Raw genomic sequence first — 57,671 nt, forward strand, 5'->3', positions numbered from 1 at the left:
TGTGGGTCCTGAGGGATTCGAACCCCCGACCCTCTGGGTGTAAACCAGATGCTCTGAACCAACTGAGCTAAGAACCCTCTTTCACGATTTCTCGTTTTGAGTGGTGCAAATATACAACTTATTGCGATTTCTACAAATTTTTTTCTAAAAATTCTCCCACTACAAAGTTACTTCCGCCCACAAAAATCATTTCTTCGGGTTTACATTTTATTTTAGCTGCCTGAAAACCAGCATCTACTGTTTCAAAAATTTGAAAATCTATTTTTGCGGAAATTAGTAAATTTTCATACTCTTTTGGACTTCTTCCTCTGCTAATAGAGGGCTTTACAAAGTAATATTGAGCATTTTGGGGTAAAATTTTCAATACCTCATCTATTTTTTTATCATTCACAAAACCAAGGACAATGTGTTTATACTTTTCAATGGCATTCAATTGGGCAAAAACCATTTCTAAACCAGCTTGATTATGAGCAGTATCACAAATAATCAATGGATTTTCTGAAAACTGAAACCATCTTCCGATAAACTTGGTGTTTTGGTGAACTTTCATCAAGCCTTTTTCAAGAGAACTTTCAGAAATTTTTATGTTTTGTTTCCTCAACTCATCTACCAAAGCCAGAACTACTCTTATATTTTTCTTTTGATAATTTCCCTTCAAATCGGTTTCTAAATCAGTAGAAATTTCGGTGGCATCTATAAATTCTGAATGATTTTCGATGGCTTTTTGTTGAATAATATTTTTAACCAAATCTCTTTCGTCGCCAGAAATAATGGGGATATTGGGCTTTACAATCCCTGCTTTTTCTGTGGCAATTTCTTCCAGAGTTTCTCCTAAAATATTCTGATGGTCTAAGTCTACATTGGTAATAGCAGAAACTAAAGGTTTTATAATATTGGTAGAATCTAATCTGCCACCTAAACCTACTTCAATAATGGCAAAATCTACCTTTTTTTGATAGAAATATTCAAATGCCATAATAGTTGTAAATTCAAAAAAAGAAGGAAGAATTTCTTCTGGAATATTTCTCAATTTTTGAATAAAATCAAAGACAAATTCTTTCTCACAATTGACTCCATTAATTTTAATTCTCTCAGTAAAATCAATTAAATGAGGAGAATTATACAAACCAACGATGTAACCTTGTTCTTGTAAAACCGAGGCTAACATATTACTGGTAGAACCTTTGCCATTGGTGCCGCCAATATGTATGGATTTTAATTTTTCTTGAGGATTTCCAAAAAAATCACATAGTTTGGTAATATTTTCTAAACCAGGCTTATAGGCTTTTTGACCATCAATTTGATAATTAGGCATTTGTACAAAAAGCCAATCTAGTGCTTCTTGGTAAGCGTCTGGAGTAAAAGAAATGGGAGTATTTTTTGACACAAAATTTTTTGTTCAAAGATAAAAGGAAATGTAGAATTTTAAAAATTTGATTTAAGCAAAACCAGTGTTTCCGTTGCTGAATTGCGCCCCGAGTTGAGCGGAAATCCTTTTATGCGCGGCAGCGAAGCTGCCGCGCATAAAAGATTGGGAGCGGAACGAGGAATTTGGCGCCCAAAAAATTCTAAAAAGTAATTTTATATGTTCCAGTAGAATTGGTGGAGGCTTTTTCGGCTTTTACGTATTTTTTCACCCAAATTACCGCAGCAGTAACGACACATGGATCAGAAATCCCACTGCTTCTACGCGCTGAAATCACGTTTCCAGCTTTGTCTACCGTATAAGAAATGGTAATGGTTCCGTTTGCTGTACAGTTATGAGAGGGCTGTTCTCCACCTTTTCCCATGGTTCCGGGAATATAAGAAATAAGTTTTCTGTCTACACCAATTTTGCTGTCACCATCTCCTTTTCCACCAAGAGGATCGCCAGAATTCCCCACGGTTCCATCAGTTCCTTGCGTCCCAGTTTTAGTCCCTCTTCCTTTGATAAGATTGCCAATTGCGGCGGTTCCTTGTCCGTCACCTTGAGCATTTTTGGCAGTGGTATTGCTGGTAGATGATGTTTTAGAAGTAGTGGTTTTAGATGCTGTAGTTTCCGAAGATTTCGTAGATTTTTTTTCGGTTTTCTCTGTTTTTACGGCAGTAGTTTTTTCAGATTTTCCTGTGATGATTTTTTCTGCAGGTTTTTCTACTGCTTTGGGAGTTTCTACTATTTCTTGAGGTTGCGGTTCAGGAGTTTTTAATTCTTCTGGGATATAAATATCTGCAGAAGCTAAACTTCCTTCTTGATTAGCGGGTTCTTCGGCTCCGTTTCCGTTTCTATTGTCGCCGAAATTAATCAGCATAGTGGTTACTTTCTCTTCTTTTGGGATTTCTCTCACGAATTGGTAATAAAAAATCAACAAAAACAACAATGCCGAAATCAGCGCAGTAAGTGTTGCACTTTTTAGCTTGTCTATTCTTTCGTCTCGTTTATGTTGAGTTATCATTTCCAATATGAGTTTTGGCTAAATTTGATTTTAATTTCTATAAATGGACTTAGTCCATTCCAATTGATTATTCTTGAACGGTAGCAATCGCTAAGCCATATTTGTGTTTTTCGGCGATTTCCATGGCATAAACTACATCTTTATGCTTGCAATTTTCGTCTGCTCTAATCGTAAAAGTAGGATTAGGTGAACCTTCTACCAATTTTACAATATTTTGTTCTAATTGTTCTTTTGGCGTTTCTAAATCATTTACAAAATACTTGCCATCTGCATTTATTGTAACAGTTGTAGGATCTGTAACACTAGGATCTTGAGCTGCAGCTTTTGGTAAATTCACATCTATTGCGCTTTGGCTAATCGCAGAACTGGTAATCATAAAGAATATCAATAACAGAAAGATAATATCTGTCATGGAAGCCATACTAAATTCGGCGCTTACTCTATTTCTTCTTTTCAATTCCATACTTAAAAAGTTTGAGGTTAGGTTTTAGAAGAATTAAAGTGGTTTGTTTAGTGTATCTAAAAACTCATTCACGTGAGTTTGAATTTTTAGCACCAATCTATCTACATTGGTCACCAAAATATTATAGAAAAAATAGGCTGGAATTCCCACAAATAAACCAACTGCCGTAGTTGCCATCGCAGTATAAATTCCCGATGCTAATAGTTTCGGTGAAACTGCTCCCGTAACATTAGAAATTTCGAAAAACGCCATAATCATTCCGACTACCGTTCCCAAGAAACCTAACATAGGTGCAGCTCCAGAAGCTGAAGCAAGAATATTCAGGTTTTTTTCTAGTTTAGAAACTTCTAACTGTCCTTGGTTTTGCATTGCATTTGAAATATCAGAAATGGGTCTTCCTATTCTGGTTAAGCCTTTTTCTATCATTCTGGCTTCTGGAGAATCTGTTCTTCTGCATAAATCTATGGCAGATTGTATTCTTCCGTCATGAATGCAGTCTTTAATATTTTCTAAAAAATTAGGCGTTTCTTTAGAAGCTCTTTTGATGAAAAAATATCTTTCGAAAAAAACATATAATGCTAAAATTCCCAAAAGAAAAATAGCAATCATAATGGTATTTCCTATAATTCCTCCGCTGAAAAGTACATCCCAAAGTGAAAATACTTGTTTCTCTGTCACTTTATTGTTAATGATAGTAGTCGTGGCTTGTAAAAACATAATGAAAAATGTTAAGTTCGAATTTCTAAACGATAAATTTAGTGAAAAATTGTAGAATTTCTCGTAGCAATGAATGTTTTTTGAAAAATACTTTTCAAAAAAAACTTTAAAAATAAAATAAGATTCTGATGGTTTTAAACGGGAAAGAAAACAGCAGAAAGTTACTCTTCTATTTCGATATCATCTGCTTTGAAATGACATTTCAATTTAAAAGGAATGGGTTCATCTGAACCGGTATAGAAATCATCTATTTTCCCTTGCCAGAATAATTGTAGCACATCGTCTTCGTCTTTAGAAAAACTAAGTTCATTCTCGTAGAGATAGGCTTCTTCGTCGTCATAAAGGTCTACTTCTGTATAGGTTTCTTCGTCTGTATCTTCTATACGGAATGTTTTTCCTTCTAATTCATTAGAATCAATAGGAAATTCGAATACGTCTAAGGATAGCTGAGGAAAATTATATTGTAGAGAATCGTCTTCTACATGGTCTAAAGAATCATCTGTAATGATTTCTACTTCCAGAAAATTTTTTGAATTGAGATAAACCGCCTTGCAATATGTGCTAGAGATATGGTATTTAAGGGTTTCTTCTGGGTGATAGATTTTTAAAATCCCTTTCATGATGGTGTGTTAAAAAAAATGATTGTTTTTAAGTTTAAAAAAAATGATTGTCTTTAACAAAGATAAAAAATTTATAAAACCATAAAAGGTTTTTCGTTAAAAATCATAAAAAACGCAGTAAAAAATTTACTGCGTTCGTTATTTTGAAAAATTTATTTGAAGTTAAACTTCAGCGTGAGTACCACTTGTCTCGGTCTAATGTTTACCGTGGTGTAAGAAGTTTGATTTAAAGTAGGATCAAAAGCTACATTCTCGAATACATTATTATTGGTAATATTCAGCACTTTCAGTTCTAAATCTATTTTTTCTTCGGACATAGAATATTGGTAAGAAAGGTCAAAGAAAGCATTTTTAGCAGTTCTTTCTCTATTGCTAGAGTGCAATTCGTCCCAAGTGAATCCTAATGTGTGATTCTTGAAAGGATATACATAAGCAGAAAGTGCGTGATTAAATGAATTGGTTTTGTTATTAAACCTTGCATCATCTGGAGATTTTGTGTTGTTAAAATTCCAATTGGCATTATAATCTACACTTAACCAAGAGAAATAATTGTTATTAAATTTAACACTTACGCCTTGATTTCTACCTTCTACATCTATAAAACTAGATTCAGTGGGTGTAGAATTGGCTGGTAATTGCTGATAATTACTCAATGAATAATTATATCCTACGGAAGCATTGGTTTTTAACTTAGGAAAATATTTCCCGAGTTCTGTTCTTGCAGAATTGGTTTTACTATTGTTTTCTAAATTATAACCTTCTAATATAAACTGCTGGCTATTAATATTTAATTTATTAAGATAAGTGATATTACTTGTTCTATCATTAAAGTTATAGCTCACATTAAAGAAAATGTTATTCAATGGATTTCTGTATTCTAACCTTGAACCCACAAAATTTGACTTTGTTTGCTGAATATCAGTATTTTTTGCAGACAAATTTTTTGCAGACAAAAGAATAAAACCATTATAAAGGTCATTGATGCTTCCAAATGAATTGGTAATTCCTGCGAAAGTTGAAAATTTCCAGAATGAGGTTAAATCATATCTCATGAAAAACCTTGGATCATAGGTGATTTTATTCAAAGTTTTATCCAAATTATTGGTTCCAGTTGCAGAAATATTATTAAAATTCACAGGGAAACTTAAATTCACATCTAAACCTTCTCTCTTGTAATTTACCATCATTTGTGCATAAGGTTTTAGATTTTTAAAATCAATATCATTTTCCAAAGCAACTCCTTTAAACTGATAATCCTGAATGGTGTTTCCTGTAACACCGTTTACATCTGAAAGAAGTTTGTTATTGGTATAATTAAGACCAACTTCTGGGGTAAAAGTCCAATTCTTTTTAGACAAACCAATTGATGCAGAATGTACCGCTTCGAAAGTTTTAAGATTAAGGAATTGATGCACCACATCACTATTATTTCCACCATCTACATTATCAAAAATCTCTACATATTTCGCTGGATTGATGAATAGATCTTGCTTATCATCTCTATAGCTGATGAAAGACATCGCGTTTACCAGTCTTTCTTTCCAAGGAATAATGGCACTTAATGAGTTTTGAAAACTATTAGACGGTGTTTTAACTTTTTGATTAGCAAAATTATTATTATTGCTCACACTTGAAGCGTCTCCGTTCCAAAGTCCGTTATAAGTAGTGGTATTTTTAAAGAAACTTTTGTTGGCGTTTTTAGAGAAAATAATTTCACCTTTTGCTTGATTAGTATAGTGATTACTTCTCGCAAAATTAACATTTCTCAAATTATTATCAGCGGTATACACTTTAGTAACACTCTCTTTATCAATTGCATTATTGGCATAACTTGCATTGGCTTTTAACTCCCATTGCTTCGAAAGATTGGTCAAAACATTAGCAGATAAATAATGTACATTATTAAATAAATATCTTTTTACAGGCACATTTTGAGGCGGAGATGAAGATTCCACAGAAAGCCAAGAATTTTCAGAAAAATTTCTTCTCATTCCTTCAAATCTATTTCCAAAAGCCAGAATATTATTCTCTTTTTCTACTTCTTCTCCCATATTATTGGTCTTGTAATTCAAAACCCATTGGTATTTTTGAGTAAAAAGCATCGGAGAGAGTTTTACATTCCAAAGAGATGGCGCCACACCAAGAGAAGTTTCTCCTCTTCCTGTCATGGTAATAGATTTTTTGAGCTGCACATTAATCGCCGCATTTTCTGAAGAAAGTTTATCCTGAAGAATTTTTACAGGTTGATGATTTTCAAGCACTTCTACTTTTTGCACAGCATCTTTTGGGAGAGAATTATTGATTACACCGTAACTTCCTTCCATTAAATCTTTTCCGTTTACATAGAATTTGTTAATCGGTTCACCTTGATAGAGAATAGAACCATCTTTATTCACTTCAATCCCAGGAATTTTTTTCAAAACATCCGCTAAACTTCTGTCTGCTTTGCTTTCGAAAGATTTTAAATCATAAGAAATGGTATCGCCACGTTTGGTAATGAGTTTAGTTTTCAGTTTTACTTCCTTAATTTCTGTGGCTTTTTCTTGAAGCACAAAATTCAAAGTCTGAGTTGCGTTATTATAATTTTCGGTGATGGTTTGGTGGTTAAAAGCTTTTACTTTTACAAGAATTTTTTCATCATTACTGGTAAAAGTCACTTTATAATTTCCTTTGGAATCGGTAATTGCATATTCTAAAATGGCATTTTTCCCTATTTCTTCTATGGTTACACTTGCGCTTGCAAGCGGTTTTCCATCATCATTTTTTACGGTACCAGAAATGGTTTTTTGAGCAAAAATTACAATTGAAAATAATAAAATAAAGGTAAATGAAAGTATTTTTTTCATGTTTAAAAGTTTATCACTAAAGCATTAGTAATAGATGATTGGTTTTTGTTACAAATTTTAAAGAAATAGGAGGTCATAACTAAAAAACTCTTGTAATAATTACAAGAGTTTTTTAGTTTTTTTTATAAACTGCGTCTATTTTTATCGTTTTCCATTCTTTAGTGCTTTCGTCATAAATTAGGTTGTTATTAAATTTTAATTGAATGGTATTATTATCAATTATTTTAAAATCAATTATTTTAGTTTCAGATACTGTTCCGTCTCTATTTAATATAGGCGCAGTTTTTAATATCTTAAAATCTTTTTTGCTAAGATACGCTCCTGTAGGATTTATTAGAACTTCTGTATAATCTGAAGGATAAGTAATTGGTGGTTTAGACATGTACCCAATCAATGCATCACAATATAAGGTGTTTTCTTTGCTATCCCATATTCTTATCGGAGTTTTGCTTAAAATTAAACTAAATTCTTCAAAAAGATTAGTATTGTAAACCCCATCAGAATTCGCATCTATTGCATAATCTGAATTTATAGATAGTGGAATATACTCACCAATATACCTTTTTGCAATTAGATTGGAGTCGTCCTCATTTCTATTGATACAAGAATTTACTAAAAAAACAATTAATGTTGAAAGAAAAATTTTTTTCATACTTTATTTATTTATAAAGAAGGCAAAATTTTGCCTTCTTTACTTAATTATTAAAATTGAACTTGTAAAGGGACAAGAGAAAATTCAACAAATCCATTTGAAAATTTTCTTAACTTATAAATACCATTTTCTTTATTAATTGGGTTATCATAGAATTGAATATCTTTTTCTCCAATCAAATCACTTCCTGTATTTATAACAACAGTAAAAGTATTTGATTGAGAGGTTTCATAAGAAGCTCCAAATTTCAACCCTATTTTTTTTAACAATCCTGTAGAAGGCTCAAGCGAAAAATTAGTATTAAATTTGCTTGATCTTGTTTCTGAACTTGTAGTAGTAGTTGTCGCATCATTTTCTTTAAAAATAAATTTCCAATGATTCGCAAAATTATTTAAATCCCATGTACTAAATTCTAATCTTATTCCATTAGGAACAGCTGTATTCATTGTCTTTAGTCCAGAAATTCTAGGTTTATACCATGTTTTTCTCCAAAACCACCACCCCGTCGTTTTTTTATCCCATGCTATCTCAAATAAATCATTAGGAGATGCTGAAAATCCATTACTAACAGCTGCACCTAAATTTGATGATTTTGCTCCATACGAACAATCAACTATTATTTCAAAACCTCCGTCAGTCCATGCTGTCTGTGATCCAACTCTTTGCCAAGTATCTTTCAATTTCGGGTCTTTATATATTTCATTAAAAGAATCTGACAATTTATTGAATGCCTGAATTGGATTCCCAGTCATTTTAAAAGTTGCTATATGTTCTCTATATTTCCCTCCATTAATTGCTCCTGATGTATTAGTTGGAGTTAGACCATAATAAATATTATCTCTGTGCCAACCATAAGAATCATTTGCAAATGTATCATAAGCATTTTTTAAACTTTGAGGTATAAAATTATCATTTGCTCCCTCAAAACCAGACAATGTTCCCTGCGTACTACTAATAAAAATAGGATCAAAATTATTATCTATAAATTTATAGTCAACTGATCCATCTGTATCAATCACTCTTGTATTTAATTCATTATATGTTGCGTCTATGCTAGAAACAACCCTTTCATTTTCTTTAAGAACAACTATAGGCCAACTTGGAACATCTTCAGGAGCAACCAAATAATTAAAATCATCCCTACCAATAACTGGAGTGTAAGTAATATTATCTAACCTTAGTGCTACGTCAGGAATTTGCTCGATGTCGTTTACATCCCAAAGTTCTGCTGAAAAACTCTCTTCAGGAAGTTCTGGTACAAAAATAGTGAGAAGAGGCAAATTATTCTCAAATGCTATAAGCTCTGCTTCGCTTTCAAAAAAAGGAATTAAAAACTCATGCAGTGTCAAAAACTCCACATTTGTAGATTTCAACAAAACACTAGAATTGATAGGTTTGTCTTTTATTGAATGATACAAAACATCTGTATCTTTATTAAATCTTTTAAGTGCCTCTTTTTTTAAAAGCATTCTAAATTCTTGATTGTGTAAAGCTTTAGAAATACCTTTTCCAAATTTTTCCATGATTTTTCCTTTTTGATTGAAAGGAATATTTTCGTACTTAATTTCTTTGTTTTGTGAATCTCCCGATTGCATATCATCTCTTAGGCTTAAATCATTTGAACAACTAGTTACACTAAAACCAATCAATCCTATAGTGAAATATTTAAAAAATTTCTTATTCATTTTGCTATTTTTTTTGGTTAATAATTGTTTGATATATGAAAAATTTCACGTCTAGAATAGAAATGTTTTCATGGTTATCTTCCACAAAAATGAAAAAAAAAAAAAAAACTACGCAAGTTTTTTCTTGTAAAATAGAGCAAATTTTCAAAAACCCAGTGATTTTTTACGAAAAGACAGTTGTAAATTAATTTTACAAAAATTATGTTAAACAAAAACATATTATCTAAAAATATTCCCACACTATTGCTTATATATTTTTCCACAAGAAACGTATTACTGTTGTTAAATTCATTAATTTTGCAGAAATTTAATTTTCAAATAAAAATTTATCTCAACATCATATGTCTTTAATCAAAAGTATCTCAGGAATCCGTGGAACAATCGGTGGTAAAGTAGATGATAATCTTACGCCAGTAGATGTAGTAAAATTTACAGCAGCTTTCGGAACTTGGCTTCAAAAAAATAAAAATAAAAAAGATTTAACCTTAGTCATTGGTCGTGATGCCAGAATTTCTGGTGCAATGGTTAATTCATTGGTTACCGCTACTTTACAAGGATTAGGAATTCATGTAGTAGATTTAGGACTTTCTACCACCCCAACTGTGGAAGTGATGGTTCCAGAACTGAATGCTGATGGCGGAATTATCTTAACCGCTTCTCACAACCCGAAACAATGGAACGCTCTGAAATTGCTCAACGAAAAAGGAGAATTTATCAGCGGAAAAGATGGTGCAGAAATGCTAGAAATAGCCGAAAAAGAAGATTTCAACTTTGCCGAAGTTGACGATTTAGGAAAATACGAAACCAGAACAGACGCTTTTGACATTCATATTCAGAAAATTCTGGATTTACCAATGGTAGATGTAGAAGCTGTAAAAGCTAAAAAATTCAAAGTAGTTTTAGATGCTGTAAATTCTACGGGTGGAATTTCACTTCCGCCGCTTTTAGAAAAATTAGGTTGTGAAGTGGTAAAACTATACTGCGAACCAAACGGACAGTTTCCGCACAATCCGGAACCTTTGAAAGAACACTTAACAGATATTTGTGATTTAATTAAAAAAGAAGGTGCAGATGTAGGAATTGTAGTAGACCCAGATGTAGACAGATTGGCACTTATTGACGAAAATGGCGAAATGTTCGGCGAAGAATACACTTTGGTAGCTGTGGCAGACTATTTGCTGAGACATAAGAAAGGAGTTGCAATTTCTAACCTTTCTTCGAGCAGAGCTTTGAGAGATGTTGCTAGAAATCTAGATTCTGAATATTTTGCGAGTGCTGTAGGAGAAGTAAATGTGGTGACTTTAATGAAGGAGAAAAATGCAGTTATTGGTGGAGAAGGAAATGGTGGAATTATTTATCCAGATTTGCATTACGGAAGAGATTCTTTAGTTGGCGTTGCATTATTTTTAACACATTTGGCTAAAGAAAACAAAACCGTATCTGAGTTAAGAGCTACATATCCAGCGTATTACATGGGTAAAAAGAAGATAGAACTTACTCCAAAAATAGATGTAGATGCATTATTGGTAAAAATGCAAGAAGAATATAAAGACGAAGAGATTTCTACAATTGACGGTATGAAAATAGATTTCCCAGAAAATTGGGTTCACCTCAGAAAATCAAACACAGAACCTATTATTAGAATTTATACAGAAGCCTTTTCTCAGCAAGAAGCAGATGAACTGGCAGACAAAATGATAGCAAAAATTAAAAGTTTGATTTAATTGCTGGAAGATGGAAGTCAGAAGATGGAAGTTTTAAAAATTTTCTTTGAAATCCAAACATCTGACACATCAAATAAAGCATTGAAAATCAATTTAAAATATTAAAATTCATTCGATTTCTGAAACAAGAATTCAGACCAATAAAAGTCTAAAATCTTGAATCTAAAATCTCAAATCTTATATCATTTGGAAGAATTTTTTGAAAATGAGCTTGCTAAAAAGTTCGAAGACATGATAGAAAATAACGAACAATTCTACTTTGACACAGAAGAAGTAGAAGACATTGTTATTTTTTATTTAGAAATGGGAGACATCAATTTTGCAGAAATGGCTGTGAATTATGGTTTAAAACTTCACCCTAATTCTATCGAACTGAAAGTTAAGCAATTAGAAGTCTTTTTAGAACTCGAAAAATATGTTCAAGCTCGTCAATTAATTGAAGAGTTGAAACCATCGTGTTCAGAAATTACCGATTTTTTGGTGTGTTGTGCCAAATATTATTCCAACAACGGAAATCCTAGAAAATCAATAGAATTTTGCGAAAAAGCATTAGAACTAGAAGAGGAAGAAAGTTTCTTGCATAATTTCATTGCAGATGAATATTACAATCTTCAAGACCCTTTTAATGCACTGAAAAACTACAAATTAGCACTTAAACACGATCCACAAGATGAATATGCACTAGAAAGTGCGATGATGTGTTATGGCGAAATGAACCGTGATATTGAAGCAGAAGAATTTTTGCAAAATTACATCAATCAGTTTCCTTTTTCGGAAATTGCTTGGTTTGAAATGGGGCAATTCTATTTCAACCGAAAAAACTACGAAAAAGCAATTCAGTCTTTCGATTATTTACTAGCGATTAATTCTGATGCAGCTGGAGTTTATGCCAATAAAGCAGCGTGTTATGAAGCTATGGAACAATGGGAAAAAGCGATTGAGGTTTATGAAGAACAGCTGGAATTAGAATACACCAAAGCTTTTACTTTTTACAAAATTGGATTGTGCTATAAAGCGGCCAAAAAAAATATGGAAGCGCTTCGTGCTTTTCAGAAATCTTTAAGAGAAGATCCGCAGTTTTATCTTTCGATGATGGAGCAGAGTGATCTTTATTTGGAAATGGGAAGCATGAAAGAAGCTCTGCACTTTGCTAAAGAAGCAGTAGCGCTCAATGAAAACAATCTAGAATTTCAGAAGAAATTAGCTTTTCTTTACATAGATTCTGGCAGATTCGAAGAATCACTTTCTTGTCTAAAAAAATTGGTAGATGTAGAGCCAAAAAGATTTTACAATTGGTATGCATACAGCGAAGTAATCATGCTCATCGGAGAATATGAAGATGCGATTACCGTTTTAGAACAAGCCACTAAAATTCACCAGAGAGCAGAATTGTATTATCAGCTCAGCAATTCTTATCTTCACTTAAATGATGAAGAAAACGGACAAAAAGCATTGCAAAAAGCCATAGAATTAGACGAAAGTCTTTCTAGCGATATGCAAGAAAAATATCCTTTTATTAAGGAACAGATTTCTAAAGAAAAGAGTAAGAATAAATAGATTGAGGTTTATTTTTTCAATATTATTTTCCGTTTTTCTTTTGCAATGCAAAGAGGAAACAAAAATTTCTGATGCTCAAGAAATCATTAAAGAATATATTGAAAATCCTGTTTTCGGAAAATCTAACACTGTGTATTTAAATTCTGAGTATTTTTTCCCTAAAGCAACTCAAGAAAGTTTTTCGGTACAGTCGTATTTTGATAAAAGAAATATAAAGTTTCGAAAATCTTCTCAATTAGAAGTTCAAGATTTTGACAGTATAAAATTTCTTCCAACTCATTTCTCTGAAATTAAGAAATTAAATCAGGAAGAATATTTCATCATCTCTAAGCCAATTCTCTCTGAAAATCAGAAATATGCAATTCTAGAAACTGGTATTTTTCATTATAAAGAAAAAGGTTCTCGATTAATTGGAACTTCTGATTTACCCAATTTAATTCATATTTTTCTTTACAAAAAAGAAAACGGAAAATGGAAAAGATTAGAATTGATTACACAAATAAGATTATAAATCCCGAAAATTTCTCGGGATTTTTTCTATTTTTGATCAATGGCAAAAAGAAAAACTAAAGAACCAAAATTCTGGGGAGAAAGTCTAGGTTGCTGGACAAACATTCTCGCAATATTAGCAGGTCCTGCTTTAATTTTATTGTTTTTGGTAGTAAAAAGAATGTTTGAGTCGGATAAACAGCTAATTCCATATTCTATAATTCCAATCATTTTAGGAATTATTTTTGAATTAAAAAGATTAAAATCTTCTTGGAAAGAAATTGCAGGAAAACTTTTATTTACTCTGGCTATAAGTCCTTTAATTGCATTTTTACCTGGAAAAAATGAGCGTAACTATAGTTTTGATGGTCACATTCAGTTTTTTCCCTTTGTTTTTATTTTGGTATTTTTGGTTGTATCAATTGTATATTTTATTGGGAAAAACGAAAAAGAAAAATTAGTTCCCATAATTAGCGAAGGAATAGTTTTACTTCAGTCTATTTCAATCATTTATTTGATAACTTCACTACAATATTTTGACGATATCGGTCCCTTTAAAACTTTAGTTCTCATAGTAGGACTGCTATTTGTCTTAGTCAGTTTATTTTATGCATTTACAGACTATCCTCACAATAGGTTTTCATCAATTTTACTAAGTATATGGAGTTCAGTAATCACCCTTATTTTTGCTGTTAACTTTATAATAAGGGCTTTTGAAAATGAGATTTCTTTTGATGACACTTTAGATTATAACCTCATCACTACTTTACAATACTTTCTTTTGGGAATTTCTTCTATTTATATGCTGAGAAATGCGTATTTAATTTTTGGTTATCTTCCTTCAAAAGGAGAAAGCAGCAGTGATTATAAGAAAAGGAGAAAAGAAATTTCACAAATACATTTTTCTAGATTTTCACAATATCAGGTAAATGTTTGGAGTTCAGTTTTCTGTATCGTTTTTATAGGTTCAATTTTTATGGCAAATTCATATTTAAATATATTTTCTCCCTACACTTTAATTTGGTTGGTTTTCACTTTATTTCCCTATATAATGTACTATTGGGAAGAATATGTTATTAAACCAATTTAGCGATAATTCTGCTCTAAAAACCAAATAAATTCCTCCATTCTATAAATATTATTCGCTACTAAAAAGACGAATAAAATCCCAACAAAAACGGTAAGAAAAGAAAGCATTTTCGGAGAATTTTTATACCCGAAAAACAACCAACCCAACATCATCGGAACTACAAAAATGAAATGTCCGCCGTAAATATAAGAAGTGTGTAAACCAAACTTCAACACGCAGTGAATGATAATATCTACAAAAAATGAAAGCATTAAAATCTGAACGAATTTGTTTTTGAAATTCTTAAAATAACTCCAAAAAACAAGAACCAGAACTGCGCCAACGAAAATATACGGAGCTACAGATGTGAAAACATCCATAAATAGCGCGTTGTAGTGAAATCCTTTTTTATTGTGATAATCTCTCACCACGAAATTAGAAAAAATCATATTTCCACCGAAAAACCAAGACGAAATCATATCCCAAAGTGGTGTAACTTTCGGTTTTGAGAATTTCTCGTATTGTTCACCTGTTTTAGTGAAAATCCTCATGTAATCCCAATCTAATCGGTATAAAAATAACAACACGAAAACCGCTGCTGAAATCACAACTCTAATCGCAGCATTGAAAAAGTTTTTAAAATTCTTGAATAAACCTTTCTCAAAAAGGATAGGAATGTAGACTTTTACAATATTCGTAATGGTTAAACCACCTACTAAAACCGAAGCAAAAGTGAGCGGAAATAGAGAAATTTTCTTTTCTTTTTTGAGTTTTGCCGCTGCATAATAGTTAAAAGCTACCAAAAACAACAAAGTGTAAGTATAAGTTTCTGGCGTGAACGAAAGCAGAATTGGAGTTGTAAAAAATGCAAAGAAAAAGGTAATTAATACATTGATTTTCAATGGAATTCTAACAATGTTTCTTAAATATTTAAACAACTGAACCAAAGCCAAACTCACTGCAAAATTACTGCACCAAGCCAAAACCAAACGGAAAATTTCATTCTTTTTACCCTCTGAAATCCAAAGCGCAAATTCTCTGATAAAATCGAAGAAATAATTAGAAAGCGGATGTCTCTCGAAACCACCACCCGTCATCACAATCGAGCGATTATCAAAACTGAAATAAGCATCCCAAGGAATTCTATCATCAAATATAATTCTGTAATTCAGGGCGATATAGCTTCCTAAAATTCCGTAAGAAGTGAGGAAAATGATGAACAAAACCCATTCAATCCCATTGCTTGGAAAAATGAGTTTTAAAGTGTCTTTGAATTTTTTCAAGGATAAAATTTTTGCAAAAGTATTGGTTTCTCACAGATTACACAGATTTTCACAGAAATTTTTTTCTAAAAATATTTTTACGACAAGAGCGAAAAAAAGATAAAATTCGTTTTAAGCCATCCAAAAATAAAAAAAGGTAAAAAAAAACTTCTTTTTTTACCTTTTTTTATTTTTGTTTTCAAACCATTCTTTTGTCTCTTTTGTGGTTAGATTCTTAAGAAGAACAAGAAAGGGAACTGCAACCCACTACTCCTTCATATTTTTCTGGTCTTTTTACCGAAAATTCTGGGTAGATTTCTTCGTAAGGATTTTGAAGAGCGTTCCAAAGTTTGTCAAAAAGTTCTGTTTTGCCTTCTTCCATTTCTGCAATGCAATCGTACAGCAAATAGTTTCTCAAGACAAATTTCGGATTGGCTTTTTGCATGATTTTTCGGCTTTCTTCTTTGGAAATTTGATTGTAAGATAGTCTTTGTCTGTAATTTTCTACAAATTCTATAACCAAAGTTTCTTGTTCTTTATTCAAGTTTTGATGGAAAGAATTTTTGAAATGTTCTATAATATTTGAACCTTCTTCAAGGCTTTCTAACTGACTGAAAAACAAAGTGTAATCTGTAGAAATTTCTTCCATTAATTTTTGCCAAGAAGTAAAGAAATCGGCGTCATATCTTTCTAATTTTTCAAAACCGAATTTCGTAGCCATCATTTCATCATGCTTCTTCCAAAACATTTCACTGTAATCAATTAAGATTTTTTCTAGCGCAGCTTCATCTTTAATTAATGGGAAAAGTGCGTTCGCTAATTGCATTAAATTCCAATGAGCAATATGCGCTTGTTTACCAAAAGCGTATCTTCTTCCTGGTAAATCTGTGGTATTGGAAGTGAAATTGAGGTTATATTCATCTAAAAATGAGAATGGGCCGTAATCTATCGTATTACCAATAATGCTCATATTATCGGTATTCATTACGCCATGTGTAAATCCTACACGAAGCCATTCTACAATCATATCGGCGGTTTTTTCGCCTACTATTTTGAAAAAATCTAGATATTTCTCCGTCGAATTTTTATCAATTTCTGGGAAATAATTTTCGATGGTAAAATCTGCTAATTTTTGTAAAGTATCCAATTCATTTCTAGCTGCCAACAACTCAAAATGCCCAAAACGAAGAAACGTTTCCGAAGTTCTAATAATAACAGCTCCTTGCTCGAAATCTACATTTCCGTTGTACATGATATCTCTAGCCACTTTTTCTCCAGAAAGCGAAAGAGAAAGCGCTCTAGTTGTAGGAATTCCCAAGTGAAACATGGCTTCACTCATGAGATATTCTCTGATAGATGAACGCAAAACGGCTCTTCCATCTGCATGACGAGAATAAGGAGTTGCTCCTGCTCCTTTCCATTGAATTTCTGTTGATTCTCCTTCTTTATTTTCAATTTCTCCTGCATAAATGGCTCTTCCATCACCTAATTGACCAGCCCATTGTCCGAACTGATGACCTGCATAAGCGGTAGAAAAAGTTTTCACATTTTCTGGAAGTTTGGTAGCGTTTAAAAAATCTGTATCCTCTTGGTTTTCAATTTTACCCAAGCCTATTTCTTCGGCTAAATTTTCGTTAAAGTGCAATAACTGCGCTTTTTTGAATCCATAAATATCGGTAAGTGCAAAAAAGAAATTGGGCGTTTGTCTTTGTACAGGATTTCCTGAAAAATCTCCTGGAAAAAGGTCAAAATATCTCTGTGTAATTTTATCTAAATTCATTTTGCAAAACTAAATGATTTTCAAGAAAAAACCGCTTCAAATAAGATTGAAACGGTTTATCATTTTTATTGATTGAAATCTACTTCGTCTTTGTTCAGATTTTCGTTGAGATTTTCTTCTTTTGGTTTATTATTTTTAGGCTGATTGTCTTTCGGTTTAGGATTTTTGATTTGGTCTATGGTTTGTAATCCTCCATCGTCTCCATAACCGCCAAGTCCTTGTAAATCTGCACAATCTCCCGTCCAATTAGAAGGTTTAGCAAATTTATCATCTGGTGTAATCCCGAGTTCTCTATCTGCCCAAATTTTCTTCATGAAAATTCCCCAAATTGGCAATGCCATTCTCGCACCTTGACCTTCACCTGTACTCCAGAAGTGCGTTGCTCTGTCTTCCCAACCTACCCAAACTCCAGTTGCTAGATTAGGCGTAATTCCCATGAACCAACCATCTGAGTTGTTCTGAGTAGTACCAGTTTTACCAGCTATTTCTACAGTATCAGGAATTCCCATTCTTCTTAACTGACCAGAAGCTGTACCAAATCTTGCAACACCTTTCATCAAGTCTATCATGGTATAAGCGTACATTTCGTTCATGACTTCTTTGGTTTCGTTTTTCACTTCTTTAATTACTCTACCATTAGCATCTTCTATACGCCAAACCATTTCTGGTTTAATGTAATTTCCATAATTTGCAAAAGAATTATAAGCTCCCAACATTTCGTAAATGGTAATATCAGAAGAACCTAGAGCGATTGCATATTCATTTGGCATTTCTTCTGTTACTCCTAAATCTCTAGCCAATTGGATTACTTTTTTAGGACTTACAGATTCTATTAATCTTACAGCAACAGGGTTTTTAGAATGTGCTAAAGCGTCTCTCAAAGTAAGATTACCACCATTACCTTCTACTACCCAATCTCCTTTGGTATAAGTAGCATTAGAAACGGTAGAACAAGGAGTCATTCCTAAATTCATGATTGCTGTAGCATATACAAACGGTTTAAATGTAGAACCAACTTGTCTTTTTCCTTGTTTTACGTGGTCATATTGAAAATGCTTCCAATCGATTCCTCCTACCCAAGCTTTGATATCACCCGTTGCAGGTTCCATAGACATTAAGCCAGCTTGTGCAATTTGCTTATGGTATCTGATAGAATCATACGGAGACATTTCGGTTTCTTTTTCTCCTTCCCAAGTAAAGATGGTGGTTTTGGTAGGCGTTTTGAAATCCATCATAATAGAATCTTCTGAAACCCCTTCTGCAGCCAATTGTTTATATCTGCCTGTTCTTTTCATTGCAGCTAGCATAATATCATCTATTTGCTTTTTCTTCAAGAAATAGAAAGGTCTATTAGGATTTCTGCGTTGTTCATCATCAAAACTTTTCTGAAGACTGGTCATGTGTTCCTTAATGGCTTCTTCTGCATATTTCTGCATTTTAGAATCTAAGGTTACAAAGATTTTAAGACCATCTCTGTAAATATTTACATCTTTACCAGTCTCTTTCTCGTATTCTTCTAAATAGCTATTAATTTCTTTTCTCAAATAATGCTTATAATAAGCAGAATATCCTTCGTCTACAGATTCTACAGGATGGAAATCTACTACGATGGGTTCCGCTACTACTTTGTCATAAGTAGCTTGGTCTATATAGTTGGTTTTAAGCATTTGCTCTAAAACCACATTTCTTCTTTCCTTAGCTCGTTCAGGATTTCTAATGGGATTATTTCTAATTGGAGCCTCTAGCATTGCAACAAAAGTTGCGGCTTCTGAAAGCGTAAGATCTTTAGTAGATTTATTAAAATAAATTCGTGAAGCTAATTCAATACCCTTGGAATTATAATTAAAATCCATTTTGTTAAAGTACATAGTGATGATTTCCTCCTTGGTATACCTTTTCTCCAAGCTTACCGCAACAGACCATTCTTTTAATTTTTGAATGCCTCTCATTAAAGAATTTGTTGCGGGTTTTTTCGTAAACAATAGTTTTGCCAACTGCTGAGAAATAGTAGAACCACCACCTCTTTTACCACGGAATGCTACCGCTCTTGCAAAAGCTTGCAAATCAATTCCTGAGTGCTCACGGAAACGTTCATCTTCTTTTGCCATCAATGCATATACTAAATGCGGCGGCAAATCTTTATAGGTAACCGGAATGGTTTTTTCTTTCTCGAATTTCCCTAAGGTAACGCCATCAGAAGAAATAATCTCTGAAGCCACATAAATATCTGGATTTTCTAATTCTTTTACATCTGGCATATCTCCCAAAAATCCTTGAGATACAGCAAAAAACAAAAATGCTGTTCCTAGAATTATTCCTCCTAAGCCAAGCCAAATGAATTTAACCCATTTTTTATAACCAAAGTTTTTTTGCTTTTTAGGTGGCAACGGAAAATTAAGTGTGCTGCCTTGTTTTACAGTGTTTTCCATATAATGATTATGGTTGTGTTGAATTTTCTAATTTTACGCCCAAATCTTCAATTCCTACTAGACTATTGGTTCTCATTCCTTGTTTTACCCCAATAATGTATTTTCCTTTTTTTGGAAATTTATATTGGTTTTTATATTGAAACAATATTTCTTTAGTCTCGCCAAAACCTTTTCCTAACCATTCTCCATTAGGTTTTGCCATGATGTAGTTAAGCGTATCTATTTTAAAATTTTTCTCATTTTCAGCTTTGAGGTAAGTAATTAAAAACAGGTTACTATAAGGATAATCGTTATTATTTCTTACAACAAATATAATATTTTTAGGAGTGCTGGTGTCTTCTATATTCATAGTAAACAGCAGTTCCTTTTTCTTATCCCAAGTTCCGTTTACTTCATTCATAGAAACCACTTCATTATTATAGGAACATGAAATAAGCATTATAGAAACGAAAAATATCTGAAAATATTTAATCATTATTATTTCTTTTTGGAGGAAATCTTTTTTTGTTTTTATTAAACTTTTTAGGAGCATTGGTTTTTTCAGGTCTATTATTATCTTTTTGAGCTTCTGGCTCTTTGGTTACCTGCTCTGCTCTATTATTTCCTGTATTTTTATTTCTATGCTTGTTCGGTTTCTTTTTCTCAAACCTATCCAGATTATTCTCCTGAATTAAATCTACCGTTTCCACTTTATCTGCTCCTGTGAAGGTTTTCAATTCTTCTAATGGGATAGATTTTTGACCTTTGCTATTGATTTTCATCATTTTTTTAACCTCAGCAACGTCTAAATCATACCAAGCCATAGAATTATCTACATAAGCAAACCACATTTTCTTTTTGAAAACGTCTATTTTAATACAAAAAGCTCTTCCTTTTTCGGTTTCGATGATGGTATTAGAAGAAGGGAAATCTGATAACGCATCTACATAACTGTCTAATTCAAAGTTAAGACAGCATTTTAATTTACCACATTGTCCTGCTAATTTTAGCGGATTGATACTTAACTGCTGGTATCTTGCCGCATTAGTATTTACTGAACGGAAGTCTGTAAGCCAAGTAGAACAGCATAATTCTCTACCACAAGAACCTATTCCGCCTACTTTGGCAGATTCTTGTCTATAGCCTATTTGCTTCATATCAATCTTTGTTTTGAAAGATGAAGCGTATTCTTTAATCAATTGACGGAAATCTACTCTCCCTTCTGCGGTATAATAAAAAGTAGCTTTCGAGCCATCTCCTTGATATTCTACATCGGTGATTTTCATTTCCAAACCTAGATTTTTAGCAATTTTTCTTGCCTGAATCTTTGTTTGGTCTTCTTTTTTTCTGGCATCTTGCCAAATCTCTACATCTTTTTGTGTAGCGACTCTATAAATTTTGAGGGCAGCATCTTCAGAAAAATGTTTCTTTTTCATCTGAATTTTAACAAGTTCTCCTGTTAAACTTACTACACCTATATCGTGACCCGGATTAGATTCTACTGTAACTACGCTCCCAATATGAAGTGGCAACTGGTTTACATTATTGTAATAGCATTTTCTATCATTCTTAAATCTTACTTCTACAAAATTGCACTTATTCTGTTTAGGTGCTTGTATGGTAGAAAGCCAATCAAAGACGCTCAATTTATAACTATTCCCACAGGTATTGACATTTTCGCAACCTGTAGTGCTCTTAGTAGCACAAGAATGTTTAGAATCTCCGGATGAATTACATCCACAACTCATAATAATATTTTAATTCTTGCAAATTTAGTATAATTTTTAAACAATGTATCATAAAACAATAAGTCTATCATCAGGAAGTCTAAATTATCATATTTTTATATAAAACTAATATTTTTACACAATATTAATAAACATTATGTAATATTATTAAATTATTCATATTTTATTTTTTAAGCTTTACATGCAATACATAATTATTGTTTAATAGTATTTTAATTAAACAATCGTTTAATAATTCTTTTTGAATAGTTTTTCAAATATTTGATAATCAATTATTTATTTTTTTCAATTCAAATAAAAAATTATAAAAAATAAATTAAATTTAATTTTTGTTTAATTTTTTTAATATAATTTTAACATTTATATATAAATAAATTCTATATTTGGCGCAATAATTATTAATTAACATGAAAAGAATTTTAATAACTACAGCTCTTTTAGCTGGCGTATTTTCTTACGCAGGAGGTTTTAGAGTATCATTACAAGGTGTAAAACAGCTTGCAATGGCTCACACTAGCGCGCATACTGAAGATGCGAGTGTAGCTTTTTTTAACCCTGCAGGTATCTCTTTTATTCCTAACAAATTGAGTGTTGCAGTGGGTGGTTTTGGTGCAATTACTGAAGTAGAATACCAAAGTCTAGAAACTTTACAATCTTACAAAACAGAAAACCCTTTGGGAACACCACTATATGCAGCAATTGCATATAAAGTTACAAATAATGTTTCTGTAGGTTTAAGTGTTACTACACCATTCGGAAGTACAGTAAAATGGGCAGATGATTGGACTGGTAGAGAAATCGTTCAAAAAATGGAATTGAAAAGCTTCTATTTCCAACCTATGGTTTCTTATAAATTTAATGATTGGGCTTCTATCGGTGTAAGTTACATCTATGCAAAAGGTATGGTAGATTGGGATAAAGCGGTTACCAACCTAGGAGGAACATTTAATATAAATGACGAAAAAGCAACAGGTTCTGGTTTTGGATTAGGTTTCTATCTTAAACCGACTACCAATTTAGATTTAAGTATTGCTTATCGTTCAGCTGTTATCATGAAAGCAGAAAATGGAGTTGCCACATTTACAGGAGTACCAGAAGCTGTACTTACATCTCCTCAATTAAATGTAGGAGCAGATGGTCAAGATGCATTTACCGCAGAACTACCACTAGTAGACGAGTACATAATAGGTCTTACTTATAGAATCACACCAAAATGGTTAGTTTCAGCTGATTTCAACTACCACGGCTGGGAAAGATATAGCAAATTAACGCTAGACTTCGAAAATGCTCAAGTTGGAAACCAAGCAGATAAAACGGTTTTAGTATCTCCTAAAAACTTCAAAAATGCTAAAACATTTAGAATTGGTACACAATATATGCTAACGGATAAATTAGCAGGTAGATTAGGATACTATTTTGATGAATCTCCATATGAAGACAAATATTTCATCCCAGAAACTCCATCTTTTGACGCAAGCGTATTTACAGCTGGTCTTGGATATAAATTTGGAAAGTTAGGAGTGGATTTAGCAGCCGCTTTATCATTCCCAGAAGCAAGAAAAGTAAACAACGATTACTTAAGCTTCAAAGGACAAGCTAAAGCTAAAGCAATGTATCTTGGTTTAGGTTTCACTTACAATGCATTTTAATTTAAAAATTATGAAAAAAATAATATTATCAGCTTTCGCAATTTCAGCTTTAACATTAGTAAGCTGTAATACAGATTTCGAAAGAGACGTAAATAACATGACCGTTTCAACCGGAAATGCAGACTTCAAAACTTTTGTATCTATTGGGAACTCTTTAACTTCTGGCTACAGAGATGGAGCACTATATTTAGATGGTCAAAAAGAATCATTCCCTTCTATGCTTGCTAAACAAATGGCTCTCGCAGGAGGTACTCAAACCTTCACTCAACCTCTTATGCCAAATAATATGGGCGGATTTACAGATTTGTTTGCACTTTCTGGAAATACAGATTTTTATGGAAAACTTACTCTGAACCCAACTCTTTCACCTACACCTTCAGCTCCAGGCGCAAATTTGGATGTTATTGGAGGGGCTGGAAAATATTTTAACAACATGGGGGTTCCGGGTGCTAAATCTTTTCATTTAGTAACTCCAGGATATGGTAGCGCTGCTAATTTAGCTACAGGAAAAGCTAATCCTTACTTTGTAAGATTTGCCACATCGGCTTCTACAACCGTTTTAGCTGATGCTGCAGCTCAGAAACCAAGTTTCTATACATTATGGATTGGTAATAATGACGTTCTTTCTTATGCAACTTCTGGAGGTTCTGGAGTAGATCAAAAGGGAAATTTAGACCCATCAACTTATGGCTCTAATGATATTTCTGATCCTAACGTTGTAGCAAATGTTATTAAAACAGTCATTACAAGTTTAAAAACAGCAAATACTACATCTAAAGGCGCTATTGCAAACATTCCGTATGTTACTTCAATACCTTACTTCACAACTGTACCTGCAACTCCTATTGCTGGACTAACAGCTCCACAAGTGTCACAATTAAATGCAGCTTATGCAACTTACAATGGAGGCTTACTTACGCTTAAGAACCTTGGAGCAATAACTGCTGCGGAATACAATGCTAGGCTTATTAAGTTTTCTGAAAATGGAGTAAATGGAGCTGTTATAGTAGATAAAGACCTCACAAACTTATCTGCATATAACCTACCTTCTCTTAGACAGACTACTGCTAAAGATATAATTCTTTTACCAGCATTAACATTGTTAAGAGATACAACAATTAAAGGAGGAACAGCAACTCCACTTGCTGATAAATATGTATTAACCGAAAAAGAAGCTGCTAAAGTAATCGCTGCTACAGATGCTTATAATGCTTCTATTTCAAGTTTAGCTACTACATATGGACTTGCATTAGTAGATGCAAACTCAAAAATGAAAGAACTAGGAAACACTTCTGGTATCCAATACAATGGAGTAAAATATACTGCATCATTTGTAACAGGAGGTACTTTTTCTCTAGATGGCGTTCACCCAAATGGAAGAGGATATGCAATTATTGCTAATACTTTTATTGCGGCAATAAACAATACTTTTTATTCTACACTTCCTTTTGTTGATATTAATGCTTATTCGGGGGTAACTTTCCCAAAATAGTGAAAATAAAAAAATAATTTTTATAAAAGCCACCTGATATTTTTCAGGTGGTTTTATTTTTTTTAAATTTGCCAAACCAAAAAAAGTAAAAATGGCTGATCAAGCAACCTATTTGTTTTGCACCAGAACAAGTCGAGATTTAGCAGAAAAAATCGCTAATCATTATGGGCAAGAATTAGGAAAAATTAATTTCCAAGAATTTAGTGACGGGGAATTCGAACCCGTATTAGATCAATCTGTAAGAGGAGGAAGAGTTTTTCTTATCGGCTCTACCTTTCCACCAGCAGACAATCTTCTAGAACTTCTTTTAATGATTGATGCAGCAAAAAGAGCATCAGCAAAGAGTATTACCGTAGTGATTCCATATTTTGGATTAGCTAGACAAGACAGAAAAGATAAGCCTAGAGCACCAATCGGAGCAAAATTAGTTGCTAATCTTTTAACTGCAGCAGGCGCTACAAGAATCATGACTATTGATTTACACGCAGACCAAATTCAAGGTTTCTTCGAAATTCCTGTAGACCATCTTTATGCTTCTACCATCTTTGTAGACCACATTAAGTCTTTAAACTTAGACAATCTTACCATTGCTTCACCAGACATGGGTGGCGCAAAAAGAGCGAAAAATTACGCAGGATACCTAAGTGCAGAAGTAGTAATTGCTTATAAAGAAAGAAAAAAAGCAAATGTAGTAGAAGAAATGTTCTTGATTGGTGATGTAAAAGACAGAAACGTGATCCTCATTGATGATATGATAGACACAGCTGGAACACTTTGCAAAGCAGCAGAAATTCTAATGAAAAACGGAGCAAAATCAGTAAGAGCTATGGCAACACACGCTGTTCTTTCTGGTAAAGCTTATGAAAATATAGAAAACTCACAGATTAGCGAAGTTATTGTAACTGATACGATTCCAGTAAAATCAGAGCTTTCTTCTAAAATCAAGGTTTTATCTTGTGCAGCGCTTTTTGCAGACGTAATGAAAATGGTACACGAGCACAAATCAATTAGCGATAAGTTTATTATATAATTTTTTTCACTATATTTGCAGCCTGAAAAATTTAACACACTTAAATATTTTTTAAATGAAATCTATTACAATTCAAGGTACAAAAAGAGAAAGCGTGGGCAAAAAGTCTACCAAAGCTCTACGTGATGCTGAATTAGTTCCTTGTGTTGTTTATGGAGGTGAGCAACCAATCAATTTCTCTTCTACTGAGAAATCTTTCAAAGACTTGGTTTACACTCCAGATGCACACACGGTAGTAATTGAGCTAGATGGTCAAAAAATTGATGCTGTTTTACAAGACATCCAATTTCACCCAATTACAGACAAAATTCTTCACGCAGACTTCTATCAATTAAGCGCTGATAAACCAGTAGTTATGGAAGTTCCTGTAAGAATTACCGGTCGTGCAAAAGGTGTTTTAGCGGGTGGTGTTTTAAGACAATCTTTCAGAAAATTAAGATTGAAAGCTATTCCTGCTAACTTACCAGACGAAATCGTAGTAGATGTTACTCCACTTAGAATTGGTAACAAATTATATGTTGGTGACATCAAAAACGATCAATACACTTTCTTACATCCAGATAACGCAGTAGTAGCTGCTGTGAAGATGTCTAGAAATGCTATGAAAAATGCTGGTGCAATGGTAGAAGATGATGAAGATGAAGAAGAAGTAGCAACTGATGCTGCTCCAGAAGCAGAAGCTCCTGCAGCAGAATAATTAGAGAATCTTTTTTCTACATATAAAACCATTCCGAATATTCGGGATGGTTTTTTTATTTTATAAACTTTTGTAATTTTTTATTTTTAAATTTAACTTTCCTTAAAAAGAACAATCAAACCATTGAAAACTAAATTATGAAGTGTAAAGACGACGAAATCATCAGCTTGATGCTACAGCCCAATTCTTCGGAAAAAGGACTTCGTGCGATGATGGATACCTACCAAAGTCGGCTTTATTGGCATATCAGAAGGTTAATTGTGCAACATGATCTTGCGCAAGATGTGTTGCAAGACACTTTTATTAAGGCATATAACAATTTTGGGCAATTCAAGCAAGACAGCAAATTGTACACTTGGCTCTACAGAATCGCTACCAATGAAGCGCTTCAGCAATTGGCAAAATTGAAAAAAATGCAAAAAACAGACGAAGATGCAGAGTATTACATGCAAAACCTAGTCGCCCAAAATGCAGAACATGACGCAGAAGAAATTCAAGTTTTATTGCAGAAAGCCATTCAAACATTGCCAGAAAAACAAAAATTAGTTTTCAATATTAGATATTATGACGAATTGCCTTTCGAAGAAATAAGTAATATTCTAGAAATGAGCGTAAGTACTTGCAAAACCAATTACCACTACGCCAAAGAAAAAATAGAAAACTACATCAGAGAAAACTACGAATCATAAGAAAATTTAAAAATTTTAGAAAATGAAAGATTTTAATATAGAACAATTAGCTAAAAAAATTCCCTACAAAATTCCCGAAAACACCTTCGAGGAAATGCAGGAAAACGTGCTTAATAAAACAGTAAGAAAAAAAGAACATCAACCGAAGATTTTTAAAATCAATTTTTCTATGGTGACTTCTATTGCTGCCGCTTTAGCATTAATTTTTGGCTTTACTTTCTTATGGAAAACCAACCAAACAGAATTTTCTAAACCAAGTCAAGATTCAGTGCAATCCATAACCAAAGTAGAAACTACACAGCCAAAACCAGAACAAAATAACACCCAAAATTCATCACAAAATATTGCCAAAGGAAACAATAGTGAAGTTGCTCATACCCCAAACCCAGAAATTACAGAACAGATTGTGAATTCTAAAAACACTGATGAAAATTATGAGCAACTTCTTAATTCTTTGACTCAAGAAGAATTGGCAGAATTATCAAAAAATACCAGTCACGACATCTATTTAGACCTTTATAACTAAATCTATTATGAAAAATTTTATTTATATCCTTCTATTTTTTGGAACCTTTATGAGTTTTAAAGCTCAAGAAAAGCCAAATTTTAGAGAAATGACACCAGAACAGCGCAGAGAATACATCAGACAAATGTCTCCTGAGCAAAGAAAACAATTGATGGAAGATGCCGCTACCATGATGGCCATCAAAAACTTACAAGTCCCTGCCGAAAAACAAGAAGCTTTTAAATCCCTTCTCAAGGAATATCTAGAAAGTCAAAAAACCATCAAAAATAAATTCAGAGCAGATTTCTCTCAAGAAAACCTTTCTGATGCAGAAGCCAAGAAAATGCTGAACCAAAGCTTTGACTTAGGTCAACAACTGCTCAACAACCGAAAAGTCTATGCTGATAAGTTTCTCAAAATTTTAACACCTCAACAAGTGCTGAAACTTTTTAATCAAGAAGGAAGAATGCGCGAAAAATTTATGGAACGCAGACAAAAAATGGGGCCACCAAAAGGCCGCGAACCGATGCCAAATCCTTAAAATCTTTAAAATATACTCCGAAAATCAATTCGGAGTTTTTTATTTTTAGGATTTTACCTTAAAATCAATATCTTTGCAAATCATTGAAAAAGAAGAATGAAGAACATTAGAAATTTTTGCATAATCGCACATATCGACCACGGGAAATCTACCCTTGCTGACAGACTTTTAGAATATACCAATACGGTTTCTCAAAGAGAGTTGCAATCGCAAACTCTTGACGATATGGATTTGGAAAAAGAGCGTGGAATTACCATAAAATCTCACGCCATTCAAATGGATTATGAATATAAAGGCGAAAAATATATTCTCAACCTGATCGATACACCGGGACACGTAGATTTTTCTTACGAAGTTTCTCGTTCTATCGCTGCTTGTGAAGGTGCACTTCTGATTGTAGACGCCGCACAAAGCATTCAAGCACAGACAATTAGTAATTTATATTTAGCGCTAGAAAACGATTTGGAAATTATTCCAATCTTGAATAAAATAGACTTACCTTCTGCTAATCCAGAAGAAGTTACAGATGAAATCGTAAATCTTTTGGGTTGTAAACCAGAAGATGTTTTGCGTGTTTCTGGGAAAACAGGAGCTGGTGTTCATGAATTGCTTGAACAAATTGTAGAAAGAATTCCTGCGCCAAAAGGTGACGAAAATGCGCCGCTTCAAGCTCTGATTTTTGACTCTGTTTACAATCCTTTCCGTGGAATTGAAGCTTACTTTAAAGTAGTAAACGGTAAAATTTCTAAAGGAGAGAAAGTAAAATTCATGGCAACGGATAAAGTCTATGAAGCAGATGAAGTAGGAACGCTAAAACTAAAACAAGCTCCAAAATCTGAAATCAAATGCGGAGATGTAGGCTATATTATTTCTGGGATTAAAGATGCTAGAGAAGTAAAAGTAGGTGACACCATTACTTCTATGGCAAATCCTGCAACCGAAGCAATTGACGGTTTCGAAGATGTAAAACCAATGGTTTTCGCGGGAATTTATCCTATTGAATCAGAAGATTTTGAAGAATTAAGATTTTCTCTAGAAAAATTAAGGCTGAATGATGCTTCTTTGGTTTTCGAGCCAGAAAGTTCTGCGGCACTTGGATTCGGTTTCCGTTGTGGTTTCTTAGGAATGCTTCACATGGAAATTGTACAGGAACGTCTAGATAGAGAGTTCAACATGAACGTAATTACGACGGTTCCTAACGTTTCTTACTATGGTTATTCTAAAAAAGAACCGAATGTTCCGATTTTGATTAATAACCCGTCTGAAATGATGGATCCAATCGCTCTTGATCGTGTAGAAGAACCTTACATCAAAGCTACCATTATTACAAAATCTGATTTTGTGGGTGCTGTAATGACGCTTTGTATCGAAAAACGTGGCGAAATTGTAAACCAATCTTATTTGACTTCAGACCGTGTAGAATTGGTATTTAACATGCCTTTGTCAGAAGTTGTTTTTGATTTTTATGACAGATTAAAATCAATTTCTAAAGGTTATGCAAGTTTTGATTACCATCCAATTGGTTTTAGAGCTTCAAAATTGGTGAAAATGGACATTTTAATTAATGGAGATATGGTAGATGCACTTTCTTCGTTAATTCACGACAGCAACGCGTATTACATTGGTAAAAAAATGTGCGAAAAACTAAGAGAATTGATTCCTCGTCAACAGTTTGATATTGCGATTCAGGCTGCTCTTGGTGCAAAAGTTATTGCCCGTGAAAATGTAAAAGCTCTGAGAAAAGACGTTACCGCAAAATGTTATGGTGGTGATATTTCCAGAAAACGTAAACTCCTAGAAAAGCAGAAAGAAGGTAAGAAAAAGATGAAGCAAATTGGTAGAGTCGAAGTTCCACAATCTGCATTTATGGCAGTTTTGAAATTGAATGATTAAATAAAATAGATTCAAGATTTTAGATCCAAGAATCAAGATAAATAAAATCCACAGAAAATTCTGTGGATTTTTTTATTTCACTTCAAGATATTTTCTTTGGTCTTTAATTAGCTCTTTTTTATAATTCATCTCAAAAGGAATTGAAGATGTTTGGTCGAAAAATTCAACTTTGAATTTGCCAGTTTCTTTTCCATCAAAATAATTAACAGCCATAATTATAATATCATTTGGTTTGAAATCCCAATAATGATAATTCCAACGACTGTCACCACAGACAAAAGCATTATCGTTCCATATAATTTGCCATTTTTTATTTTTATTTAAAAAAGCGAATGGTAAATTTTTTAATTCTGGAAGTCGAAGATTTCTTCCAGATATATTTTTTATAAAAACGGGAAAAGCTTTGTATTTTTTTAATTGATTCGTTTCAAAATTGTATGCATATTTAGGAATAATATCTTTGTTTTTTACTACAATTTGAATGTCTTTATTCGTCAAAGAATCAAATTTCACAGGTTTTCCAATACTTTTTATAATTTTAGAATCAGAGTAGAAGAAATCTCTAAAAATTTTTTCTTTTGTAGAGTCAATTTCTTTTTTTTCAAAAGAAGGCGGCGGAGGTGGAGCGGGAATCATTGATTCCAAATATTTCAAAGGAATATCTTTTTTTTCTTTGCCAATATAAATTATTCCACTTCCACTTTCTCCAATACACTCATTAAATTCCTGAATTTTCATTTTGGTATTTTTTGGATAAACCAAAGTAATATCATCTGCAAAAGTTTTTTCTTTGCAACTGATGATAAATAAAGAAACGAAAAGAAGGTAGAATGTTTTCATTTTATAGTTTTATCAAAGATATAAAATTAATATCTTCGTTTAAAATTTCCTCTCAATGAAAAAAATCACACTACTTTTTCTCGTTCAAACCGTATTTTCTTTTGCTCAAGATTTCAAAACACCTTACGAAAAAGGCAACGGAAATCAAACCGCCACATATGAAGAAATGGTGAAATTCTATGATGATTTAGATAAAAATTTCGAAAGTATTTCTGTTGTTGAAAAAGGAAAAGATGACAACGGAGAACCAATTAGAGTGGTGATTTTCAATATTTCTAAAACTAAAAAATTTGAATTTCAAAATCCTGTAATTCTCATCAATAACGGCATTCATCCTGGTGAACCAGACGGAATTGATGCAACCATGATGCTGATGCGAGATTTAGCTTTAGGAAAAATAAAAGTTCCACAAAATACCAAAGTTGCCGCTATTGAAGCATACAACATTTCGGGAATGTTGAGAAGAGGAAAATTCTCACGAGCCAACCAAAACGGACCAGAAGAACACGGTTTTCGTGGGAATGCCAGAAATTTTGATTTGAACAGAGATTTCATCAAAAATGATACAGAAAACGCCAAAGCTTTTCAAGAGATTTTTCATTGGCTAAAACCTATTTATTTCATTGATAATCATGTAAGTAACGGCGCAGATTATCAGTACACTTTTACCTATATTTCTACCAACAAAGAAAGATTAGGAAATTATCTCGGAACGTATTTTCATCAAGAAATGCAACCGAAATTGATTCAAAATATGGAGAAATCTAAAATTTTGAACGTTCCTTATGTCAATATTCACGGAGATTCTCCCGATGAAGGTTTCCCAGCGTTCATGGATTCTCCACGCTACGCAACGGGTTACACTACCCTTTTCAACATTCCGGGAACAGTGGCAGAAACGCACATGCTAAAACCTTACCAAGACCGCGTAAAAGCAACGTATGAATACATGAGACACTCCATCAATTTTGTAGACGAAAACTACAAAGAAATTTCTAAAAAAATGATGGAAGAATTGACCAATTATTTACCAAATAAAAAATATGCAATTCGTTGGAAATTAGACAGCACCAAATACAGTTTTATTGATTTCAAAGGTTATGAAGCTGGGAAAAAACCAAGCGAAATTTCAGGAAAACCAAGACTTTTCTACGACAGAAATAAGCCTTTCACCAGAAAAGTGAAATTTTTTGACACCTATAAATCAGACAAAGAAATTACAATACCAAGTTATTATGTAATCCCGAAATCTGAAGGAAAAATCATAGAAAATTTAAAACGCAATCAAATCCAATTCAAAGAATTACAATCTGATTCGTTGATCAAAGTTGAGTCTTATAAAATCGTAGATTTTAAAACCGTAAAAAATCCTTACGAAGGTCATTACTTGCATTTCGATACTCAAGTTTCATCAGAATTAAAGACCAAAAAATTCAGAAAAGGAGATTATTTGGTTTCCACAAAACAATCTGGCGTTAAATTCCTTTTAGAAACGCTGGAACCAGAAGCAGTAGACTCTTATTTCAACTGGAATTTTTTCGATGGAATTTTGGGGCAAAAAGAGTATTTTTCTGACTACGTTTTCGAAGATACTGCCGCCGAATTATTAAAAACCAACAAAGCGTTAAAAACAGCCATTGAACTGAAAAAAGCTTCAGATGCTAAATTTGCAGAAGATGGAGCAGCGCAATTAGATTGGGTTTATAAAAATTCTGAATATTACGAAGGTTCTGTAAATCAATATCCTATTTATAGAATTCGGTAATTTTAGTCATTTGTATATTTAGGATTTTAACGCAAAGGCGCAAATCACTAATTTTTAATATTTTATGTTTTTAAGACGCAAAATTTAACTTCGTTAAAAAATTGAAAATCTCTGATTTTCTTGTGCCTTATTAATTCAGTATTTGTTAATTAATTTGATTTGCGCCTTTGCGTTTCAATTAATTATCAGTCTTTTTTTAATAAGAAGCACAACCCATATTTTTTTAAATATTAAGAACAGCCGCAATCTTTGTCGCAATGCGTTCTTTTACTATCGAATTTTTTTGGAGAAAAAGTTTTTTTGATGATTTTATAAATAGAATAAGATGCCGCTAATAAAGCTGCAAAGATGATAACGTATTGAAGGACTAAACTTTCCATGACAAAAATCTTATGACAAAATTACATAATTATTTTGAACTATTCTAAATAAAGATTAATTTTGTCTCATGGATTTCAGAACTAACCCTTATTTCAATCTTGTTGTTCCAACTTTGGAGAGCAAAAACTACGAACAATATTGTGGTAAAAAGAAATGTTGCAAGAAATTTAAGAAAGGGAAAAGATGTAAAAAATGCCCAGGAAGAGATAAAATTTCTTAAAACTAAATCAGATTTCTTTCTTATCTTTGAATAAATTCATTTATTATGAACAGAGATTATATATTTGATTTGCTGAATCAGCAAATTGCAAAAGAACAATATGCGGCGCAATTGTATCTATCCATGAGCGCTTGGTTTTTAGAACAAGATTTAGACGGAATTGCCAATTATTTCAGAGTTCAATCTAAAGAAGAACTGATGCATTCAGAAAAATTCTTTGATTATTTGAACGATATCGGTGGAAAAATTGTGCTACAAGAAGTAAAACAACCTCCTCATGATTTCAAAGATGCTTTAGAAATTTTTGAAAAAGCATTAGAGCACGAAAAATTAGTAACCAAAAGTATTTTTGACATTGTAAAAGCTGCTAATGACGCAGGAGATTACTCTACTGCTGCTTTCTTACAATGGTTCGTGAATGAACAGGTAGAAGAAGAAGCCAATGCTTCTCAATTGATTTCGAAAATTAAAATGGTGAAAGACAATCCTTCTGCTTTGTATCTTTTTGATCAGGAATTGGCGAAACGCGTTTTCGTAGCTGAATAAAATGAAAAACTGCTTTTAAAAGCAGTTTTTTTATTTGAAAAATTGGTAAACCAACATGGAAGCTAGATAAGCTAAACCAGACATGAAAATCAATTGAATCGCCGTCCATTTCCAAGATTTTGTTTCTCTGTAGACTACAGCAATCGTAGAAATACATTGCATCGCAAAAGCGTAGAATATAAGTATGGAAAGTCCTGTTGCAAAACTGAATACTTTCTCGCCATTCGGTTTTACATCACTTCTCATTTTTTCAATAACAGATTTTTCTGGAGCATCATCATCAAGGCTATAAAGCGTTGACATTGTGCCAACAAACACTTCTCTCGCTGCAAAACTGGTGAGAATTCCTACTCCCATTTTCCAATCGTAACCCAATGGTGAAATCACAGGTTCCATTTGCTTCCCGATTTTAGCCAAATAAGAATTTTCCAGTTTTACATCTGAATGATGTTCTAAAATATGGAAATCATCTTTCGGTCCGAAATAACTTAAAAACCAAAGAATTACACTTACCGCCAAAATGATTTTTCCAGCACCTGTAATAAATTCCCCAACTTTGCCCAAAACCAATTTGAAATCATATTTCCAAAGTGGCATTTTATAAGTCGGCAAATCCATTACCAAGAAGGTTTTTCCTTTATTTTTAATGAAATATTTTAAAATAAATGCGGCTAAAAGCGAAGTCGCAAATCCTAAGAAATACATTCCCAGAAGCGCAATCGCTTTATATTTTACACCAAAGAAAGTTCCATCAGTAAAAATAAGCGCAATAATGATACTGTAAACCGGAAGTCTTGCAGAACACGTCATAAAAGGCGTAATGAGAATCGTGATGAGTCGCTCTTTTACGTTTTCGATGTTTCTGGTACTCATGATTGCAGGAATGGCGCAAGCTGTTCCCGAAACGAGCGGAACAATACTTTTCCCGTTTAAACCAAACGGTCGTAAGAATCTGTCCATCAAGAAAATAACTCTTGCCATATAACCAGAATCTTCTAATAAATACAAGAAATATAAAAGAATCCCAATTTGTGGGGCAAAAATCACAATTCCGCCAATTCCTGGGATAATTCCGTCAGAAATTAATGAATTCAATGGACCTTCTGGAAGCCAAGTTCTAGAAGTTTCTGATAGCCAAGCAAAAGCGGCATCAATCCAATTCATAGGATATTCTGCGATGAAAAACACACTTTGGAAAATGGTAAGTAAAATAATTCCAAAAACCAAATATCCTAAAATAGGATGAACTAAAACTTTGTCTAATTTTTCGGTGAGAAGTTCCTTGAATTGAGGTTTTTTAGAAATGGTTTGAGAGATAATTCCGTCAATTTGTTGGTATCTTCTAATGGTTTCCTGCACTTGTAAACGCTTCGGAACCATACATTTTCTGTCTTCTTGATTCAGTTGTGTTTTTACACTTTCTAATTTGCCCAAATAAGTATCTGCAGCAATAAGTGTCCAAACTTTATAGAAATTATTCTCTTCGATTTGTCTTGAAATCTTGAAAACCAATCCTAAATTTTCTGAAGGAATATCAAAATAAGGCTTATCCGAAACCGAAAATTCATCTTTAAAAATTGATTCTCTTATTTCATCAATCCCAATATTCTTTTTGGCATTGGATTCTAGAATATTTTGACCTAGAAGTTCGCTCAGTTTTTTAGAATCGATGTGTAAACCTCTTTTCTCCGCCAAATCTACTTGGTTAATCACCATCAAAACAGGAATTCCCAAATCTTTGATTTGCTGATAAAGCAGTAAGCTTCTTTTGAGGTTCAGCGCGTCTGCAATGTAAATAACACCGCTGTATTTTTCTTGCTCTTCAATCAAATATTTGGTGAAAATAGCTTCGTCTTCAGAAGTGGGATAAATGCTGTAAGAACCTGGCAAATCTACAATTTCTACTTCTTCGTCTTTGTATAGGTAAGTTCCTTCGTGCGAAGCAACGGTAACACCTGCATAATTACCTGTTTTTTGATTTTTGTTACAAAGCAAATTGAAGAGGGTAGATTTCCCAACATTGGGATTGCCAACCAAAAGGATGTGTTTTTGTTTTTTTGCTGAGTTCGGCATATAATTTTCCAAATTTCAGTAGAAATTTTGGTTTAATTTTCTGGTTCTACGAAAATAAATCTCGCTTCTTCTTCACGAAGAGCAACTCTCGTTTTTTCTTCCCCATATTCTATGTACAGAGGACCGCTAAAAGGCGCTTGATGTAAGATCACGAATGATGTTTCTGGCAATAATCCCATTTCGATAATCTTATTGGGCATCTGCAAGTTTTCGTTATCATAACCTTTGATTTTCCCCTTTTTATTTCGAGGAAAACAGCACAATTTATTTGAAATATTTGTCTGCAAGATTTCTATAATTAATTGAGGAGCAAATATACTTTATTTATTTTAATTCTAAATAAGACTTCAATAGTTTTTTTCAAAAGAATTACTGATTAAAAACATATTCTCACAAAAAATGAATCTCAAATTGATGAAATGAAAAAGTATTTTAAAAATTAAACCCTCTTTTCGCAAAAATTCTTCCTAAATTTGTTGAAAACTCATTCATTATGAATATGCTGTACACCAAATCATACGAAACTCCTCTGGGTAAAATGATAGCTTTTGCCAATCAAAACGCCTTGCTTCTCCTCGATTTTGAAGATTCTAAATATTTCGAAAAGCACATGGAAGAAATTTCGCAAGGTTATGGCGTCATCAAAACATCCAATAACAGGGTTTTAAAACTTCTGGAAAAGGAATTGAGCCAATATTTCAAAGGAAAATTGACAAAATTTACCGTTCCTGTAGAATTTACGGGTACAGATTTTCAGAAAAAGGTTTGGGAAGAATTACAGAACATTAGTTTTGGAAAGTACAGAAGTTATCAATCTCAAGCCGATGCTATGAAACGTCCAAAATCGGTAAGAGCAGTTGCCAATGCCAATTCTAGAAATAAATTATGCTTGGTGGTTCCTTGTCACAGAGTAATTGGCAAAAACCTTTCGCTTACTGGTTATGCTGGTGGTGTCGATAGAAAAGCGGCGCTTTTAAAACTTGAAGGAATAGAATTGACGTTTTAAATAAAAAACTCCTCCAAAAATTTGGAGGAGTTATAAATACATCAAAGATGTTTATTTTAGTTCAGAGATAATATTTACGGTTTCTTGCAGGTAAATATCTCTTTTCAAATTTTTCATCCAGTTTTCAGATTTTTTAGCAAAAACCTCATCAGTTTTTCCTCTGGTAACTTCGTCTGCATGAAGGGCAAAGTTTAATCCGTTATTGTATTTAATCAGTGGTTTAAATTTATCAATCTGTGCTTTTCTGGTTTTCATTACTACTTCAAATTCTTTTAGATTAAGAGAAATCTTTTCTTCTTTGTCTAGTTTTTCTCTCCATTGTGCAGATTCTAGCAATAATTGATAAAATTTATTCTGAGTCATTCTTGACTGACTGTTTCTCGCCAACTCTGCAACATTTATTGTGTTGTTAACCGTAAAACTACTAGAATTTACTTGATCCCAAGGTAAAGCATAATTATCAAATCTTTCGCCTATTTCTTCATAAGAGAATACATCTTTCATTGGGATATCAGACTCTACACCTTTTAATTGGGTAGATTTTCCGTTGATTCTGTAGAATTTCTGAATGGTTAATTTCAGTGAGCCGAAATCATCCGTACTGTTTAAAAATCTATTCAGTTCTACGAAAGTCTGCACTGTTCCTTTTCCGAAAGAATTAGGAGAACCTACAATAACCGCTCTTCCGTAATCTTTCATCGCACCAGCTAAAATTTCAGAAGCCGAAGCCGAAAGTTCGTTTTGCATGATTACCAAAGGCCCAGTCCAAATTGGGTCATTTTGTTTGTTTCTCATCACCTGAACTCTACCGTTTCCGTCTTTTACCTGAACAACTGGTCCGTTATTCATGAAAAGTCCCATAATATCTACCACTTCGGTAAGAGAACCGCCTCCGTTATTTCTTAAATCAAGGATAATTCCTTCTACATTTTGTGCTTTTAGTTTAATGAGTTCTGCTTTTATGTCGTCTGAAGCATTTCTTCCTTTAGCATCTTCAAAATCTGCATTGAAACTTGGCAAATTGATGAATCCATATTTTTTACCATTCGCTCCATTGATGATGATACTTCTCGCAAAAGTGTCTTCTATCGCTACTTCTTCACGAATCATTTTCACTTCTTTGATGGTTCCGTCTTTTTTCTTAAGCGTAAGAACTACTTCTGTTCCTTTTTCGCCACGGATAAAACGCACGGCTTCATCTACCAACATTCCTGTAACGTTAATGGGTTCTTCATCTTTTTTAGACTTCACTTTTAGAATTTCGTCGCCTTCTGAAATCTGTTTCGATTTCCAAGCTGGAGCGCCAACTACCAATGTTCCGATTTTTATTTTGCCTTTACTTTCCTGAATTGTAGCACCAATACCGATTACTTTTCCTTTGAAATTAACATCAAAATCTTCTTTGTCTTGAGGTGAAAAATAATTGGTATGCGGATCAAAAACTTCTGTGTAAGCGTTCATGTAAACAGAGAACCAATCCATTTTTTTACGTTTTTGGAATCTCTTAAACATAGAAGTCATCAGATCTTTTACTTCTTCAGTAGCTTTTACTTGTTTCTGCGCTGGTGTAAGAATTTCTAACTTGATGGTATCTTTCAGTTTCAGACGGTTTACACTGTCTTTTTTCTCACGTTGCGTTTCTTCTTTTGCATTCAGCGTTTCTATTTCTTGAAGAATATTGTACTTGATGAATTTTTTCCACTCGTTTTTTAATTCTTCTTGATTCTGAGGATATTTCTTCAGTTTTGGTTCCAGAATTAATTCATCATTTTCTTCAAAATTAATGGGTTTGCTCAAGATTTCCTGAGAATATTTTTCGATTTCTGCGGTTCTGTCGTACAATTTATCAACTGTTAGTTTATAAAAAGTTAAATCGCCTCTGTTCAGATAATCGTCTAATTTAGTTCTGTGTTTGCTGAATTCATCTACTTCTGACTGCAAGAAAAATCTTTTTCCTGGGTCTATCATCTCCATGTATTTGTCATAAACATCAGCAGAATAAGCATCATTAATCGGCTTAGGCGAATAATGCAGATAAGAAAGCGTATTTTTTACACTTATCATAATCGTTTGCATCTTCTCGTCATCATTCTGCGGTGCATTAAAACAGAACATGAGCGTGATTAACGGTGCGAAAAATAATAATTTATTGAGTTTGAAATTTTTGAACATATTTTTTAATAAAATTATTTACAATAAGTTGGGTTAACTATTGCTTTGTTACAGAATACATTTTTAAATAAAGCTCAAATTTAATGTCTTATTTAAAAATATGATATATTTTTTTGATTTTTTTCTTCGATTTTAAAAATTTACAGAAACAAGAATGTATTTTTCTTAATAATTATACTGTAATCCGAATTTAATCCCAAATTTTTGTGCACCTGGATTTTCTAAATAATTGCCTCTCCAATTGAAATCTATTCTCAGCATTCTGATGTTCCCGAAACCAATATTTTCAATCCCAAAGCCATACTCGTAATAAGGTTTTTGATGTGGCGCAGAAAGCAAGATATTGGTAGAATTAATATTTTTAGACGCATCGCTTAAACTACCGATTGCGGTTCTGTAAAATGCTACTTCTCTCAATTTCAGTTTTTTAATTAAGGGAATATAAGAAAGTAATTTTCCATTAAAATGATGTTCGGCCTGAAAACTAAGGTACTCATCCGTAACAAATTCATAATAATTGAGTAATGAAAACGTGTTGGGCGTAAGCCCGTAAGATTGATTGCCTGGGATTACATTTTGCAAAGCCAAAGGAACCGTATTGAAGTTTTTACCCGCTTCTACATTCAGAATTAATCTTCCGAAACTCTTCAATAAAAATGGCTGATAATAGTAAAACTGCAATTTATTGTAATTAAAATCTGCATTGAAAACGCCTTCTAAACCTCTGGTATATTTCAAAACAAATGTTGGCGCCAAAGTACTATGTTCGTAACGATCTACACCATATTGTGAGAATTTTGCGCCAGGTCTTGCGGTAATGCTCAGTGCTAGTTTACTATCTTTAAGTTCTGAAAAAAGTTGGTTATTTTGATAAAAATCCAGCGAAAATTTAGTCGGATTGGCAGATTTTATGGTTTGATATGTTGCGTCTAATCTTACCGTAAAATTTTTAAAAGGGTCTATAGCTGCAAATGCACTGGTCTGATTTACAGAACTTAAATTAAAATTATTCCCTGAATTAAGAACTCCTGAAGAGGCAAAAGAACGCGTCATAATTCCCTCATCTGTAGTAAGTTGCGCGCCTAATTGCATTACATCTCTTCTGGTGCCAATTCCTATGGTAAATCTATTATCTCGGTTGAACATTTTTCTGGCCTCGAACCCGTATTTTATCTGCCCGTCTTTAAATCCGTAGGCGGTATAAAATGCAGCCCTCCACATATCATTTGGCGAAAAAAAGGTTCTTGCGCCAACCCTCACCCTAAAGCCTTCAACATCATTAAAACCAATGGTAGAATACAAATCGCCAATATCAATAGCGTTCCCAACGTTGTAATAGCCAGATGCAAGCGTTTCATAAAGCTTTACAGCTCTTTTAAATTTCGGAACATTATTAAGCTCATCCATCATTACATAAATGTTCTTTTCTGATTCAGAAAGTGGTGTTTTTCTGTTTTCTTCCCAAAAATTTTCGTCTTTTTGCAACTGTTCATCGCTTAGAAATTCCGTTTTCTGTTCAAATACCTCATCTTTTAAATTTTGATTGAATAAATAATCAGAAAAAGTAGTATTCTTTTTGATTACCAAGCTTTTAGACTTGTCTTTTTTACTTAAGATAGACATTTGTATTTCCTGATAATTTTTCTTTGGCAAGAAAATACTATCATTTGGGTTATCAAAATCCAACTCATTATAAAAATTGTTCACAAAATTTACGTTTAGGTTTTTGCTAGATTTCAAAGTAGCTCTTACAACCACATAATTTTCTTTAGAAATATACAACATCCCATAAATAGACAAAACATCTTTTCTTTTTGGAGTATATTTTATTCTATAACAATCTACACTATTGTAATTTTGGTCTGATAAAAGTTCATAATCATAACTCATAAAACCATCCTTCGCAACAGGACTTGTAAAGCCTATGTTAAAGAAATTCAGAATATTATCATAAATATTAATGTCTTTATAAAGGTTTTTAGCAGTATTGGCGACTACTTCGTTACTAGAAAATCCTGAAGCTTTATTGGCTAAAACTTCTTTTTTCTCTTTTTTTACAGGTTCTTTTTTACCCCAATTTTTATAGACCGTTTCATTAAAATAAATAGGTAAAGACAATTTATTATCAACAGTATCCGCATATTTAAAAATAAAATCTACTTTGTTGAAAATTTTCTTTTGCGTAAAAGTACTGTCTAAATTAATAACATCTACCTGTATTTTTTCGTACTCATTATACTGATAGTCTTGAAACTGAGAAAGACCATTGTTTTTCTTGTGTTTCCACACTTGTTGCAAGATTTCGTATGCAGGATTGTCTTTTTTCTTCAATTTCTTTTTTGAAGATTTTATAACTACTGCATCAATATTTTTCTCTTTAATCTGAGAAAAAGCTACAATTGGTATAAGAAAAGTAAAGACTAAAAGTAGTTTAAAATAGTTCATATTCTTCGGTATTAAATATCCTTTCAATTTTTGTTAATAAACAAGGGCGCAAATTAATATTAATTTTGATTTATTTTTGTAACCAAAATTTCATTATTCATTATATTTAAAATTTATAAATACAATCATTAAACGAAAAAACTTTCGTTTTTATTCTGAAAACTGTGTTTTCGCACTTCAGAAAACAATTAGGCCTGTGTTTTGTATGACAAACAAAATATTCTTCAAAAATTACGAAAAAATTAATCGGATTAAAAAAGCAATAATCTTACCATTTTATAGTAAAAATCTGTTTTTAATAAATTAATTTTGTCTGAAATCTAATTTTAAGAAGAAAATCGCACTAATTAAATTGATAATCAATCCCCAAAAAAGTTTGCGAAACTACAAAAATCAATAAAAATAATTTTTAGAATGAAAAAACCTTTGATATTAGTTACCAATGATGACGGAATTACCGCACCAGGAATTAGAAATCTGGTAAACTTTATGAACGAAATAGGCGAAGTTGTGGTTGTAGCACCCAATTCTCCACAATCTGGAAAAGGACATGCTATTACCATCAATTCTACCCTTACTTTCGAAGAAATCAATTTAGAAGGACCTCAGCGTGATTATTCACTGAGCGGAACTCCTGTAGATTGTGTAAAATTTGCTCTAGATAAAGTCTTGACCAGAAAACCAGATTTAGTGGTTTCGGGAATTAATCACGGTGCCAATTCTTCGATTAATGTCATTTATTCTGGTACCATGTCTGCCGCAGTAGAAGCAGGTGTAGAAGGTTTACAGTCTATAGGATTTTCTCTGCTGGATTTTGCGTGGGATGCAGATTTCTCACAATGCAAAGACTATATTCAAAACATTGTAAAAAAAGTTTTAGAAAATCCTTTGCCAAAAGGAATTGTGCTGAATGTGAACATCCCGAAACTGAAAAAAGAAGAAATAAAAGGCATTAAAGTTTGCAGACAAGCCCAAGCAAAATGGGAAGAAAGCTTTGACGAACGTGTAAATCCTCATGGCAAAAAATACTATTGGCTCACAGGTTATTTTAACAACCAAGACGAAGGAAAAGATGCCGATGAAAACGCACTTGCCGATGGCTATATCTCTGTAGTTCCCGTGAAATTTGATCTTACAGCGCACGAATATTTGCAGGAGTTGGGAGAGGTTTTGAATACTCCTATATGAAATATCATCGGTCGAAAAAATAGAAAGAAATTATACTTAAACTTTGACTATTGAAAATCAATGATTAAATTTGCCAAAATTTGGCAAATTAATTAATTATGCAGACAATTGGAACTACTTTTAAAAAAATAAGAGAAGAACGCAACTTACTTTTGGAAGACATAACCAAAAGGACAGGGATAAGTAAAGCTGTTCTTAGTCGAATAGAAAATGGTAAACGCTTGCCTACAAGAGAGCAAGTAAACCAACTTTGCAAATATTATAAAACTGAAAAAAATGAGATTATCGTTCAGTGGCTTAGCGACAAACTTCTTTATGAAGTAAAAGACGAAGATTTTGCATTGCAAGCAATGCAGATAGCAGAAGATAAAATAAAATACGGAACAAGTTCAAACGGACAAACAAATGATTTTGTATTATCCCTTAATGAACACAAACAAAAAAGAAAAATTAACGACTTTGTAAACAAAGTAGTTCAAGGTGATTGTTTGGAAGTAATGCAATCAATTCCTAATAAATCCATAGATATGATACTTTGTGATTTACCTTATGGTACAACGCAAAACAAATGGGACTCTGTAATTGATTTACAGAAACTTTGGGCTGAATATGAGAGAATAATCAAAGATAATGGTGCAATAGTTTTGACTTCCCAAGGAATTTTTACTGCAAAATTGATTTTAAGCAACGAGAAATTATTTAAGTATAAAATTACTTGGATAAAATCAAAATCAACAAACTTTTTAAATGCTAAAAAACAACCGCTACGCAAACATGAGGACATCTGTATTTTTTACAAGAAACAACCAACATACAATCCTCAAATGACAGTAGGCGAACCATACGATAAAGGCATTAGAAAAGATCAATATACAGGAAGTTACGGAGATTTCAAACCCAAACACGTTAAAAGTAATGGAGAGCGTTATCCTAATGATATTGTGTTTTTTGAAGAACAAAATGTTGACGATTTTGTGTACATCAAAACAGCAGAATCTGAGGGAACTGTTTATCATCCAACTCAAAAACCAATTGAACTAGGAAGATATTTAGTTAAGACTTTCACAAATCCAGGCGACATTGTTTTGGACAATGCTTGTGGTAGTGGTAGTTTTTTGCTATCTGCAATTTTGGAAAACAGAAATTTTATCGGAATTGAAAAAAACGAAGATGTACTATTACACAAAGTAGAGCCAACCGATTATATCAAAGTTTGTACAGACCGAATTAAGGAAACATTAAAAAGAAAAGAAATTGAAGAATCTACATTGAGATTGTTCAAAGAACCAATTGCAGAATATCACACTTTGAATTACAATATATAAAATGGCAAAAATTAGATATAATGAAAGAAGTTGGGCGATTGATGTAATCAGCGAAATCAATCTTTATCTTGCGAACAAAAGTTGGCACTTTAAAAGTGCAGGGGGAGAAAGTACTATCAGCAATGAAAAGTCAAGCCTTTTCCCAGATGTATTGATATTCAAAGACCATACAAAAGATATTATACTACAAGGTTGGGAATTAAAAATGCCCGACACGCCAATCAATGATGCAGAACTAATTAGTAATGCAATTAAAAAGGCTCAGATTTTACAACGAGATAGTTTTATATTGTGGAATGTAAAAAGTGCTGTTCTTTATTCAAAGCAAGGCAATACATTTTCAATTTTGAAAACTTGGAATGATATTGAAATCAATAACAGAACAGAAGTAAAACCCAAAGAAGATCTTTGGAAATCATTACTTCAAACAATACTTACAGATTTAAACAGTTATTTTGAAACAGGCGATATTTCTGACAGCGTATTAGTCGAAATTCTGTCTGTTGATGCTACCATTGATGTTATTTTAGAAAATATTCCATCAACAGTTGATACACTTAAAAACAATACACGCAGAAATTCAAGACTTGATGCACAAATAAATAATTGGTGGCTATCTTCTGCAACTGAATATGGCTTTAATCCAACATCAGCAAAGGACGCACCTAACAAACTTCCAACTCTTGCAAAAGTAATTTTGACGGATTGGGTATTTAAAATCATTTTTGCGAATGTTCTGAAAAGACATTTCAATGAAGCAAGAATAATAGAAACTATAAACAGCGAAACATCTGTTGAAGAAGCAAAACAAATCATAGCATCTATATCTGAGCATTGCAATTTTTGGAACATTTTCAGTGACAACCTTGCTATTAGCAACATTTCAACTTCGGCTTGGAAGCAGATTATTCAATTAAATCAATTTCTTTGCTCAATCAATATATCGGAAATTGAAATAGAAATTCTGCATAATCTACTTCAATCGTCTATTGTTTCAGCAAAGAGAAAAGTTGCAGGACAGTTTGCCACACCTCAAAAATTAGCTGATTTATTAGTAAGACTAACAATAGAAAACAAAGAGGGAACGGTTATTGACCCTTGTTGTGGTACAGGAACAATAATTAACCAAGCATACGCACTCAAAGAAGAATATGACATAAATCAAGATGCTACAATAAACAGCATTTGGGCATCGGATAAACATTCATTTCCTATTCAATTATCTACAATGACTTTGGCTAAGCCCAACAATATTGGGAAAGTATTAAACATTTTCAGAGAAGATGTAATTGATTTAGAGATAGGGAAAGACATTACATTTAAAGACCCAAACAATGGCAATGATGTTATTAAACAGTTTCCAACGGTGAATTATGTTGTTTCAAATTTGCCGTTCATAAAGAGTAAAGAAATTGAAGTATTAAATCCAAATATCACGGAAATAAACAATTTCATTCACGAAGAAGCAGACACTACAATTACATTAAGTGGTAAAAGTGATATTTTCGCTTATATTCCGTTTTACTTGCATAAACTGCTTTCAGAAAATGGAAAAATTGGGCTAATTCTTTCTAACGCTTGGTTGGGAACTGATTACGGGGAGATTTTTTTAGCGTTAATTCAAAAATTCTATGACATTGAAACTGTCGTTATTTCAGGAAAAGGAAAATGGTTTGATAATGCAGATGTAGTAACTACATTTTTGATAGCAAAAAAACGAAATCCAAACACTGAACCTGATGTAAACAGAATAATTTCATTTTGTACTTTAAAAGAAAGTATTGATGCAATTCCCGACATTAAACAACTGAGCGAAAATATTTTATTGGGTACAACAAATGATATTGTTACTATTCAAAATTATTCGACTTACGAAATAACTAATTTAGAAACCTTTGGTATTCCTTGGTGTGGATACTTTGCAAACCTAAGTTGGATTGCAGATATTTCAGAAAAACTAATCGATTGCAATCAGGTTTTTAATTTCACTCGTGGAGAAAGACGAGGGTGGAACCCATTATTTTATCCAGCTTCGGGACACAATATTGAAGCGGAATACATCAAACCTGTTTTAAAAAATCTAAGAGGAACAGCAGGTCTTTATTGTACTGCCGATGCGGAAGCATTTTGCTGTTCTAAAAGCATAGAGGAATTAGAACAACTCAACCATACAGGAGCTTTGGAATGGATAAAAAGTTTTGAAAATCAAAACAACGAAACGGGTATTCCTCTTACTCAATCATTACGAAAAGCCAATATGTTTTGGTATGAAATGAAAACCGAAAATATGGCAGATTTTGTTGCAAATGTGAACTATGACAAAAGCCTTTTCATCGCAACTTTCAATAATCGTTCATTCATAGACCAAAGAATGATTGGACTTTCATTAAAACCTGAATTTCAAACCGAAGACAGAGTATTATTACTTGCATTGTTGAATAGTATTTTGAGTATGTTCTTTATAGAAAGTTTTGGCTTTGGAAGAGGATTAGGTGCACTTGATTTAAGAGCAACAAAATTTGAACGGGATTTTAAAATTTTAGATTTTCAGTCCTTATCTGACGGACAAAAACAAGCAATTACAGACGCTTTTCAGCCAATTTCTCAAAGAAACAGATTGCCATTAGAACAAGAAATTGAACAAGCAGACAGAATAAATTTTGAAAAAGTACTTTTGGAAATTTTTGGGATAGCCGAACATTATGACGCAATTAAAGCATCATTATTACATCTTTACAAAATACGTTTTGCTGTGAAAGACTAATCCTACACATTTGTATTTTTCCAAGCGCACAAAGTCAAAAAACACTAAGCAGCCACTATTGATAAAAGGTAACTTTTGCACAACTCTAATTTTTCAAAAATAAAAAACCTAAAATCCGCAAAAAAGCGGATTTTTTTTATGGGCTATCCTTTGAGTTTTCTAGCAGTCAAATAGGAGTTTTGCTTGGGGTTTGTTCGTGGTTTCTTCGTGTTTCCTTCGAATCAGCCTCGGAAAAGTACCCTAAATTACGAACAAACCACGAACAAACGTAAAACTTGAGTCAACTTTCACCCAAATGAAACTCTAGAGAATTGCACTGCTTTCTAAATCATTTTGAATTATACATTTGTCGAATTTTTCTGCTCAACAAATCCAAAAATTCCTTATTTTTAACAAAATAATTTTACCAAATGCGCATAGAATATGATATAAAATTGGGCTTCAAAGACGTGATGTTTCGCCCAAAACGTTCTACTCTTAAATCTCGTTCACAAGTAACTCTGGAAAGGGAATTTATCTTTAGAAATTCTAAAAAAACTTGGCGTGGTGTTCCCATTATCGCTGCCAATATGGATACGGTAGGAACTTTTGAAATGGCAACGGCTCTTGCAGAAGAAAAAATCATTACCGCCATTCATAAGCATTACACGCTAGAAGAATGGTCGGCATTTCTAGAAAATTCTCCAGAAAGCATTTACCAATATATCGCCATCAGCTCTGGAACTGGAAGCAGTGACGAAGAAAAAATTAAAGAAATCATCAGTAAATTCCCAAAGATAAATTTCATCTGCATCGATGTAGCCAATGGTTATTCTGAACATTTTGTGAATTTTGTGAAAAAAATTCGCGCAGATTTTCCAGATAAAACCATCATCGCAGGAAATGTGGTGACTGGCGAAATGGTAGAAGAACTCATTTTAGCCGGTGCTGATATTATAAAAGTAGGAATTGGCCCTGGTTCTGTGTGTACTACCCGAGTGAAAACAGGAGTGGGTTATCCTCAACTTTCGGCGATTATAGAATGTGCAGATGCAGCGCATGGTTTGGGTGGACATATCATCGGTGATGGTGGTTGCAAAGTTCCGGGAGATGTAGCCAAAGCTTTTGGTGGAGGTGCAGATTTCGTAATGCTGGGCGGAATGTTTGCTGGTCACGACGAAAGTGGCGGTGAAATGGTAGAAGAAAACGGCAAAAAATTCAGATTGTTCTACGGAATGAGTTCTAAAACCGCCATGGAAAAACACAGTGGTGGCGTTGCAGAATATCGTGCTTCTGAAGGGAAAACTGTAAAGGTAAAATACAAAGGACCAGTTGCGGAAACGGTGAAAGATATTTTAGGCGGAGTACGCTCTACTTGTACGTATGTTGGTGCTTCTCAACTCAAGGAATTATCGAAAAGAACTACCTTTATCAGAGTGCAAGAACAGCATAACGAAGTCTTTGGAAACGAATAGCTTAGATAAAAAAACTTTTTATTCGCGCTAATACAATTATTTTATTTGCAGCGAATTACGAAATGGTAATTATTATCTAAATGACTGTTAATCAAAGGATTTCTAATCATTTTTTTTGGAGATAAAAAATATTCTTTTTATATTTGCACCCGAAAACACAAGTGCTCCAATAAAATATAATTCTTTGAATTATAATGGCTTAATCCTCGAATTACTCGAGGATTTTCTATTTTAGAAGGGTTTCTCTGAGTTTTTGCGCTGCTCTTTTTACTTCAGTACTCCAATCATCTACTGCGTTTCCATCTGCACCATCAGAAATATATTTAAGACACAGAAATGGTAATTTTTCTTCTTTGCACACTTTAGCCAAAGCAAAAGCTTCCATTTCTATAACATTGTATTCAGTATTATTGTGTTCCATTTCGAATTGGTCTCCGCTTCCGCAAATTCCATTCGGAACATCTTCTAAAGCGATGCCGTGTTCTAGAATAATTTCTCCATTCGCAAAAGGCGTTTCAAATTTTTGAAAACCGAGTGCCATCACATCCATATCTCTTTGGATAAATTGCGTACAACACACCACATTTCCCTTATTAAAAGCTGTGCTTCCAGCAGTTCCCAGATTGATGATAATATCTGGATTGTATTTTTCTATGCCTTTAAAAAGATGATACGCTGCATTAATCTTCCCTACTCCAGTAAAAATTTTCTGAAAATCATTAAACTCTTCTTGCGCTTCTACTTCTAAAGCAAAAACCAGAAGTGGATTTTGGTAAACAGTTCCGTTAATATTTATTTCTTTCATTTTATTTATTTTTTTAAACGCAAAGAATATCATCTATCCTATCGTTTCTAAGAAAGCAAAGTTCATTCGCTAGCGAATGGTAAAAGCTTATGGAAATCAACTTGTTGATTCAATCTTTGCTTCCTTTTTATCGTTTTAATCTAATTTGCTTTGCGTTTTAAGGCTTTAAAAATGAAAAGACTTCCGAAGAAGTCTTTTGTATTTGTTTATTGATTTTCAATATATTAAGTAAGCATTCCGCCATCTATATTCATGACTTGACCGGTAACATAAGCAGACATTTCACTTCCGAAGAATACACAAGCGTTTGCTACATCTTCTGGAGTTCCGCCACGTTTTAAAGGAATAGCATCTCTCCAACCTTGTACGGTTTTCTCGTCTAGAACGGCAGTCATTTCAGTTTCTATAAATCCTGGCGCAATTGCATTACATCTGATATTTCTAGAACCCAATTCCAAAGCTACAGATTTTGTAAAACCAATAACCCCAGCTTTAGAAGCTGCATAATTCGCTTGTCCTGCGTTTCCTTTTACCCCAACTACAGAAGTCATGTTAATAATAGAACCGCTTCTTGCTTTCATCATGGGTTTAATTACCGCTTTGGTCAAGTTGAAAACAGAATCTAGATTTACTTTGATAATCGTATCCCAATCTTCTTTTGACATTCTGAGCATCAAATTATCTCTGGTAATTCCTGCGTTATTGATTAAAATATCGATTTTTCCAAATTCTGCCATTACATCATCTACCAATTTCTGAGCTGCTTCATGGTCTGAAGCATCTGATTGGTAACCTTTGATTTGGGTAACAGAACTTAATGATTTTTCTAATTCTTGTGCTTTTTCTACAGAACCTGAATAAGTAAAAGCCACTTTCGCACCTTGTGCTGCAAAAACTTCTACAATTCCTTTTCCGATTCCGCGAGTTCCTCCTGTGATAAGAGCCACCTTTCCTTCAAGTAGTTTCATTTTATATCAAGTTTAATATTTCAATATGAATTTCTGCAAATGTAAGAGAATTTATTCATTCTGTATTTATTGCATAATGATAAGACTTTAAATTGCGTTATTGACTATTCATTTAAACCTTTTCCCTCAAATATTTTTGGCTTTAGTTTTTCTATTCTTGAAATTCTAGTCGCCGATTGTTTTGCTGAAGAAAAATGCAGTAAATATGCGCGTTGTCTACCAGGAGTTAAAGATTTAAATGCCTTTTCAAAATCTTTATCTTGGCTAAAAATTTCTTCTAATTCTTCGGGTAATTTTTGTTCTTCTATTGTTTTGAAAGTAACTTTTGCGCCAGATTTTTCGAGGGCAATCATTTCTTTGATGTAGTCTTTCAAAACAGAATCTAATTCATTGATTTGATGTAGATTAGTAAACTTTATGATTTTTGCTGATTGAGTGTTTTGACCTGCAAATTCTAAGATTTTATATTCGTCTTTCAGCAAAACTCCTTTGAAAAAACTCAATGTACAAAAGTCTTTGAAACTCCCCAAAATAATGAGATTGCTTCCATTAAAAGAATAACACGGTTGATACCATTTTACCTCCTCCGTTAAACCACAATCCAAAACAATGGAACGAAGTTTTGTAAGTTCTTCTTTCCAATTTTTATTTTTGGCAATAAGTTCTTCTACAGTGGGTTTCATTTTAATAATATTCTCTCGCAGATTTAGCAAATTAAGCAGATTTTTAAATTTAAAATCAATTTCATTTGTACAATCAGCCTAATCAGCGGGAATTAAATGGTGTTATTCACAATCAATACAATTTCGCCTTTCAGTGTTTTACTTTTTGAAAAAGCAATGAGCTCATCAATGGTTCCACGCTTGGTTTCCTCGAATTTTTTAGAGATTTCTCTGCTTAAACTCACTTTGGTATTTTCCCCGAAAAATTCTTTAATCTGTTCTAAAGTGGTATTAATTTTATGTGGACTTTCGTATAAAACGATGGTTTTTTTCTCTTCGGCGAGTTGTTTCAGTTTGGTTTGTCTACCTTTTTTTTGAGGTAAAAATCCTGCGAAATAAAAATCGTGATTCGGTAAGCCAGAAACCACCAAAGCTGGAACAAAAGCAGTTGCTCCTGGCAAACAAATCATCTCCAAATCTTCATCTGCACAAGCTTTTCCGAGCAAATATCCAGGATCTGAAATTCCGGGAGTTCCTGCATCGGTAATAATGGCAATGTTTTGTCCAGATTTTAAATCTGCAATTACTTTTTCCGTTGCAGTATGTTCATTATGAAGATGATACGATTTTAGAGGTTTAGAAATCTCGTAGTGCTTTAACAAAATTCCCGAAGTTCTGGTATCTTCACAAAGGATATAATCTACTTCTTTCAGTACTTTTATCGCTCTGAAAGTCATGTCTTCTAGGTTTCCAATCGGTGTTGGAACAAAATATAGGATTCCGCTCATTTTATTTCTTTTATCTATGAATGAATTCATAGATTCACAAATCGTTCGTTCCTCCGGAACTCTCTTAAATCTACAAACTCGCAGAGCGACGAACGAAATTAAAGTCTGAGATTTTAATCTTAGACCAATTACAATTTCTCATATAAATCTTTACAAAACTCCTCCAAGCTAGGATCTCTCGCTCCCATCAACAATAAAACCGAATTTTCTGATAATGAAGGCTTTACCGTTTCTAAAAACTGATTTCTATCTTCTACAAAAAAAGCTTTTTTGCCTTTCGCTTTTATGTCTTCAATTAAATCATTCGCAGAAATATCTTTCACAGCGGTTCCGCCTGCGTAAAAAATTTCACTCATCCAGATTTCATCATTTTCACGAAGTGTATTCGAGATTTCTTCTACAAAATCATTTCTCAAAAATCTTGTCGGTCCATAACCATGCGGTTGAAACCAAGCCACCACTTTCTCTGCCAAAGGTTGACAAGCCTTAATACTTGCAGCACATTTTGCAGGATTGTGAGCATAATCATCAATCACCCAAACTCCATTTTTTTGTCCTAAAATCTGATGACGACGATAAATTCCTTCATATTTTGATAAAGTTTCGGCGCAAGTTTTTAAATCAACTCCAATTTGATTGGCAACTGCAACTGCAGCCGTAGCATTTTCTACAGTATGCTGTCCTATTGCATTCATTGTAAAATATTGATTATCAATTTCAAAGCTTAATTTAAAAACTTCTTGTTTGAAGTTTTTAGCATTAAAACCAGCTTCAGTTTCAAAACCGAAATCGTTATTTATATTCGCCGACAAAGTTTTAGCTAATGCATTCGATTGATTTACAATATATAAACTTTTAGTATTATTTTTAAAAATGGTGAAAAGTTCTATCAATTCATCAATTTCTTGATGGTCTTTATCAATATTCAAAAGCAAACCAATTTCTGGTTCGTATTGAACAACCGAACCATCGCTTTCATCAGCTTCTATAATGAGCCAATCTCCTTTCCCAACGTAAGTATTGCCAATTTTTCCTTGTTTGATAATGCTCGTTAAACCCGCTCCAGAAATAATGGACGGTTCTAAACCTGCATCCAACAAAATTTGAAATAACATCGCCGAAGTCGTTGATTTTCCAGAAGTTCCCGCAACAGCAACCGTTTTTTTACTTTTCGCAATCATCGCGAGAAGTTGACTTCTTTTAATAATTGGAATTCCAAGTTCTTTGGCTTTTTTAACTTCGTAAACGGTGTCTTCAATCGCAGTAGAAACTACTACCAAATCAGTTTCTTTGGTAATTCCACTTCCGTCTTGTAGAAAACACTTTATTCCTTCATTTTCAAGCTGTTCCTTGGTTTTATTGTATTCATCAGGAAGAAAATATCTATCGCTTCCCGATACATTTTTGCCAATTCCCTGCAAGTATTGAGCAATTGCACTCATCCCAACTCCTGCAACTCCTATGAAAAAAGGATTTTTAAAATCTGAAATATTCATTATTTTTTATTTGATGGTTAATGGTTGATGGTTGTTGGAATTCTTCTATCAACTAACAACCTTCAACAGACAACCAATTTTACATAAATTTATTTTCTACTAAGCTCCACAATCTCTGTGCGTATTCATCTACTTTTTCCCAGCCTTTTTCATAATAAACTTCGCTGAGATATTCCTTCGCTTGTTCTAGAGTAGCATAAGAATTCAGACGATTTACCACTTGATTCAGTTCTACCTGACTTCCGTTAAAAAGAACTTTGGTAAAAGCAATTCTATCATTAATATCTAACTTAAAATCTGGAAGTGTTTTTTCAGCTTCCATATAATCTGTAGGAAGATTAGTTTTCAGTAAACTTGGTGCTTTTTTCTCTTCTGGAACATGAGTAACGTCTATTTTTTCTTGAATATGTTCTAAAGGATCATCATCAAAAAGGCTTTGAACAGTAGCTTTCAGTCCTTTAATATGTGCCAATTTGAATTTTTTCTCGTGATGTTCTTTGGTTTCGTGATGAGATTCTTCTTGGCTCACAGGTTTTTCTTCAGAAGTTGGCTCAGGTTTTTCTTCGTGATGATGAACAGGAGCAGGAATATCTATAATTTTTCTTCTTTCCTCATGAAGTCTTTCTTCTTCATCTTTTTTCTCCATTTCTTCTTTAGCCAAAGTAATTTCAGAAATTTCTTGCTCTTTTTCTTTTTCTATATTTTCAGCTAATTCATTGATATTCTGTTCTTTTTCAATGAAATATTCTTCGTCAAGTTTTTCTGCTACTGCATTTTGTTCCACAGCAGGTTCCTCTTCTAGTTCTTTTTCAATTTCTGTAACAGGTTGAGTGAAATCATCTACTTTTTTAGTATCAATTTCAAAGTTTATCACCTGTCTTTCAGCATCTTGCTCTACATTTTCTTCGGCACGAATAATAGAAAGCATCTCTGAATAATTTTTCAAAGAAATAACCTTTTCCTGAAGTTCTGTGAAAACTCCTACTTCTGCTATAAAATCTTCTTCATTTGAAAAAGATGAAATCTTTGAAATCAATTCTTTAATTTCAGCGAATAATCTTTCTTGTGTTTCTTGTAATTTTTGCATGGCAAATCTTTTAATTTTTGCGTAAATTTGAAACTTATTTATATCTGCTAATTTAGACAATGTTTTTAGAAAATACAATAAACCACGCAAAACAAAGTGGATGGATGGAAGTAATTTGTGGCTCAATGTTTTCGGGGAAAACCGAAGAACTGATTCGCAGATTGCGCAGAGCTGAAATGGCTGGACAAAAAGTAGAAATTTTCAAACCGAAAATAGATACTCGCTATGATGAGGAAGAAGTTGTTTCTCATAATCACAACAAAATTAGAAGTACTCCTGTAGAAAGTTCAAACGAAATTTTACTCCTGGGTTCTACTTGTGATGTGGTAGGAATAGATGAAGCACAGTTTTTCGATGATGGAATTGTAGAAGTAGCTAATCAATTGGCTAATAACGGAATACGAGTAGTAATTGCCGGTCTAGATATGGATTTTTTAGGAAGACCTTTCGGACCGATGCCTTTTTTAATGGCAACCGCAGAATACGTGACAAAAGTGCACGCGATTTGTAAAACCACAGGGAACTTGGCCAACTATTCTATGAGAACTTCTAACAGCAAAGACTTAGTACAACTCGGCGAAACCGATAGTTACGAAGCGGTAAGCAGAAGAATTTTTATAGACGAAGTTTTGAATAAAAAATAATGAATTACACCACAAAAGAAATAGCAGAAATTACTCAATCTCAAATTATTGGGGATAAAAATCTGCAAATTCAACATATTGCTTTTGACAGCAGAAATATTTATTCTACCCTCAAAACTGCTTTTATCGCCATCAATACTCACAAAAATTCTGGTGAGAAATACATTTCGCAAGCGATAGAAAAAGGAATTAAAGTCATTATTTCTGAAAATTTTTATTCAGAATACGACGGAATTACATGGATTATTGTAGAAAATTCTGTAAAATTTTTACAAGATTTAGCACATTATCATATTGAAAATCATCCTATTAAAACCATAGGAATTACGGGAAGTAACGGAAAAACCATCGTGAAAGAATGGTTATACCAATGTTTATGGAATGAATTCCCCACCGTGAAATCCCCAAAAAGTTTCAACTCACAGATTGGTTTACCGATTTCTCTATTGCAAACTTCGGAAAAACATCAAGTAGGAATTTTCGAAGTGGGAATTTCTAAACCAAATGAAATGAAGACTTTAGAGGAAATTTTTTCTCCTAAAATTGGAATTTTGACTCACATTGGAACGGCGCACTCTTCTAATTTCGAAAATGAACTTCAGCTGATTAAAGAAAAACTGATTCTTTTTAAAAATTCAGAAATTATTATCTATAATGGTGATAGTGAGCAAGTTTGTGAAGAAATAAAAACGCTGTATTCTGATAAAAAACTCATTAGCTTTGGTCTAAAAGCTCATAATGATGTAAAAATAATCTGTGATTATAAAGACAGAAGTCAAGAAATTTTAGTTCAGTATTTCTCAGAAAAATTGAGTTTTCCTGCCAATCAGAGAGACGAAGCTACATTGACCAATGCTTTGGCGGTAATCTGTATTTTAAAAGAATTTGGTTTTACCAACGAAAAAATAGTTGAAAAAATCAACAATCTGAAAGCGGTAGAAATGCGATTAGAAAGTGTAAATGGAGTTCGTAATAATTTGATTATCAATGACTCTTTTAACTTAGATTTAGACTCGCTCATTATTGCGTATCAGTTTATTAATCAGTATAATAGAGACGAAAAAACCTTAGTTATTTCGGACATTTTTGATGTAAAAAATGATGATGTTTCGCTGTATCATAAAGTGGCAGAAATTACCAATCAGCAAAATTTCAAACAGATATTTTTAGTTGGCAATCAAATTTCTAGATTTCAAGAAAAATTTAAAGCTAAAACCTATACTTTTTCTACCACAAAAGAATTATTAGAAAGCCAACAGCTCAATTCCCTTGAAAATCAACTGATTCTGCTGAAAGGAGCAAGAATTTTTGAATTTGAGATAATAAAATCTCATTTAGAACTTCAAAAACATGATACTGTTTTAGAAATAAATCTCAATGCTATCCTGCATAATATCAATGTTCATAAGTCATTGCTAAAACCAGAAACCAAAATGTGTGCGATGGTAAAAGCCTATTCTTATGGACTTGGCGGTTATGAAATTGCAGAGTTTTTACAACACCATCATATTGATTATCTGGGAGTTGCTTACGCAGATGAAGGAGTGGACCTTAGAAAAAATGGAATCACCACACCCATTTTGGTCATGAATCCTGAACAAGGCAGTTATGATGTGATTATAGATTATAATCTCGAGCCAGAAATTTACAGTTTGAGAGTATTAGAACTTTTTGCTAACCAATTGCAATTGAAGGGAATTCAGCAGAAATATCCTATTCATATCAAGGTAGAAACTGGGATGCATCGTCTTGGTTTTAAGGAACATGAAATTGATGAATTGGTTGAAAATCTTAAAAAATACAATGTAAAAGTTGCCAGTATTTTTAGCCATCTTTCTTCTGCAGACGTTCCCGAGGAAGATGATTACACGATGGAGCAAATTCATACGTTCCAAAGAGTTTCTTCTAAAATTTCTGAAGCTTTGGGTTATCAACCTATCAGACATATTTTAAACACTGCTGGAATTACCTATTATTCTGATTATCAGTTTGAAATGGTAAGAATTGGGATAGGAATGGTAGGAATTTCTGCCAATCCAAAAGTGAAAAAACAATTACAAAGTGCTGTAACTTTTAAAACCGTAATTTCACAAATTTCTGAGGTAAAACAAGGAGAATCAATAGGTTACAACAGAAAATACAAAGCAGAAAAAGACACCAGAATTGCTACTATTCCTGTAGGTTATGCAGACGGAATTCCAAGATTAATTGGCAATAAAAAAGGATTTGTAGGCATTCATAACCAAAAAGTATCCATCGTAGGAAATATTTGCATGGATATGTTAATGGTTGATTTACAGAATATTAAAGCTAAAGAAGGAGATGAAGTGATTATTTTTAACGGTAATCCTACTTTGGAAGAATTCTCTGGATATTGCCAAACCATTCCTTATGAGGTTCTTACTTCTATTTCCAGAAGAGTCAAAAGGATCTACATAAAAGATTAAAACACCACACCAAAACACCCAAATATTACCCACCAATGAAAAAATTAATATTTTATATATTATTGATTTTCTTCACTTTACATACAAATGCTCAGGTGAAAGAAAATCTAAAAATTCCCAAAAATCCTAAAATTGGATTATCACTTTCTGGAGGCGGAGCCAAAGGATTTGCGCATGTAGGCGTTCTAAAAGTGCTGGATTCTCTAGGTGTAAAAGTAGATTACATCTCTGGAACTAGTATGGGAGCGATTGTAGGCGGTTTATACGCTTCTGGTTACACCGGAAAAGACATTGAAAAAATTATTTTAGACACTGATTTTTATAATTTGATTTCTAATAAAAATAACCGCGCCGAAAGTTCCTTTTTCAATAAATCCGTTGATAAATATCTACTAAAAGTTCCTATAAAAAATGGAAAAGCTACACTTCCCACTTCTATTTCTTCTGGTCAAAAAAATCTATACTTGCTCAAAGAATTATTCAAAAATGTATCTAACATAAACGATTTCAGCAAGTTACCGATTCCATTCATGTGTGTAGCGACCAATTTAGAAACTGGAAAAATTAAAATTTTTGAAAACGGAGATCTCTCAGAATCTATTTTGGCAAGTTCTGCATTTCCCTCATTAATGGATCCTGTGAAAATT

47 protein-coding genes and 1 tRNA gene (1 of these 48 cut by a window edge) are annotated in these 57,671 nt (G+C 33.0%); 22 read left to right on the top strand and 26 right to left on the bottom strand.

What is annotated here, in order from left to right:
- Nucleotides 1-2: 2 nt before the first annotated feature.
- The 9 genes from QO190_RS00605 to QO190_RS00645 all read right to left on the bottom strand — a co-directional run bounded on the left by QO190_RS00605 (nucleotide 3) and on the right by QO190_RS00645 (nucleotide 9,415).
- Nucleotides 3-77: transfer RNA gene (locus QO190_RS00605), tRNA-Val, on the bottom strand.
- Nucleotides 78-130: 53 nt separating this feature from the next.
- Entirely contained in the window at nucleotides 131-1,315 is a 1,185-nt protein-coding gene (locus QO190_RS00610; protein WP_371461063.1) for a folylpolyglutamate synthase/dihydrofolate synthase family protein, read from the bottom strand.
- Between the two features lie 253 nt (nucleotides 1,316-1,568).
- The gene (locus tag QO190_RS00615; protein ID WP_371460756.1) at nucleotides 1,569-2,432 is read right to left on the bottom strand and encodes a ferric siderophore ABC transporter substrate-binding protein; all 864 of its coding nucleotides are present in this window, start codon (nucleotides 2,430-2,432) and stop codon (nucleotides 1,569-1,571) included.
- A 67-nt stretch (nucleotides 2,433-2,499) separates the two neighbouring features.
- Nucleotides 2,500-2,895, bottom strand: coding sequence for a biopolymer transporter ExbD (locus tag QO190_RS00620; RefSeq protein ID WP_069797459.1), 396 nt, complete (start codon nucleotides 2,893-2,895; stop codon nucleotides 2,500-2,502).
- 33 nt (nucleotides 2,896-2,928) lie between these two features.
- Nucleotides 2,929-3,612, bottom strand: coding sequence for a MotA/TolQ/ExbB proton channel family protein (locus tag QO190_RS00625; protein ID WP_069797457.1), 684 nt, complete (start codon nucleotides 3,610-3,612; stop codon nucleotides 2,929-2,931).
- A gap of 161 nt (nucleotides 3,613-3,773) precedes the next feature.
- Nucleotides 3,774-4,232 (bottom strand): hypothetical protein, encoded by a 459-nt coding sequence (locus QO190_RS00630; RefSeq protein ID WP_069797455.1) that lies wholly within the window; start codon nucleotides 4,230-4,232, stop codon nucleotides 3,774-3,776.
- 152 nt (nucleotides 4,233-4,384) lie between these two features.
- Nucleotides 4,385-7,078 (bottom strand): carboxypeptidase regulatory-like domain-containing protein, encoded by a 2,694-nt coding sequence (locus QO190_RS00635; RefSeq protein ID WP_371460757.1) that lies wholly within the window; start codon nucleotides 7,076-7,078, stop codon nucleotides 4,385-4,387.
- Nucleotides 7,079-7,190: 112 nt separating this feature from the next.
- Nucleotides 7,191-7,730 carry a hypothetical protein gene (locus QO190_RS00640; protein WP_371460758.1) on the bottom strand — a complete coding sequence of 180 codons (540 nt, stop codon included), beginning with the start codon at nucleotides 7,728-7,730 and terminating at the stop codon, nucleotides 7,191-7,193.
- Nucleotides 7,731-7,780: 50 nt separating this feature from the next.
- Complete coding sequence (locus tag QO190_RS00645) at nucleotides 7,781-9,415, bottom strand: hypothetical protein (protein ID WP_371460759.1); 1,635 nt, start codon at nucleotides 9,413-9,415, stop codon at nucleotides 7,781-7,783.
- Between the two features lie 341 nt (nucleotides 9,416-9,756).
- Here QO190_RS00645 and glmM point away from each other — a divergent pair, with 341 nt between their 5' ends.
- The 4 genes from glmM to QO190_RS00665 all read left to right on the top strand — a co-directional run bounded on the left by glmM (nucleotide 9,757) and on the right by QO190_RS00665 (nucleotide 14,275).
- Nucleotides 9,757-11,139, top strand: a complete 1,383-nt coding sequence (gene glmM, locus QO190_RS00650; protein WP_371460760.1) for a phosphoglucosamine mutase — start codon at nucleotides 9,757-9,759, stop codon at nucleotides 11,137-11,139.
- A 186-nt stretch (nucleotides 11,140-11,325) separates the two neighbouring features.
- On the top strand, nucleotides 11,326-12,696 hold the full coding sequence (locus tag QO190_RS00655) for a tetratricopeptide repeat protein (protein WP_371460762.1): 1,371 nt from the start codon (nucleotides 11,326-11,328) through the stop codon (nucleotides 12,694-12,696).
- 40 nt (nucleotides 12,697-12,736) lie between these two features.
- Nucleotides 12,737-13,207: a hypothetical protein gene (locus QO190_RS00660; protein WP_371460763.1), complete on the top strand. Its 471-nt coding sequence runs from the start codon at nucleotides 12,737-12,739 to the stop codon at nucleotides 13,205-13,207.
- 39 nt (nucleotides 13,208-13,246) lie between these two features.
- The gene (locus tag QO190_RS00665) at nucleotides 13,247-14,275 is read left to right on the top strand and encodes a hypothetical protein (RefSeq protein WP_371460765.1); all 1,029 of its coding nucleotides are present in this window, start codon (nucleotides 13,247-13,249) and stop codon (nucleotides 14,273-14,275) included.
- On the opposite strand, the gene QO190_RS00670 is transcribed toward QO190_RS00665, so the two are convergent.
- The 5 genes from QO190_RS00670 to QO190_RS00690 all read right to left on the bottom strand — a co-directional run bounded on the left by QO190_RS00670 (nucleotide 14,272) and on the right by QO190_RS00690 (nucleotide 21,452).
- On the bottom strand, nucleotides 14,272-15,537 hold the full coding sequence (locus QO190_RS00670) for a DUF6080 domain-containing protein (RefSeq protein ID WP_371460767.1): 1,266 nt from the start codon (nucleotides 15,535-15,537) through the stop codon (nucleotides 14,272-14,274). The genes QO190_RS00665 and QO190_RS00670 overlap by 4 nt on opposite strands.
- A gap of 214 nt (nucleotides 15,538-15,751) precedes the next feature.
- Nucleotides 15,752-17,296 (bottom strand): YdiU family protein, encoded by a 1,545-nt coding sequence (locus QO190_RS00675; protein WP_371460769.1) that lies wholly within the window; start codon nucleotides 17,294-17,296, stop codon nucleotides 15,752-15,754.
- A gap of 65 nt (nucleotides 17,297-17,361) precedes the next feature.
- Nucleotides 17,362-19,725 carry a penicillin-binding protein 1A gene (locus QO190_RS00680; RefSeq protein WP_371460771.1) on the bottom strand — a complete coding sequence of 788 codons (2,364 nt, stop codon included), beginning with the start codon at nucleotides 19,723-19,725 and terminating at the stop codon, nucleotides 17,362-17,364.
- Between the two features lie 7 nt (nucleotides 19,726-19,732).
- Nucleotides 19,733-20,200: a gliding motility lipoprotein GldH gene (locus tag QO190_RS00685; RefSeq protein ID WP_104792984.1), complete on the bottom strand. Its 468-nt coding sequence runs from the start codon at nucleotides 20,198-20,200 to the stop codon at nucleotides 19,733-19,735.
- On the bottom strand, nucleotides 20,193-21,452 hold the full coding sequence (locus QO190_RS00690) for a stage 0 sporulation family protein (RefSeq protein ID WP_371460772.1): 1,260 nt from the start codon (nucleotides 21,450-21,452) through the stop codon (nucleotides 20,193-20,195). Before QO190_RS00690 ends, QO190_RS00685 begins: the two co-directional genes overlap by 8 nt.
- A gap of 407 nt (nucleotides 21,453-21,859) precedes the next feature.
- Here QO190_RS00690 and QO190_RS00695 point away from each other — a divergent pair, with 407 nt between their 5' ends.
- The 8 genes from QO190_RS00695 to lepA all read left to right on the top strand — a co-directional run bounded on the left by QO190_RS00695 (nucleotide 21,860) and on the right by lepA (nucleotide 29,948).
- Nucleotides 21,860-23,101 carry an OmpP1/FadL family transporter gene (locus QO190_RS00695; RefSeq protein WP_371460773.1) on the top strand — a complete coding sequence of 414 codons (1,242 nt, stop codon included), beginning with the start codon at nucleotides 21,860-21,862 and terminating at the stop codon, nucleotides 23,099-23,101.
- 10 nt (nucleotides 23,102-23,111) lie between these two features.
- Complete coding sequence (locus QO190_RS00700; RefSeq protein ID WP_371460774.1) at nucleotides 23,112-24,593, top strand: SGNH/GDSL hydrolase family protein; 1,482 nt, start codon at nucleotides 23,112-23,114, stop codon at nucleotides 24,591-24,593.
- 91 nt (nucleotides 24,594-24,684) lie between these two features.
- Nucleotides 24,685-25,623, top strand: coding sequence for a ribose-phosphate pyrophosphokinase (locus QO190_RS00705; protein ID WP_213190256.1), 939 nt, complete (start codon nucleotides 24,685-24,687; stop codon nucleotides 25,621-25,623).
- A gap of 55 nt (nucleotides 25,624-25,678) precedes the next feature.
- Nucleotides 25,679-26,320, top strand: a complete 642-nt coding sequence (locus tag QO190_RS00710) for a 50S ribosomal protein L25/general stress protein Ctc (RefSeq protein WP_213197172.1) — start codon at nucleotides 25,679-25,681, stop codon at nucleotides 26,318-26,320.
- A 137-nt stretch (nucleotides 26,321-26,457) separates the two neighbouring features.
- Nucleotides 26,458-27,009 (top strand): RNA polymerase sigma factor, encoded by a 552-nt coding sequence (locus QO190_RS00715; protein WP_069799924.1) that lies wholly within the window; start codon nucleotides 26,458-26,460, stop codon nucleotides 27,007-27,009.
- 22 nt (nucleotides 27,010-27,031) lie between these two features.
- Nucleotides 27,032-27,535, top strand: a complete 504-nt coding sequence (locus QO190_RS00720) for a hypothetical protein (protein ID WP_371460776.1) — start codon at nucleotides 27,032-27,034, stop codon at nucleotides 27,533-27,535.
- 7 nt (nucleotides 27,536-27,542) lie between these two features.
- Nucleotides 27,543-28,055 (top strand): hypothetical protein, encoded by a 513-nt coding sequence (locus tag QO190_RS00725; RefSeq protein WP_371460777.1) that lies wholly within the window; start codon nucleotides 27,543-27,545, stop codon nucleotides 28,053-28,055.
- Between the two features lie 96 nt (nucleotides 28,056-28,151).
- Nucleotides 28,152-29,948, top strand: a complete 1,797-nt coding sequence (gene lepA, locus QO190_RS00730; RefSeq protein ID WP_371460778.1) for a translation elongation factor 4 — start codon at nucleotides 28,152-28,154, stop codon at nucleotides 29,946-29,948.
- Between the two features lie 72 nt (nucleotides 29,949-30,020).
- Here the strand turns inward: lepA and QO190_RS00735 are convergent, their stop codons facing one another.
- Entirely contained in the window at nucleotides 30,021-30,788 is a 768-nt protein-coding gene (locus QO190_RS00735; RefSeq protein ID WP_371460780.1) for a hypothetical protein, read from the bottom strand.
- Nucleotides 30,789-30,843: 55 nt separating this feature from the next.
- On the opposite strand from QO190_RS00735, the gene QO190_RS00740 reads away from it, so the two are divergent.
- Complete coding sequence (locus QO190_RS00740; protein ID WP_371460781.1) at nucleotides 30,844-32,553, top strand: hypothetical protein; 1,710 nt, start codon at nucleotides 30,844-30,846, stop codon at nucleotides 32,551-32,553.
- 230 nt (nucleotides 32,554-32,783) lie between these two features.
- On the opposite strand, the gene QO190_RS00745 is transcribed toward QO190_RS00740, so the two are convergent.
- Nucleotides 32,784-32,933, bottom strand: a complete 150-nt coding sequence (locus tag QO190_RS00745) for a hypothetical protein (RefSeq protein WP_371460783.1) — start codon at nucleotides 32,931-32,933, stop codon at nucleotides 32,784-32,786.
- Nucleotides 32,934-33,199: 266 nt separating this feature from the next.
- Between QO190_RS00745 and QO190_RS00750 the strand changes: the two genes are divergently transcribed.
- A complete protein-coding gene (locus QO190_RS00750; RefSeq protein ID WP_069799912.1) occupies nucleotides 33,200-33,700 on the top strand; it encodes a ferritin in 501 nt (166 codons plus the stop codon).
- Nucleotides 33,701-33,730: 30 nt separating this feature from the next.
- On the opposite strand, the gene feoB is transcribed toward QO190_RS00750, so the two are convergent.
- On the bottom strand, nucleotides 33,731-35,773 hold the full coding sequence (feoB, locus tag QO190_RS00755) for a ferrous iron transport protein B (RefSeq protein ID WP_371460786.1): 2,043 nt from the start codon (nucleotides 35,771-35,773) through the stop codon (nucleotides 33,731-33,733).
- A 32-nt stretch (nucleotides 35,774-35,805) separates the two neighbouring features.
- Nucleotides 35,806-36,060 carry a FeoA family protein gene (locus QO190_RS00760; RefSeq protein ID WP_069799908.1) on the bottom strand — a complete coding sequence of 85 codons (255 nt, stop codon included), beginning with the start codon at nucleotides 36,058-36,060 and terminating at the stop codon, nucleotides 35,806-35,808.
- A 206-nt stretch (nucleotides 36,061-36,266) separates the two neighbouring features.
- Between QO190_RS00760 and QO190_RS00765 the strand changes: the two genes are divergently transcribed.
- Entirely contained in the window at nucleotides 36,267-36,779 is a 513-nt protein-coding gene (locus tag QO190_RS00765; protein WP_371460787.1) for a methylated-DNA--[protein]-cysteine S-methyltransferase, read from the top strand.
- 51 nt (nucleotides 36,780-36,830) lie between these two features.
- Here the strand turns inward: QO190_RS00765 and QO190_RS00770 are convergent, their stop codons facing one another.
- Together QO190_RS00770 and QO190_RS00775 are read right to left on the bottom strand one after the other, a co-directional pair.
- A complete protein-coding gene (locus QO190_RS00770) occupies nucleotides 36,831-38,951 on the bottom strand; it encodes a carboxy terminal-processing peptidase (protein WP_371460789.1) in 2,121 nt (706 codons plus the stop codon).
- Nucleotides 38,952-39,116: 165 nt separating this feature from the next.
- Nucleotides 39,117-41,396, bottom strand: a complete 2,280-nt coding sequence (locus tag QO190_RS00775; RefSeq protein WP_371460790.1) for a DUF5686 family protein — start codon at nucleotides 41,394-41,396, stop codon at nucleotides 39,117-39,119.
- 414 nt (nucleotides 41,397-41,810) lie between these two features.
- On the opposite strand from QO190_RS00775, the gene surE reads away from it, so the two are divergent.
- The 4 genes from surE to guaC all read left to right on the top strand — a co-directional run bounded on the left by surE (nucleotide 41,811) and on the right by guaC (nucleotide 48,127).
- Nucleotides 41,811-42,584 (top strand): 5'/3'-nucleotidase SurE, encoded by a 774-nt coding sequence (gene surE / locus QO190_RS00780; protein ID WP_213197163.1) that lies wholly within the window; start codon nucleotides 41,811-41,813, stop codon nucleotides 42,582-42,584.
- Between the two features lie 98 nt (nucleotides 42,585-42,682).
- Entirely contained in the window at nucleotides 42,683-43,909 is a 1,227-nt protein-coding gene (locus QO190_RS00785) for a DNA methyltransferase (RefSeq protein ID WP_371460791.1), read from the top strand.
- 1 nt (nucleotide 43,910) lies between these two features.
- A complete protein-coding gene (locus QO190_RS00790) occupies nucleotides 43,911-46,673 on the top strand; it encodes a class I SAM-dependent DNA methyltransferase (protein WP_371460792.1) in 2,763 nt (920 codons plus the stop codon).
- 410 nt (nucleotides 46,674-47,083) lie between these two features.
- Nucleotides 47,084-48,127, top strand: a complete 1,044-nt coding sequence (gene guaC, locus QO190_RS00795) for a GMP reductase (RefSeq protein WP_371460793.1) — start codon at nucleotides 47,084-47,086, stop codon at nucleotides 48,125-48,127.
- Between the two features lie 226 nt (nucleotides 48,128-48,353).
- Here guaC and QO190_RS00800 read toward each other — a convergent pair whose 3' ends face one another.
- From QO190_RS00800 to QO190_RS00825, 6 genes are all read right to left on the bottom strand, one after another.
- The gene (locus QO190_RS00800; protein ID WP_371460794.1) at nucleotides 48,354-48,932 is read right to left on the bottom strand and encodes a nucleosidase; all 579 of its coding nucleotides are present in this window, start codon (nucleotides 48,930-48,932) and stop codon (nucleotides 48,354-48,356) included.
- A gap of 224 nt (nucleotides 48,933-49,156) precedes the next feature.
- Complete coding sequence (gene fabG / locus QO190_RS00805; RefSeq protein ID WP_371460796.1) at nucleotides 49,157-49,900, bottom strand: 3-oxoacyl-[acyl-carrier-protein] reductase; 744 nt, start codon at nucleotides 49,898-49,900, stop codon at nucleotides 49,157-49,159.
- 104 nt (nucleotides 49,901-50,004) lie between these two features.
- Nucleotides 50,005-50,583, bottom strand: coding sequence for a YdeI family protein (locus QO190_RS00810; protein ID WP_371460797.1), 579 nt, complete (start codon nucleotides 50,581-50,583; stop codon nucleotides 50,005-50,007).
- Nucleotides 50,584-50,675: 92 nt separating this feature from the next.
- Nucleotides 50,676-51,350, bottom strand: coding sequence for a 16S rRNA (cytidine(1402)-2'-O)-methyltransferase (rsmI, locus tag QO190_RS00815; RefSeq protein ID WP_371460798.1), 675 nt, complete (start codon nucleotides 51,348-51,350; stop codon nucleotides 50,676-50,678).
- A gap of 128 nt (nucleotides 51,351-51,478) precedes the next feature.
- Nucleotides 51,479-52,846: a UDP-N-acetylmuramate--L-alanine ligase gene (murC, locus tag QO190_RS00820; RefSeq protein WP_371460799.1), complete on the bottom strand. Its 1,368-nt coding sequence runs from the start codon at nucleotides 52,844-52,846 to the stop codon at nucleotides 51,479-51,481.
- Nucleotides 52,847-52,925: 79 nt separating this feature from the next.
- Nucleotides 52,926-53,933 carry a hypothetical protein gene (locus QO190_RS00825; protein WP_371460800.1) on the bottom strand — a complete coding sequence of 336 codons (1,008 nt, stop codon included), beginning with the start codon at nucleotides 53,931-53,933 and terminating at the stop codon, nucleotides 52,926-52,928.
- A 59-nt stretch (nucleotides 53,934-53,992) separates the two neighbouring features.
- Here QO190_RS00825 and QO190_RS00830 point away from each other — a divergent pair, with 59 nt between their 5' ends.
- The 3 genes in view from QO190_RS00830 to QO190_RS00840 are tightly spaced (at most 35 nt apart) and all read left to right on the top strand, a layout consistent with a single transcriptional unit that may run on beyond the window.
- Nucleotides 53,993-54,577, top strand: a complete 585-nt coding sequence (locus tag QO190_RS00830) for a thymidine kinase (protein WP_371460801.1) — start codon at nucleotides 53,993-53,995, stop codon at nucleotides 54,575-54,577.
- Nucleotides 54,577-57,024 carry a bifunctional UDP-N-acetylmuramoyl-tripeptide:D-alanyl-D-alanine ligase/alanine racemase gene (locus QO190_RS00835; protein ID WP_371460802.1) on the top strand — a complete coding sequence of 816 codons (2,448 nt, stop codon included), beginning with the start codon at nucleotides 54,577-54,579 and terminating at the stop codon, nucleotides 57,022-57,024. Before QO190_RS00830 ends, QO190_RS00835 begins: the two co-directional genes overlap by 1 nt.
- 35 nt (nucleotides 57,025-57,059) lie before the next feature.
- Nucleotides 57,060-57,671, top strand: the 5' end (the start) of a protein-coding gene (locus QO190_RS00840) for a patatin-like phospholipase family protein (RefSeq protein ID WP_371460803.1). Its footprint extends 1,545 nt past the window's final position; 612 of the gene's 2,157 nt are visible here — the first part of the coding sequence; its start codon is at nucleotides 57,060-57,062; the stop codon falls past the right edge of the window.

Source organism: Cloacibacterium sp. Arc13, assembly GCF_041431305.1.
Classification (GTDB): Bacteria; Bacteroidota; Bacteroidia; order Flavobacteriales; family Weeksellaceae; genus Cloacibacterium; species Cloacibacterium caeni_B.

Excerpts from the sequence above, each read along its gene's own strand:
- QO190_RS00610 (WP_371461063.1), bottom strand. The coding sequence starts at position 1,315 with ATGCCTAATTATCAAATTGATGGTCAAAAAGCCTATAAGCCTGGTTTA.
- QO190_RS00615 (WP_371460756.1), bottom strand. The coding sequence starts at position 2,432 with ATGATAACTCAACATAAACGAGACGAAAGAATAGACAAGCTAAAAAGT.
- QO190_RS00620 (WP_069797459.1), bottom strand. The coding sequence starts at position 2,895 with ATGGAATTGAAAAGAAGAAATAGAGTAAGCGCCGAATTTAGTATGGCT.
- QO190_RS00625 (WP_069797457.1), bottom strand. The coding sequence starts at position 3,612 with ATGTTTTTACAAGCCACGACTACTATCATTAACAATAAAGTGACAGAG.
- QO190_RS00630 (WP_069797455.1), bottom strand. The coding sequence starts at position 4,232 with ATGAAAGGGATTTTAAAAATCTATCACCCAGAAGAAACCCTTAAATAC.
- QO190_RS00635 (WP_371460757.1), bottom strand. The coding sequence starts at position 7,078 with ATGAAAAAAATACTTTCATTTACCTTTATTTTATTATTTTCAATTGTA.
- QO190_RS00640 (WP_371460758.1), bottom strand. The coding sequence starts at position 7,730 with ATGAAAAAAATTTTTCTTTCAACATTAATTGTTTTTTTAGTAAATTCT.
- QO190_RS00645 (WP_371460759.1), bottom strand. The coding sequence starts at position 9,415 with ATGAATAAGAAATTTTTTAAATATTTCACTATAGGATTGATTGGTTTT.
- glmM (WP_371460760.1), top strand. The coding sequence starts at position 9,757 with ATGTCTTTAATCAAAAGTATCTCAGGAATCCGTGGAACAATCGGTGGT.
- QO190_RS00665 (WP_371460765.1), top strand. The coding sequence starts at position 13,247 with ATGGCAAAAAGAAAAACTAAAGAACCAAAATTCTGGGGAGAAAGTCTA.
- QO190_RS00675 (WP_371460769.1), bottom strand. The coding sequence starts at position 17,296 with ATGAATTTAGATAAAATTACACAGAGATATTTTGACCTTTTTCCAGGA.
- QO190_RS00680 (WP_371460771.1), bottom strand. The coding sequence starts at position 19,725 with ATGGAAAACACTGTAAAACAAGGCAGCACACTTAATTTTCCGTTGCCA.
- QO190_RS00685 (WP_104792984.1), bottom strand. The coding sequence starts at position 20,200 with ATGATTAAATATTTTCAGATATTTTTCGTTTCTATAATGCTTATTTCA.
- QO190_RS00690 (WP_371460772.1), bottom strand. The coding sequence starts at position 21,452 with ATGAGTTGTGGATGTAATTCATCCGGAGATTCTAAACATTCTTGTGCT.
- QO190_RS00695 (WP_371460773.1), top strand. The coding sequence starts at position 21,860 with ATGAAAAGAATTTTAATAACTACAGCTCTTTTAGCTGGCGTATTTTCT.
- QO190_RS00700 (WP_371460774.1), top strand. The coding sequence starts at position 23,112 with ATGAAAAAAATAATATTATCAGCTTTCGCAATTTCAGCTTTAACATTA.
- QO190_RS00705 (WP_213190256.1), top strand. The coding sequence starts at position 24,685 with ATGGCTGATCAAGCAACCTATTTGTTTTGCACCAGAACAAGTCGAGAT.
- QO190_RS00710 (WP_213197172.1), top strand. The coding sequence starts at position 25,679 with ATGAAATCTATTACAATTCAAGGTACAAAAAGAGAAAGCGTGGGCAAA.
- QO190_RS00715 (WP_069799924.1), top strand. The coding sequence starts at position 26,458 with ATGAAGTGTAAAGACGACGAAATCATCAGCTTGATGCTACAGCCCAAT.
- QO190_RS00720 (WP_371460776.1), top strand. The coding sequence starts at position 27,032 with ATGAAAGATTTTAATATAGAACAATTAGCTAAAAAAATTCCCTACAAA.
- QO190_RS00725 (WP_371460777.1), top strand. The coding sequence starts at position 27,543 with ATGAAAAATTTTATTTATATCCTTCTATTTTTTGGAACCTTTATGAGT.
- lepA (WP_371460778.1), top strand. The coding sequence starts at position 28,152 with ATGAAGAACATTAGAAATTTTTGCATAATCGCACATATCGACCACGGG.
- QO190_RS00735 (WP_371460780.1), bottom strand. The coding sequence starts at position 30,788 with ATGAAAACATTCTACCTTCTTTTCGTTTCTTTATTTATCATCAGTTGC.
- QO190_RS00740 (WP_371460781.1), top strand. The coding sequence starts at position 30,844 with ATGAAAAAAATCACACTACTTTTTCTCGTTCAAACCGTATTTTCTTTT.
- QO190_RS00745 (WP_371460783.1), bottom strand. The coding sequence starts at position 32,933 with ATGGAAAGTTTAGTCCTTCAATACGTTATCATCTTTGCAGCTTTATTA.
- QO190_RS00750 (WP_069799912.1), top strand. The coding sequence starts at position 33,200 with ATGAACAGAGATTATATATTTGATTTGCTGAATCAGCAAATTGCAAAA.
- feoB (WP_371460786.1), bottom strand. The coding sequence starts at position 35,773 with ATGCCGAACTCAGCAAAAAAACAAAAACACATCCTTTTGGTTGGCAAT.
- QO190_RS00765 (WP_371460787.1), top strand. The coding sequence starts at position 36,267 with ATGAATATGCTGTACACCAAATCATACGAAACTCCTCTGGGTAAAATG.
- QO190_RS00770 (WP_371460789.1), bottom strand. The coding sequence starts at position 38,951 with ATGTTCAAAAATTTCAAACTCAATAAATTATTATTTTTCGCACCGTTA.
- QO190_RS00775 (WP_371460790.1), bottom strand. The coding sequence starts at position 41,396 with ATGAACTATTTTAAACTACTTTTAGTCTTTACTTTTCTTATACCAATT.
- surE (WP_213197163.1), top strand. The coding sequence starts at position 41,811 with ATGAAAAAACCTTTGATATTAGTTACCAATGATGACGGAATTACCGCA.
- QO190_RS00785 (WP_371460791.1), top strand. The coding sequence starts at position 42,683 with ATGCAGACAATTGGAACTACTTTTAAAAAAATAAGAGAAGAACGCAAC.
- QO190_RS00790 (WP_371460792.1), top strand. The coding sequence starts at position 43,911 with ATGGCAAAAATTAGATATAATGAAAGAAGTTGGGCGATTGATGTAATC.
- guaC (WP_371460793.1), top strand. The coding sequence starts at position 47,084 with ATGCGCATAGAATATGATATAAAATTGGGCTTCAAAGACGTGATGTTT.
- QO190_RS00800 (WP_371460794.1), bottom strand. The coding sequence starts at position 48,932 with ATGAAAGAAATAAATATTAACGGAACTGTTTACCAAAATCCACTTCTG.
- fabG (WP_371460796.1), bottom strand. The coding sequence starts at position 49,900 with ATGAAACTACTTGAAGGAAAGGTGGCTCTTATCACAGGAGGAACTCGC.
- QO190_RS00810 (WP_371460797.1), bottom strand. The coding sequence starts at position 50,583 with ATGAAACCCACTGTAGAAGAACTTATTGCCAAAAATAAAAATTGGAAA.
- rsmI (WP_371460798.1), bottom strand. The coding sequence starts at position 51,350 with ATGAGCGGAATCCTATATTTTGTTCCAACACCGATTGGAAACCTAGAA.
- murC (WP_371460799.1), bottom strand. The coding sequence starts at position 52,846 with ATGAATATTTCAGATTTTAAAAATCCTTTTTTCATAGGAGTTGCAGGA.
- QO190_RS00825 (WP_371460800.1), bottom strand. The coding sequence starts at position 53,933 with ATGCAAAAATTACAAGAAACACAAGAAAGATTATTCGCTGAAATTAAA.
- QO190_RS00830 (WP_371460801.1), top strand. The coding sequence starts at position 53,993 with ATGTTTTTAGAAAATACAATAAACCACGCAAAACAAAGTGGATGGATG.
- QO190_RS00835 (WP_371460802.1), top strand. The coding sequence starts at position 54,577 with ATGAATTACACCACAAAAGAAATAGCAGAAATTACTCAATCTCAAATT.